Here is a 55,441-nt window from a genome sequence, read left to right as displayed (position 1 = left end):
CGCCGGACCGGTCCGTCGACCCGTGTCCGTTCCGGCACCGCGCTGCCCGCCTCCGGGCCGCCGCCCCCGCCCCGCTCCGCCGGTCTCCGGCCTGCACGGGTACCGGCGGACGGACTCCGGGGCCGGGGCGACCGTCCACGCAACCCGCGCCGCGACCCCGGTGCGGGAGGCGCCCTCCGACCGCCGAAGGGCCAAGGTTCCGTGCCCGTACCTGTCATCCTCACCGGCCGCACCGTGCGGCTGGAGCCCCTCGCCGCGCATCACGCCGAGGCCATCGCCCAGGCCGGCGCCGAGGACCGTACGACCTACGCCTTCACCCCCGTCCCGCACGGTCTGGAAGCGGCCCGCGACTACATCGCGCGGGCGCTCGCCGACCAGGCCGCGGGCCGGTCGCTGCCGTTCGCGACGGTCAACGCCGCGGACGGCCGGGTGGTCGGCTCCACCCGGTTCCTGGAACTCGACTACTGGCAGGGCCCGGTCGTCTGGCCGCCGGTCCCCGGTGTCCCGTTCGGCGATCCGGCCACGGCCGTGCCGGACGCCGCCGAGATCGGCAACACCTGGCTCTCGCCGCGCGCCCAGGGCACCGGCATCAACACCGAGGCCAAGCTGCTGATGCTGCGGTACGCCTTCGAGGAGTGGGGCGTGCAGCGGATCTCGATGCGCGCCGACGCCCGCAACCTGCGCTCGCGCGCCGCGATCGAACGCCTCGGCGCGACGTCCGAGGGCGTCCGCCGGGCGCACTCGCGCGGCCTGGACGGTGTGGTGCGGTCGACCGCGTTCTACTCGATCCTCGACTCGGAGTGGCCCGCCGTCCGGGACATCATCGAGCTGCGGATCGCCGCCGCCACCTCCCCGAGCGCCCCGGATCCGGCGATCAACCAGGAGTGCCTTAGACACGGCGGCGGCACCGGGCACCTGATCACCGCCTGAGGGCTACCGTTCGCCGGTGGCGGCGGCCCGCAGGACGCGGGTGAGGCCGTCGGGGCCCGGCTCGTACCGGTCCGGACCGGCCTCCACCAGCGCGGAGACCGGCCGCCAGCCGTCGCGGCCGGGGGCGACCGTCACCTCCCACACGGTGTGGCCGCGGGGGTGGCGGAGCCGGACGACGCCCTCCCGGGTGTGGACGTGCCAGCGGTGGTCCGGCGCGCCCACCGGCCCGCCCTGCCGGATGCGCTCCCACTGCTCGTCCGTCCAGACCACCTCCGGCACGGGGTGCGGGCGCGGGAGCCGCATCCCCGCCCCGGTGTCGTCCGGGCCGCCGGAGACGGCGCCCGGCGCCGGGGAGGCCCAGGCCGGCAGCGGTTCCCGGGCCGCCAGCCAGGCCTCGGGGATGCCGGCGGTGCCGGTGTGCGCGGCGACCACGCCGCCCGTGATGGCGGCCACGGTGTCCATGTCCCCGCCCGCGCCCACCGCCTCCCAGACCGCCGCCGGGTAGTCGCCGAGCCGGCGGGCCGCGCACCAGAGGGCGTACGGGACGGTGTCGGCGGCGCTCACCCGGCTGCCGTTGCCGAGCAGCCGGGCGGCCACCGTGAGGTCCGGCTCGGCCAGCAGCCCGACCGCCTCGGTCAGGCCGTCCCGGACGGCCCCCCGCGGGGTGAGCCGGACGACGGCCGTCAGGAAGCCCTCCGGCGTCATGGGCTCGGTCCGCGCCCGCACCGCCCAGGCGGCGGCCACGGCGACCGCGATCGCGCCGTCCACGGCCTGCGGATGGGTGTGGGTGATCACGGCGGTGTCGGCGGCGGGCCGCACCGCGGCGGCCGGGTCGGCGGCGTGGGCGGCGCCCAGCGGGGCGACCCGCATCGCGGCGCCGTTGCCGTACGAACCCTGGCCGTCGAAGAGTTCGGCGGCCAGTCGCCGGGCGTCACCGCCCTCCCGGACCAGCCGGAGCAGGCGGTTGGCGGCCGGGCCGTAGCCGCGGTCGAAGTCGTGGCGGCGGGCGAAGGCGTGGGTGAGGTCGAAGGTGTCGATGTGCCCGCGCTCGATCTGCGCCGCCGACACCGAGCAGGCCATCTCGGTGTCGTCGGTCCACGGCCAGGGGCCGGGCGGGGCGGTGCGGGCGGCGAAGTGGGCCGCGACGGTGGCGGGTACGAAGAACTGGGCGCCGAGGGCGTCGCCGACGGACAGGCCGTTGAGCGCGTGCAGCACGTCGAGTGCGGGGCTGCTCGGGAAAGTGGTCATCACGGCCAAGCTCAGCGGCCCGGCCGACGCTCCGTCAACATCTTTACCGCGGCTCCCCGGGCGGGCGATGTTTCGCATACACCCTATCCGGGCGGGAAGGACCCGGGGCATGACCTGTGCGGACCAGATCGACCCACTGCTGCTGCTGGGCGCCGACCAGCAGCACATCGCCACCCGGGCCCAGCTGCGGCGGCTCGGTGTGCCGCCCGGCACCATCGCCCACCGGCTGCGGCCGGGCGGCCCCTGGCAGCAGGTGCTGCCCCGGGTGATCTGCCTGCAGACCGGGCGGCTGAGCCCGCATCAGCGGCTGCGCGCGGCGCTGGCGTACGCGGGCCCGAAGGGCCGCGCGGCGCTGGCGTACGCGGGCCCGAAGGGCCGCGCGCCGCTGGCCGGGGAGGTGCTGCTGACCGGGGTGGCGGTGCTCGCCGACGCCGGGCTGCCGAGCGCCGGGCACCCGGCCGACCTGGCGGAGGTCGATGTGCTGATCCCGGGCGCGCGCCGGGTCGCGGACCGGGGGTTCGTCCGGATCCACCGGGCGGCCGGGTCGATGCCGGGCGGCCTCGAACGGGACGACGGGCTCTGGAGCACCACGGTCGCCCGGGCGCTGGCCGACCTCGCGCCCCGGGAGACCGGGCAGCGGCGGTTCCGGGCGCTCTGCGCGGAGGCGGTGCAGCGGCGCCACTGCGCGCTCGGCGAGCTGCTGGACCAACTGCTCGCCCGGCCGGGCGCGCCCGGGCTGCCGCAGGTCGCGCAGGTGGTGGAGGACCTGACGGCCGGGGTGCGCTCGGTGGTCGAGGGCGAGGCCCGCGCGCTGCTGCGGGAGGCCGGTCTGCCCGAGCCGCTCTGGAACGCCGTACTGTTCCTGGACGGCCGCTTCCTCGCCGTGCCGGACGCCTACTGGCCGCAGGCCTGTGTGGCCCTGGAGATCGACTCCCGCGCCTGGCACCTGCGCCCGGCCGACCACGAGCGGGGCCTGGCCCGGGCCAACCGCCTCACCGCCGCCGGCCTCCCGGTCGTCCGCACCACCCCCGTCCAGCTCCGCCGCGACCCGGCCCCGGTGCTGCGGGAGCTGGCCGGACCGGGCATCGGCGACGCCGCTCTCAGAGCCGGCCGAGCGCCTTCTTCGCCGCGGCGACGCGCCGCCCGGACGTCTCCCTGACCGCCTCCAGCGCGGCTTCGTTCCCGGCGATGTACTGCTGCTGGTACGCGGTCTGCACCGCGTACCAGGTCTCCAGCAGCCCCGTCCGCGCCTTGCAGTCCATGTCGGCGGTCGCGGTGTCCTTCTCCTGCTGGGAGACCGGGTCGGGCCAGGCCGCCGAACTGGCCTGCACCGGATTCGCGTAGCCGTAGCCGAGCGCGGCCATGCAGGAGTGCCACGCGGACAGGGCGGCCGTCACCCTGCTGTCCGACGACGTGCGGTCGTACGCCTTCGTCCGCAGCGTCCCGACCAGGTCCGACGCGGTGCTCTTCACGCCGGCCGCCTGCAACTGCCGCTCGAACTCCCCCATGCAGCCGCGATCGGCCCCGGAATCCGCCAGGCCGGCCTTCCGGCCGGCCTCGCCCTGGAGCGCCCGCTGGAACTCCGCGCTCCGCGCCGGTCCGTTCCCGGACGTCCCGCTGACGCCGCCGGCCGGGCGCGGCGGGCGGTGGTAGCCGGTCTGCCGCGCCGCCGTCGCGGAGAGCAGCCCGAGGGTGCCCGGGTCGACGGGGGTCGCCGGGGGCGCGGCGGGCACCTCGCCCGGGTCGTAGTCGAACCCCTTCGCCGCCATGCAGCTCCGGGTGGCCTGCCCCATCGCACGGAAGATCAGCGCGGACTCGTCGGCACCGACGGAGTAGCCGTCGAGCGGCAGGGCGACCGGGGCGCCGTCGGCGGGCGCCGCGGCGGTCCGGGCGATCGGCGGCTCGGCGACGGCCTCCCGGTCCGCTCCGCCCGGCTTCTCCGCGCCGCCGCAACCCACCGCGAGGGCCGCCAGGACGGTGGCCGCGACCACCCCGTGGAGCCTTCTGCGCACACCCATCGACCCCGCCCCCGCAACCCGTCCGCTGTCGACCGAACCACTCAGGCTCGCAGGCTACTTGGCGGCCGGAGCCTCACCGGACACCGGGTCGGCCGACAGCCTCGCGCACAGGGCGCCGGCGGCCTCGGCGGCGGCGACCAGGCGCTGGAGTTCGGCGAGGTGGGCGGCCAGCGCCCGGTGGCCGGCCCGGGTGGCGGCGAGCCAGGTGCGGGGGCGCTTGCCGACGTAGCCCTTTCTGACGACCAGGTAGCCGGCCTCCTCCAGGGCGGTCGCGGCTTTGCTGAGCACCGAGTCGGAGACCTCGCAGTGATCCCGGACGGCGGCGAACTCGGCCTCGGTGCAGGCGCTCAGGAAGGCCAGCACGGTCAGCCTGGTCGGATGCTGGAGCAGCGGGTCGAGCGCGGGCATCAGCGCTCCTCCAGCAACCGGCGGACGTGGGTGTTCAGCCACCGGGAGGCGGCCCAGAACGCCGCGCCCGCCGCGACCCCGGCGGCGGCGCCCATCCAGCGCGCGCCGCCGCCGGCCGCCCAGGCCAGCAGCAGGCCGGCCAGGGCCGCCGCGAGGACCTGGAGGACGGCCAGCACCACCGGGCGGCCGAGGCCCGGTGACATCCGCCGCACGATGCCGCCGCTGCGGTTGGCAACCGCGGCCAGGCTGCCGGTCAGCACCGCGAAGGCCACGCCGAACACGCCGCTCAGCCACGGCACGCCCGCCCCGATGGCCTGGCCGAGCGCCGTTCCGTAGACGGCGAAGGCCACCGCGAAGGCCGGGCCGTACCACGAGGGCAGTCGGCCCGGCCCCTGCGCGGCGGCCTTGGCCCGTTCGACGAGGCGCAGGGCCTCGGCGGCGGGCAGGTGGACGGGTTCGGAGCTGCTCATGGGATCCCCTGGAGTGTTCGCGCTCTCGGAGATTCCACTATGGCATCTACTTTCCGACTTGGAAAGTATTTTCAGCAGCGCGGGTCGATCTCCTGGAAGGAGGCGTAGTGGTCGGCCGTCCAGTACTGCTCGCCCGAGTCGCCGGTGACGACCCGTCGGGCGCCCCGGTCGCCGGAGCCGGGGGTGACCACGGTGAACTCGTGGTAGTAGCCGCTCGCCTTGCGCGGGAGGCGGTTCTCGCGGTTCTCGAAGACGATGCCGTCCGAGCGGTAGGGGTACGGGCCGCCCTTGGCGATCAGGCCGAGGGTGTCGACGGCCTGGTCGGGCAGCTTGGTCCGGCAGACGTCGGCCAGCGCCGGGTCGGCGGGTACCCAGGTACCGGCCGGGGCGGGAGTGGTGCCGGCCGGCGGGGACGGCTTGGGGGCGGACGGCTTCGGCGCTGTGGAGGCCGTCTGGGCGGCCCCGGAGGAGGCCGTCGAGGAGGCCGCGGTCGCCGTGGCGGACGAGGAGGAGGCGGCCCTGGGGTGGCCGCCGTCGGTGCCCGAGAGGACGTACCCGGCCGCGGCGGCGAGCACGCAGATCAGGACGGCCACGAGGACGGACAGGCGGTTTCTGCTGGTCATGCGCTCCAGCTTGGCAGGCGGCCGGACCCCGGCCGGGCAGCCGCCGCTGTGGTCGCGGACACACGTGTGCGGCCGGGGCGGGGACGGACGCCATTGTCCGTTCCTGCCCCGGCCGCGCTACGTACGCCGGGTCTCCTGCGCCGAGCTCCGGTGTACGCCCTCCCGACGGGAGGGGGAGCGGTCAGCCGAGCCGCGCCGAGGGATGCCTCCTCAGCGCGAGTCGCTGCCCGCCGTCTCGATGGCGGCGCGGCCGGCCTCCAGGCGCGCCACCGGGATCCGGAAGGGGGAGCAGGAGACGTAGTCCAGCCCCGCCTCGTGGAAGAAGTGCACCGAGTCCGGGTCGCCGCCGTGCTCGCCGCAGACGCCGAGCTTGAGGTCGGGGCGGGTGGCCCGGCCGGCCTCGACGGCGTGCTTGACCAGCGCGCCGACGCCGTCGCGGTCGATGGTCTCGAACGGGGAGACCCCGAAGATGCCCTTCTCCAGGTACGCGGTGAAGAACGAGGCCTCCACGTCGTCCCGGGAGAAGCCCCAGACGGTCTGGGTAAGGTCGTTGGTGCCGAACGAGAAGAACTCGGCGGCCTCGGCGATCTGGCCGGCCGTCAGGGCCGCGCGCGGCAGCTCGATCATGGTGCCGAGCTTGATGTCCAGCCGGACGCCGGTCGAGACGGCGACCTCGGCCAGCACCCGCTCGCACTCGTCGCGGACCAGCTCCAGCTCCTGGACGGTCCCGACCAGCGGGATCATCACCTCGGGACGCGGGTCCCCGCCGGCCAGCCTCCGCTCGGCGGCGGCCTCGGCGATGGCGCGGACCTGCATGCCGAACAGACCGGGGATGACCAGGCCGAGGCGGACGCCGCGCAGGCCGAGCATCGGGTTCTGCTCGTGCAGCTTGTGCACGGCCTGGAGCAGGCGCAGGTCGTTCTCGTTCGGGTCCTTGCGGGCCTCGGCGAGGGCGACGCGCACCGACAGCTCGGTGATGTCGGGCAGGAACTCGTGCAGCGGCGGGTCGAGCAGGCGGACCGTGACCGGCAGGCCGTCCATCGCCTGGAACAGCTCCAGGAAGTCGGCCTTCTGCAGCGGCAGCAGGGTGGAGAGGGCCAGCTCCCGGTCCTTGTCGTTGTCCGCCAGGATCAGGTGCTCGACCTCCTTGCGGCGCTCCTCGCCGAGGAACATGTGCTCGGTGCGGCACAGGCCGATGCCCTGGGCGCCGTACCGGCGGGCGCGGCCGCCGTCCTCGGCGTTGTCGGCGTTCGCCCGGACGGCGAGCCGGCGGCGGACGTCGGCGTGCGACATCAGCCGGTGGACGGCCTGGACGAGCCCGCCCTGGACGTCGGCACCGGCGTGCAGGGTGCCCTCGAAGTACTCCACCACCGGGGACGGCAGGACCGGTACCTCACCGAGGTAGACCTTGCCCGTCGCGCCGTCGATGGAGACGATGTCGCCCTCCTCGACCACCTGCCCGTCGGGGGTGGTGAAGCGGCGGCGCTTGGTGTCGACCTCCAGCTCCTCGGCGCCGCAGACACAGGTCTTGCCCATGCCGCGGGCGACCACGGCCGCGTGCGAGGTCTTGCCGCCGCGCGAGGTGAGGATGCCCTCGGCGGCGATCATGCCGTCCAGGTCGTCCGGGTTGGTCTCCCGGCGGACCAGGATGACCTTCTCACCGGAGCGGGACCACTTGACGGCGGTGTAGGAGTCGAAGACCACCTTGCCGATCGCGGCGCCGGGCGAGGCGGCGAGGCCCCAGGCGACCTGCCGGGAGGTGGCGTCGGGGGCGAAGCGCGGGAACATCAGCTGGGAGAGCTGGCCGCCGGTGACCCGCATCAGGGCCTCGTCCAGGTCGATCAGGCCCTGGTCCACCAGCTGGACGGCGATCCGGAAGGCCGCGGCGGCGGTGCGCTTGCCGACCCGGGTCTGGAGCATCCAGAGCTTGCCGCGCTCGATGGTGAACTCGATGTCGCAGAGGTCGCGGTAGTGGTTCTCCAGCGTCCGCATGATCGCCATCAGCTGGTCGTACGACTTCTTGTCGAGCTGCTCCAGGTCGGCCAGCGGCAGGGTGTTGCGGATGCCGGCGACGACGTCCTCGCCCTGGGCGTTGGAGAGGTAGTCGCCGTAGACGCCCTGGGCGCCCGTGGAGGGGTCACGGGTGAAGGCGACGCCGGTGCCGGAGTCCTCGCCGAGGTTGCCGAAGACCATGCTGCAGACGTTGACCGCGGTGCCCAGGTCGTTGGGGATGCGCTCCTGGCGGCGGTAGAGGCGGGCCCGGTCGCCGTTCCAGGAGTGGAAGACGGCGTGGATGGCGAGGTCCATCTGCTCGCGCGGGTCCTGCGGGAAGGCCCGGCCGGTCTCACGCTGGACGATGCCCTTGAACACCTCGACCAGCTCGCGGAGGTCGGCGGCGTCCAGGTCCAGGTCGTTGGTGGTGCCCTTGGCGTGCTTGGCCTCGTCCAGGGCCTCCTCGAACAGCTCGCCGTCCACGCCCAGCACGGTCTTGCCGAACATCTGGACCAGGCGGCGGTAGGAGTCCCAGGCGAAGCGCTCGTTGCCGGACTGCGCGACCAGGCCGGTCACCGAGGCGTCGGAGAGGCCGATGTTCAGGACGGTGTCCATCATGCCGGGCATGGAGAACTTGGCACCGGAACGGACCGAGACCAGCAGCGGGTTGTCCGCCTGGCCGAGCTGCTTGCCCATCTCCCGCTCGAGGGCGTCCAGGTGGGAGCTGATCTCCTTGTGCAGCGAGGCCGGCTCGCTGCCGGTCTCCAGGAAGACCTTGCAGGCCTCGGTCGTGATGGTGAACCCCGGAGGGACGGGGAGACCCAGGTTGGTCATCTCGGCCAGGTTCGCGCCCTTGCCGCCAAGAAGATCCTTGAGGTCCTTGTTTCCTTCGGTGAAGGAGTAAACAAACTTCTGCTGGGACGACACGGGTCTGTCTCCTCGCACACGGTTGCCCTGACGCCGGAGAACATACCCATTTCAAAGGCACTTCCGCGCCGCCAATAGGCCGTACGAGGCCAGTACCGACCGGTAACCCAACAGATCGAATGCACATAAAGGCGTTCACCTCTGTTGGTGAAATCGTCCGGCTGACGCTAGCCAGCCTTCAACTCTTGAAGGCATGGAAACCTGAAGATCATACGAGCGAGACGGACGGTAGCGGCCGACGGCCCACCGCGCCGCCCCGGCTTGATTTCCTGCACCCGGAGCGGCCGATCGCCCGCCGCCCCCTTCGGGAAGCGATTCACCGCCGACCTGTCCATTTCGTCACCTGACCGGCCGCCAGTCGCCACCGCGTGTGGCAAGCGTCACGAGCGCGTCTCACCGGCCGAACGTAGTCGGCCTCCGCCAATCGTCGCACTGCGTCCAGAATCATGCTCGTTCCGTGACATCGATGCGCCAAAAGGGAGCCCTCTTGGCCAGATGGGCCAAGAGGGCTCCGACGTAGCGGCCAGCACCCCCCGAGGGGCATTTTCGCCACATCGGACAGGTCAGCCGCCGGAGGTGTCCGATTCGGCGTCCGCACTGGGGAGGGCGCAGTCATACGGATCGTCCAACCAGCCCTCCGGCAGGACCACCCGGTTGTTGCCACTGGTCCGCCCGCGCGGGCCGTCCGCACCGGCCGGCCAGAGCTGGGACTGCTCCACCAGGGAGAGGGTTTCGGCCAACTCGGCCAGCGAGGAGGAGTTGGCGAGCCTCACCCGCAGCTCGGAGCCGACCGAGAAGCCCTTGGTGTACCAGGCGACGTGCTTGCGGAAGTCGATCACGCCGCGGGTCTCGTCGCCCAGCCACTCACCGAGCAGCTGCGCGTGCCGCACCATCGCCCGCGCCACGTCGGCGAAGGCCGGGCGGGCGTAGTCCACCTCGCCCTCGAAGATCGAGACCAGGTCCTTGAACAGCCACGGCCGGCCCAGGCAGCCGCGCCCGACCACCACGCCGTCGCAGCCGGTCTCGCGCATCATCCGCACCGCGTCGGGCGCCGACCAGATGTCCCCGTTGCCGAGCACCGGGATGTGCGCCGGGACGGACTCGCGCAGCCGGGCGATCGCCGACCAGTCGGCGGTGCCGCCGTAGTGCTGGGCGGCGGTGCGCCCGTGCAGGGCGATCGCGGCCACGCCCTCCTCGGCGCCGATCCGGCCGGCGTCCAGGAAGGTGAGGTGGTCGTCGTCGATGCCCTTGCGCATCTTCATGGTGACCGGGAGGTCCCCCGCGTTGGCCACCGCCTCGCGCAGGATCCCGCGCAGCAGGTTGCGCTTGTACGGCAGCGCCGAGCCGCCGCCCTTGCGGGTGACCTTGGGGACGGGGCAGCCGAAGTTGAGGTCGATGTGGTCGGCCAGGTCCTCCTCGGCGATCATCCGGGCGGCCTTGCCCACGGTCACCGGGTCCACGCCGTACAGCTGGATCGAGCGCGGCTTCTCGGTCGGGTCGAACTTGATCAGCTGCATGGTCTTGGCGTTGCGCTCGACCAGGGCCCGGGTGGTGATCATCTCGGAGACGTACAGCCCCTTCCCGCCGCTCTGCTCGCGGCAGAGGGTGCGGAAGGGGGCGTTGGTGATGCCGGCCATCGGTGCCAGCACGACGGGCGGCCACACCTGCATCGGGCCGATGGTCAGCGGCGCGAACTCGGCGGTGGTCGCGGTGGGTGCGGACGGAACTGTCATGCGCGGCTGACCTCGGGGACGGGGGGTTCGGGACTCTTCATTGTCCCCCACCCGGGCGGGCGCCCTCCCGGGCCCGTGGCCGGGCCGTCCGCCGCTCAGTTCCCGGCGGCGTCGATGCTCACCACACCGGAGCCCACCGAGACCCGGACGCTGTTGGGGCTGGAGGAGTCGGCCAGGGTCGGGTCGATGTGGCGGCTGCCCGAGCCGATGTCCCCGGTGAAGTTGTAGTGCGCGTCACGCGGCAGGGTCAGCTCCAGCGAACCGGACCTGGTGCTCACGTCCACCGACCGCGGCGCCGCGGAGAACTCCAGCTCGACCGACCCCGAGGCGACACTCACCTCCGCCCGCGCGGAGCTCAGCCCCTTCGCCTGGACCATCCCGGAGGTGGTGCTCGCGTACACCTGGCCGGAGAGCCCGGTCAGGTGTATCGCGCCGGAGGTCAGGCTCAGCCGGACGTCCCCGCGGAGGTCCGCGATCTCCACGCTGCCCGAGGTCCCCTCGCCGGCCACCGAGGCCGCGGCCGGCACCTCCAGGTCGATCATCGCGCCGCAGCCGAGGTCCGCCATCGGCAGCACCTGGTTGCAGCGCATCCGGACGGTGAGCACGGTGCCCTCGAAACTGGTCGAGACGACCGGCGCGCGCACCATCCAGTCCAGGTTCTGGTGCACCACCACCCGGCCCTCGGGACCGGGCCTGATCCGGACCGCCGCGCTGCCGGTGTCCAGCTGCACCTTCGTCACCGCGACGTCGTACGAGCGCTCCGACACCGTCCGCTGCTGCACCACCATCGCCCAGGTCTGCACGACGCCGAACGCCATGACGAGCGCCAGCGCCAGCGTTCCGGTGACCTGCCAGCCACGACGTTCCCGCACGGCTACCCGACCTCCAGGAAGCGCAGCACCGCGAGCACCCGGCGGTGGCTGTCGTCGGCCGGCGGCAGGTCCAGCTTGGTGAAGATCGAGTTGATGTGCTTGGCCACCGCGCTGTCGCTGACCACCAGGGCGGCGGCGATCGCGGCGTTCGACCGGCCCTCCGCCATCAGCCCGAGCACGTCCCGCTCGCGCGGGGTCAGCCGCTCCAGCGGGTCGCGGTGGCGGCGCAGCAGCAGCTGGGCGACCACCTCCGGGTCCAGCGCGGTCCCGCCCTCGGCGACCCGCTGCAGGGCGTCCACGAAATCGTCCACATTGGCCACCCGCTGCTTGAGCAGATAGCCGACCCCGCTGGTGTTGGTGGCCAGCAGATCGGCGGCGTAGCGCTCCTCGACGAACTGGGAGAGCAGCAGGACCGCCACCTCGGGCCACTGCCGGCGGATCATCAGCGCGGCCCGGACGCCCTCGTCGGTGAAACCGGGCGGCATCCGGACGTCCGCCACCACCACCCGGGGCCGGTGCTCCTCGACCGCGGCGAGCAGCGCCTCGGCGTCCCCCACCGCGGCGGCGACCTCGAAGCCCACCGCCTCCAGGACCTTGACCAGGCCGACCCTCAGCAGGACCGAGTCCTCGGCGATCACAGCGCGCACGGCAACTCCACGGTGATGGTGGTGGGGCCCCCGAGGGGGCTGAGAACGGACAGCGTGCCGTCGACCGAGGCGGTGCGCTTGCGCAGACCGGTCAGCCCGGTACCGCGCGAAGGGTCCGCACCGCCCACACCGTCGTCCCTGATGACCAGCCGCAGCCGGCCGCCGACCGTCCGGACCGAGAGGTCGACCCGGGACGCGCGGGCGTGCTTGGCCACATTGGCCAGCGCCTCGGAGACGGTGAAGTAGGCGACCGCCTCGACGGTCGGGGCGATCCGCTCGGCGAGGTCGACGTCGAGCCGCACCGGCAGCGGGGCCCGGGCCGCGATACCGGACAGCGCCGCGTCCAGACCGCGGTCCTCCAGGACGGCCGGGTGCAGGCCGCGGACCAGGTCGCGCAGCTCGTCGATGGCCGCCTGGGCCTCCTCGTGCGCGTCGATGATCACCTGCATGGCCTCGGGCGGGACGTCCTTGAGGGTCCGCCGGGCCAGCCCCAGGTTCATCGCGAGCGAGGTGAGCCGCTGCTGGGCGCCGTCGTGCAGGTCACGCTCGATCCGGCGGCGCTCGGCGTCCGCGGCGTCCACCACACCGGCCCGGCTCTCGGCGATCTCCTCGACCCGGCGCTCCAGGGTCTCCGCCAGGCCCGGCCCGAGCAGCCGGCGGGCCGTGCGCTCCTCCAGCCACGCCAGCAGGGCCGTCGCCCCGGGCAGCACGGCCAGCAGCGCCACGCCGCCGAAGGTGACCGGGATGTTCAGGGTGAGCCACTCCGTCCGCACCGGGCTGGAGTGCGGCATGAGCCAGGCCCAGCCGTAGACGGTGGCCATCACCAGACCGGCGCCCCACGCGTACAGCAGCGCCACCGCGCCGATCGCGAGCACCGGGCCGACGAGGAGGTGGTAGCCGACCTGACGCCAGTTCACGCCGGTCCGCAGCCGGAGCAGCAGGCCGGACGGGGCGTCGGCCGGCCGCAGCAGCAGGGGCACCTCGACCCCGCGCAGGGTGCGCAGGCGACCGCGCTGAACGGCCGTCAGCGGGCGGAGACAGGCCAGGAGCAGGAGGACCACCGGCACGAACAGCTTGGACTGGGTGAAGGCCATCCAGACCGGCAGTGCCATCGGGATGCCCGCGGCGGTGAAACGGGTGTCGCGCCAGACGTCCGCCGACCACGGAGGCCGACCGGCGCCCCTGGCGAGCGCTCGGCGCAGCGTGGTGGAGGGCATGGCCGACAGCGTAGAGCGTGATCATCGGCCGCTGCCATGAAGGGGTGTACAGGCCGGGGGTGCAGCTGGGTACACCCCCGGTCGGGAGCGGCGCACTACCGACACCGGGCGTGGTGCGCGGAAGGCTTGACGGCATGACGAGCACCGCATCGCACTCCGCCGCCCCGCCGCCCGGGCGGCCCGGACCGGCAGACGGGACGGCACACGGCCGGGCCTCGGTGCCCGGCCCGGCGGCGTCCGGCGCCGGCTCCGCCGCGACCTCCTGGGCGGCCTCCTGGGCGGCTGGGGACGGCGACGGGCGGCTGCCCGTCGGGCCGCGCGGCCCGTGGTCGGTGCGCACCGTCCGGGCCGGACGGGGCCGGGCCGCCCTGGAGGTGTACGAGCACGGCGAGTTGGTGGATGTCCTGGTCGCCGCGCGGCTCACCTCGCAGCTGTTGTGCGCGGCCCGGCGCTGCGTGGCCGACGACGCGGCCCCGGGCTCGGGCGGGAACGGGCGGCGGGCCCATGGCATCGCCTGGGGCCGGCTGCCGCAGGACGGCACGGCGCCCACCGTGGGGTTCACCGCCGGACGGCTGCGGTGGCTGGGCCGCCCGGCCCGGATCACCGCGGCCGGACATGTCGTCGCGGTGGCCGGGGAGTTCTGGCTGGCCTGGGCGGAGGGCTCGTTCGACGGCGTCCTGGTGGAGCACCCGGGCGAGGGCGTGCGCGAACGGCGGCCGCTGAAGCGGATCCGCCGCCACGCCACCCGCGTCGGTACCGGCACGACCGCCGACACCGGCACGGCCGATGACGTGACCGACGGTGTGAACGGCGGCGTGACCGGTGGTGCCGCATGAGCACCGCCGTTCTGACCGCCCGCCCCGCCGCGCCGCCGGCCCTGCCGGCCCGCGCGGAGAAGGTGCCCGCCCTGGCCGCGCTGGCGCTGCTGCCCTGGCTGGCGGTGCTGGCCGTCTGTCACGAGACCGCCTGGGTCGTCCTCGATCTGCTGGAGCTGTCCGCCCTGCTCCGGCTGGACGCGCTGCTGCGCCGCCGCAGCCCGGCCGCGCTCCGGCCCGCCGTCGCGGTGGCGCTGCTGCTCGCCGCCGACGCCCTCGCCGACATCGGCACCGCCGGATCGGGTCTGCCGCTGCTCGCCGCCCTGGTGATGGCCTGCTGCGTCGAACTGCCGCTGGCCGTCCTCTGCCTGGTGCTCGGCCGCGCCGCCGCCGCGCGCCGCCGGTTGCTCCACCGCCGGTCGCGCCGCTCAGAGCCGAGTCGGCAGCCGGCTCATCAGCTCACGGGTCTCCTCGTCCCTGGGGGTGTAGGCGATCAGCCGCGGCCCCTGGCGCGGGCCCAGCCAGAAGCTGGTGTAGTCGCAGCGCAGCAGACCGACGCCCGGGACGTGAAAGCGCTTGAGCCCGTTGCCCGGCCGCTGGACGTCGTGCCGCTGCCAGGCCGCCTCGAAGTCCGGCGAGGCCTTGCGCAGCCGGCAGAGCAGCGCCTTCCAGGCCGGTTCGGCACTGTGGTCGGCCATCGCCGAGCGGAACCGGGCCACCATCAGCTCGCGTTCGCTCTCGTGGTCCACCAGGACCTCGCGGAAGCGCGAGGGCGTGAACGCCAGCCAGAGCAGGTTGCGGTCCTCGTACGGCAGTGCGTCGAGGTCGCCGACGATCCCGGTGTACTGCGGGTTGTACGCCAGCACGTCGTAGCGGGAGTTGACGACCCCCGCCGGGTACGGCGCCATCCGGTCCAGCACCAGCCGGACGCTCGGGGTGATCGTCGGGCACTCCACCACCGGTGCCGGGTCCTCCGCCGCGGCGAGGGTGAACAGGTGGGCGCGCTCGCTCGGGTCGAGCAGCAGCGCGCGGGCCACCGCGTCCAGCACCTGGGTGGAGACCTGGATGTCACGCCCCTGCTCAAGCCACGTGTACCAGGTGACCCCGACCGCGGCGAGCTGCGCCACCTCCTCGCGGCGCAGCCCCGGCGTCCGGCGCCGGCCGGTCATCGGCAGGCCCACCTGGTCGGGCGCGATCCGCTCGCGGCGGCTGCGCAGGAAGGCGGCCAGCTCGTGCCGCCGGGCCTCTGCGGGCGCGAGGGGGGTGTGGGCGGCGCTCGCGACGGGAGCGGTGGCGGCGGTGGTCAGGCTCATCACCCCAGCATGCGCCACCCGGGAGCCTGTTGCCAGGTACTTCTCATACCTGGATAAGCACACTCTGGTACCAGGGTGTGGTGGCCTGGATGGTAGGACCCGTGACCCAACAACTCGCCGTCGCCAAGACCACCGTCACCGTTCCACCCCGACCCGCCGGAGCGGCCGCCACCACCCCCGGCACCGCGTCCGGCGGTACCGCCGCGCTCGGCACCGCCGGGCTGGTCACCGTCCTGCTCGGGGCGTTCCTGCCGATGCTGGACTTCTTCATCGTCAACGTCGCCCTGCCCACCATCGACCACGACCTGGCCGCCGGGCCCGCCGTCCTGGAACTGGTCGCCGCCGGGTACGGCGTCGCCTTCGCCGTCCTGCTGGTGCTCGGCGGCCGGCTCGGCGACATCTTCGGCCGCCGCCGGCTGTTCGTCGTCGGCGCCGTCGCCTTCGCCCTGACCTCGCTCGCCTGCGGACTCGCCCCCGGCGCGTGGAGCCTGGTCGCCGCCCGCGCCGCGCAGGGCGCCTCGGCGGCCCTGCTGATCCCCCAGGTGCTCGGCACCATCACCGCCGCCACCCACGGCGCCCGGCGCGGCCGCGCGCTCAGCGTCTACGGCGCGGTGGCCGGCATCTCGGTGGTGATCGGGCAGGTGCTCGGCGGCATGCTGGTCGCCGCCGACCTGTTCGGCACCGGCTGGCGCTCGGTCTTCCTGCTGAACGTCCCGTTCGCGCTGCTCGCCGTCGTCCTCGCGGTCCGCTACGTCCCGGAGAGCCGCGCCCCGAGGGCCGCCCGGGTGGACGTCCCCGGCACCGTCCTGCTCGCCGCCGCGCTGGTCTCGCTGCTGGTCCCGCTGATGGAGGGGCGCGCGGCCGGCTGGCCGCTCTGGTCCTGGCTGCTGCTCGCGCTCTTCCCGGTGTTCACCGCCGCCTTCGCGGTCGTCGAGCGCCGCACCGAACTGCGCGGCGGCACCCCGCTGGTGCCGCCGTCCCTGCTGCGGATCCCCGAGATGCGACGCGGGCTCGGTATCGCGCTCCCCTACTTCGCCGGCTTCGGCGGCTTCATGTTCGTGGTGGCGGTCGCCCTCCAGCAGGGCCTGCGCCTCGGCCCGGTGGCGGCCGGCTGGGCGCTCGTCCCGATGGCCGTCGGCTACTTCGGGGCCTCGCTCGCCGGCCCCCGCCTGATCGGCCGCTCCGGCAGCCGGGTGCTCACCGCGGGCGCCGTCGTCCAGGCCGTCGGCCTGGCCACGCTGGCCCTCACCGTCCTGGCCGACTGGCAGCACTTCTCGCCGCTGCGGATGGCTCCCGGCGTCGCGCTCGCCGGCATCGGCCAGGGCCTGATCGGCACCCCGCTGTTCCGCGTCGTTCTCTCCAAGGTCCCCACCGACCGCGCCGGCGTCGGCAGCGGTGTCCTCGCCACCAGCCAGCAGTCCAGCCTCGCCCTCGGCGTCGCCACCCTCGGCACCCTCTACCTGGCGCTCTCCCCGGCCCTGGGCATGGACCGCGCCCTCGCCCTGGTCCTCGGCATCCAGCTGCTCGGCTCCCTCACCATCCTCTACCTCACCACCCGCCTGCCCCGCTCCATCGGCTGACCGGCCGCCGGGCCTCAGGTTCCGGACGGCCCCGGCCGTGGACGTGCCCGGGTGACCCAGCGGTAGGCGAGGTGGACCGCGAGGCCCAGCAGCGTCATGACGACCGACGCGATCAGCGCGACCACGTCGAGCGCGTTCCGGACCAGCGAGTCCCGGACGCCGATGCTCGACTCGAGGGCGGCGGTGCCGGTGTGCCGGGGGTCGTACACCACGGCCACGGTGTCACGTACTCGGGCGGTCCCGGTGACATAGGCCAGTCGGGTCTCGACGGACGTCCCGTCGGACGCCGTGAACCGCACCCGGCAGTCGGAGTTTCCTGCGGGGTTGTCCTCCGGCCCGCTCACCGCGGTGCATTCGGTGACGACCGCCCGGGTGTGGACGCCGCGGCTCCGCAGGACCGACGTCACGCCCATGTCGTGCGGTATCAGGTAGACGACGCCGAGGACGAACAGCAGGACCCCCAGGGCGATCATCGCCAGAGAGCCGTTCCGCACCGTCCGGCCATGGTCCGGCAGGCTCTCCATCGTTCCCCCTGGTGTCGGCGCGGCGGCCCACGCGCGCTCACGCTAGCCGCACCCGCGGACAGCGTGAAGGTCAGGGCGGTGCAGCCCAGTTCAGCCCTGGTCGGCGGCACGCCAATACCCAACGGTCACTCGGGCGGAGGGCGAATCCGTCACGCCATCTGGCCCTGGGGTCTGAGGTCGCGCCCTGCTCCCCATCCATGCGTGGGGAGCAGGGCGTCGGCCGCGTACTCGAACCAGACCACCTTGCCCGCACCTGACGGGTGCCAGCCCCAGCCGTGCGCCAGCCCCGCCACCAGCAGCAGACCGCGACCGCCGGTCGGATCCGTCTCGTCCTGCCGGTCGCGGAGCTCCGAACACAGGTCGGCGACCTCCACCCGGAGCCGGCCGTCGCTCCACCGGAGGGTCACCGTGCAGCGTTCCCCCGTGTGCTCCACGGCGTTGGCGATCACCTCGTCCGCACACAGCTCCACCTCCCGCAGCGCCTCGTCCGAGAACGGGACTCCCCACACCCTGGCCACCTCCACCACCAGCCTGCGCGCCGACGACACGGCAGCCGCATCCGGAGCGACACCCCACTCCGAAAGGACCGGGAACCGCGCGGTATTGAGCGGACTGATCACTACGAACACCCTTCGTCGGAGCCGGGCTGCCCGGCCGCCCTCAGGAACCGCGGCACTGCCGCCCCGGCCACCTTCACCGAGTCCGACAACAAACCCTTGATGACATTCAGTGAATGCCCGATCACGCTCGTGAGACCATCGGGTATGCGGTGCTCGCATACGGATATGCGTGAGGCGCATTCGAATGCATGGTTGGGCCGGTCGAAACTCGTAGTGTGGAGTGGGCTGTTGAACTGGAATTCGACAGCGCTCCGGGACGCGTCCCGGGCGCGGAACTACGGCAAGATCATCGAGCTGGCCAGGACGCACCATCGCATGACACAGCTCCAGCTGGGCGAGGCGTGCGGGCTCTCCCAGTCGGCAATCTCCCGCCTGGAAAAGCGCGGCAGCAGTCCGTACACCATGGATGTGCTCATCCGCGTATCGGCGCACCTCGGAATCCCAGCGGCCTTGCTCGGCCTCGCCGACACGGGCGTGCGGGCCGGAAACGGGACTGAACACGTGGAACGACGGCAATTCCTCGGAGGGGTCGCAGCGATGGCTGCGACCCCTGTACTCGCAGCCATACCAGAGCTGCCCGACGAGTCCGGGCAACAGGCTGCGGCACTCCGGCTCGGCACGACCTCGTACCGCCGCCTGGACGGATCGACCCCCTCGCGGGAACTGTCCGGTGCGGTGCACTCCCATATGCGGCTGATTCAGGGGCTGGTGGGTTCAGCCCCGCCCCCCGGCCATCGGACGAAGCTCGCCGCCGTCGCCAGCGAGGCAGCCGGCCTTGCCGCATGGCTGGCCTGGGACATGGGCGACAACGGATCGGCGCGCTCGTTCTACGGGTCCGCCGTCAAGGCTGCCCGATCGGCAGGGGATCCCCTCCTGGCCGCCTACCAGGCCGGCAGCCTTGCGCAGTTCGAAGCCCACGCGGGCAATGCCGCACAAGCACTCGGCCTCGCAGCCGCGGCGCGCCGGTTCCCGGGGCCGACTCGTCCTGCGATCGCCGATGCGTGGTTGTCTTCGGTCGAGGCTCTTGGGCACGCCGCCAGGGGCGACCAGCGCAGCGCCGACCGCGCACTGACACGGAGCCGGGCTGCGGCGGAGACCCACACCCGCGATGAACCGCCGCCCTGGCCCTGGGTGTTCGCGTTCGACGAAGCCAAGGTCGCCTCGTTCAGGGTGACCTGTGGCGCCAAGCTCGGTCTTCCGGAATGGGCCGTCACCGCTGATGCGGCCGCTCTCGCCACCGGCCATGCGAAGCAGCGCGCGCTGCTGGTCCTGGACATCGCCGCGGGGCACCTTGCGGCGGGAAGGATTGAAGCGGCCTTTGCGCTCGCTTCACGGGCCATGGACACCGGGCTCCACTACCGTTCGGGGCGAATCGTCGAACGAGCCCGCGCTCTGCGACGTTCGCTCACCACCTCCTCACCGCCCAAGGTCGTGAGGGACTTCGACGAGCATCTGCACGGCGTGTATCTGTAGGGATCTCCAGGGAGGGGACGCGATGCGTATCGGGATCACCGGGCACCGGGGGCTGACGGCCGAGATCGAGCAGCAGGTCCGACGGCTGCTGGAGAACGCCGTCCGGGACCAGGACCCGGCCGGGCTGACCGTCGTGTCGTGTATCGCCGACGGGCCGGACAGCTGGCTCGCCGGGACCGTCCTCGAGCGCGGCGGACGGCTCGAGGTCGTGATCCCGGCCGAGGAGTACCGGAACAGCCTGCCCGTGTGGCACCACCCGGTCTACGACCGGCTGCTGCGCGGCGCCTCGGCCGTCCACCGCACCGGCATGGTGCCGTCCGACGAGGCCGCCCACATGGCCGGGAGTGAGCTGGTGGTCGGCCTGGCGGAGCGACTCCTCGCTGTCTGGGACGGCCTGCCGGCCCGGGGCTACGGCGGGACGGCCGACGTGGTGGCATACGCGGAACGGCGCGGAGTGCCGGTTCAGGTGCTCTGGCCGCACGGGGCGGCCAGGTAGCCGCACGTCGACGGAAGTCCTCCACGCATGGTGCGAGGAGGAGGATCGCTGGTCCTCCTCCTCGCAGGGGCCTTCGTCAGGGGTCAGTGGTCGCGGTGCCGGTCGGCGTCGCGGCGTTGGAGCCAGGCGGCGGACCAGTTCGTCCCGGTTATCAGGGCGGCGGCGAAGAACATCCACCAGACCAGGCGGCCGACCTCCGGCTGGTCGGCGTCGATCAGGCTCGCGGCCGCGAACGCGACGCCCCCGGAGAGCGTGAAGGTCAGGGCGGTGCAGCCCAGTTCAGCCCTGGTCGGCAGCTTCCCGCCGCTCATCGGGACGTCCCTTCCGGAGAAGTCCGACGAGGACGGTGCGCGCGCGGGCGGGAGGTGTCCCCATCACGCCACCTGCCACAGGGGCCGGAGGTCCTCCCCCGCGCCCCACCCGTGTGCGGGGCGCGGGGAGCCGTCCGGCTCGCGATCGGCCGCGTACTCGAACCAGACCACCTTGCCCGCACCGGACGGGTGCCAGCCCCAGCCGTGTGCCAGCCCCGCCACCAGCAGCAGGCCGCGACCGCCGGTCGGATCCGTCTCCTCCTGGCGGTCGCGAAGCTCCGAACACAGGTCGGCGACCTCCACCCGGAGCCGGCCGTCGCTCCACCGGAGGGTCACCGTGCAGCGGCCGCCGGTGTGCTCCACGGCGTTGGCGATCACCTCGTCCGCACACAGCTCCACCTCCCGTAGCGCCTCGTCCGAGAGGGGGGCGTCCCAGGCCCGGACGACCTCCACCACCCGCCTCCGCGCCGACGGCACCGCGGCCGCGTCCGGCGCGACCTCCCAGGCGTACGGCACCGGGAACCTCGCGGTGTTGAGTGGACTGCGCGTGATCACTGCTTCTCCATCCGATGGTGAGCCTGTGTCCGCCGGCCGAGGCCCGGGACTCGTCTGCCGCGTCAGCACCCGGCCCCCGCCCACCACGATCGTGCGAACACAGCCGCGTCACCCGGGAGCCTGACATTGATTCAACGCGGGTACAGAGCCTGAGAGAACCGGCGATGCTGGTGCCCGCGTTGAACCGGTTGAACGAAGAACGGGGGTCGCGATGGCGCAACGACCGCGCACACCGAACACCGAACTCGCCTCGCTCATGCACGAGGCGACCTGGGGGAACGACCAGCTCGCGCGGGCGGTGAACCGCGTCGGGAACGAGGCGGGCCTCCATCTGACCTACGACAAGTCGTCCGTCTCACACTGGCTTTCGGGAGCCCGGCCGCGTGCCGAGGTCCAGGAGGTGATCCGGGAGACGCTGTCGCGCAGGCTCGGCCGCCCGGTGACGCCCGAGGAGACCGGCCTCGGTGACGCCGCCCAGCCCAGCGGCAGGAAGGGCGTCCTGTCCGAGCTGATGTCGATCGGCCGGGCCGACATGGACCCGTCCCGCCGGGGCGTCCTCGCCGCCGGGCTGTACTCGGTCGCGTTGACACTGCCGGGCTTCGACGGCGCGGCCGAACCGGTCGACCGCGCGGCGGCGGGCCGCACCGTCCGCATCGGCCAGGGCGAGGTCGAGACCGTCCGGGCGGTGACCGAACGGATCGCCGGCATCCTCGACGAACTCGGCGCGGCCCACGCCCGGCCGATGGCGGCGGCGTTCCTGGTCAACTCGGTCGGGCCCTGGCTCCAGGCGTCCGGCAGTGACCGGGTGAAGGCCGACCTGCTCGCGGCCGCGGCCGATCTCACCTATCTCACCGGGTGGATGGCGATGTACGAGACCGCGCACGGGCTCGGCCAGCAGTACTACGTCCAGGCCCTCAGGCTCGCCCGCGAGGCCCAGGACCATGTGACCTACTGCCGCACCCTGCGCGGCATGGCCCTCCAGGCCGCCAACCTCGGCTACGGCTCGAAGGCCCTGGAGTTCGCCGACTCGGCCGCCCAGGCGGCCCCCGTCGCGGGCCCGCGCCTGCGGGCCTTCCTGACCGGCCAGCAGGCACACGGCGCGGCCATGGTGAAGGACCGCAGACAGGCCTTCGCCCGGCTGGCGGAGACCGAGACGGCGCTCTCCAGGGCCGACGGCCGCAACGACGCCGTCGGCGGCTACGACCAGTCCTCCTACCACTTCCACGTCGCACACGTCCTGTACGAACTCGGCGACCTCCCCGGGGCCATCAGAGAACTCCAGTTCTCCAACCGGGCCCGGCCCGCCAACGGGAAACAGGGCCGGGTCCACGCCAACGGGCTGCTCGCGCGGCGCCAGATGGAGCTCGGCCACATCGAGGCCGCCTGCGCGACCTGGGACACCTTCCTGGACGACTACGTGACGATCAGCTCGGTCCGCGGCGACGAGCACTTCCGCGCCCTCGACGCCGCTCTCCCCGCCCACCTGGGCAACCGGACGGTGCGCCAGCTCCACCAGCGCACCGGCGAGGTGGCCCGGCAGAAGGCGGCCTGACCGGTGGCCTCTCACTCCTGGAAACAGAACGACGGCGGGGCGTCGAGTTGGCCGGTCCGGCGGCGCTCTCCAGGCAAAGAAAGTCGATATGCCAATCATGCAAAACGATCTATGCTGACCGGGTTCACGAACTCTCCCCGTGATCTCCGCTTGAGAAGCAGGTTTGCTTGATGAAGTTGCCCAAGGTGTCCGCAGTCCTCGCTGCGGCTGCGCTGGCGCCCACCGTCCTGTTCCCGTCGATGGCCTCCGCTGCCGAGCAGCCGAAGCCCACCGGTGTGTCCGGTCCGGACACGGCGTCCGACGCCGCGGCGGACCACGACTCGGCCCAGGAGGCGCAGGACCGCGCCGAGGTGCAGCGGATCCTGGCCAACAAGGAGTCGGGGCCCGGCGTTCGCGAAGCCGCCCAGAAGGCACTCGACGGCACCGCCGCCGACCTCCGGCACTTCCTGGAGGTCGAACTGCCGAATCGGCGCGAGCACGACGACCGGGTGAAGGTCGCCCAGATCCTCAGCGCCGGCGGCCCCGCCGTCCAGAAGGCCGCCAACGCCGCGTTCGGCGGCACCCACGAGGACATCCTCAAGTTCCTCAAGGAGGGCCAGTACACCGCCCGCGCCGAGGACGACGACCGCGCCGAGGTGCAGCGGATCCTCGCCGACAAGGCGTCCGGACCCGGCGTTCGCGAAGCCGCCCAGAAGGCACTCGACGGCACCGCCGCCGACCTCCGCCACTTCCTGGAGGTCGAACTGGCGGAGCAGCGCCAGATCGACAACCGGGTGAAGGTCGCCCAGATCTTCAGCACCGGCGGCCCCGCCGTCCAGAAGGCAGCTCGCGCCGCACTCAACGGCACCTACGAGGACATCCTCAAGTTCCTCAAGGAGGGCCAGTACACCGCCCGCGCCGAGGACGACGACCGCGCCGAGGTGCAGCGGATCCTCGCCGACAAGGCGTCCGGACCCGGCGTTCGCGAAGCCGCCCAGAAGGCACTCGACGGCACCGCCGCCGACCTCCGCCACTTCCTGGAGGTCGAACTGGCGAAGCAGCGCGAGGACGACGACCGCGTGGAGGTCAGCAAGCTCATGAGCTCCGGCGGCCCCGCCGTCAAGAAGGCCGCCAACGCCGCACTCGACGGCACCTACGCCGACATCCTCAAGTTCCTCAAGGAGGGCCAGTACACGGCCCGCGCCGAGGACGAGGCCAACGCGGCGGCCGCCGCCAAGCCCACCCCGCCGGCCCAGACCCAGAACACCGGTACCGGGCAGGACCAGTCGACCGGCCAGGCCGTCCAGGCCGCCAACGTCGTGAGCACCACGGGCTCGGTGTCGGCTCCGGTCACCACCACCGGCACCACGGCCGCGACGTCCGGCCAGCTCGCCGCCACCGGCGTGGACGACGGGCTCGGCTGGGAGGCCGGCGGCGCCGCCGCGGCCGTCGCCGCGGGTGCGGCCCTGGTCGCCGCCTCCCGCCGTCGTCGCTCCGCCGAGAGCTGACGGCGACGCCTGCTCCGCTCCCAGCACGACCTGGTGCCCCGGCCGTTCGGCCGGGGCACCCTGCTTTGGGCGCCCGGCCGGTCCGACCGGTCGGCTACCCGGTGGCTGCCACGCCGTCGAGGCGCAGCCCGACGAGATCACCAGGTGCGCAGGGTCGGACAAGCCCGGCGCCCTACCGTGCATGAGCGGACGTCGGATCGCCGGCATCGATCAAATCGCCGTCAGCCACCGGTCGTGCGGGATACCGCCCTCGACCACAGCGGCCGCCCGACCGTCGCGTCCGACGGCCCCGGGTAAACCGCTGGTGCCTCCAGAACCCTTCATGTCAGGATGACGATATGACGAAGACCGAGATGGGGGACCCCTCCGGGACACGCAGCCGGGCCGAGCTGGCGGCGCTGGTCGCGGCCGGCGCCGAGCCGAAGTGGCTGCTGTTCTGGGGGCATCGGGCACAACGGGACGGGTCCGTCGGGGCGGGCGCGCTGAGTCAGTGGTGGCCGGGCGGGTTCACCGTGGACGGGGTGACCTACCCGACCGCCGAGCACTGGATGATGGCGGGGAAGGCCCGGATGTTCGAGGACGAGGCGATCGTGCCGAGGATCCTGGCCGCCCGCACGCCCGCCGAGGCGAAGAAGCTGGGGCGGCTGGTCAAGGGGTTCGACGAAGCCGCCTGGGTGGCCGGGCGGTTCGAGCTGGTGGTGGCGGGCAACGTCGCCAAGTTCGGGCAGGACGAGGCGCTCTGCGCGTATCTCCTCAGCACCCGGAAGCGGGTCCTGGTGGAGGCCAGCCCGGTGGACCGGGTCTGGGGCATCGGGCTCGCGGCGGACGACGAGCGGGCGCAGCGGCCGGCGGAGTGGCGCGGGGAGAACCTGCTCGGCTTCGCCCTGATGGAGGCCCGGGCCCGACTGGCGCGATGAGCGGGATCGCACCCGTGCTGGACGGCACGGTCCTGGTCTCGGTCGGCGCGGGACTGGCCGTCGCACCAAAGGTGTTGAGGCGAAAGGGGCGGCCCGGGCGTGGGGGCTTCGGGCCGGAGGCGGCGCTGGCCGTCGTGGTCGCCCTGATCTACCTCAACCAGGTGCTGTTCGCCGTGTACGTCCAGCGAGCGCACGGCGGGGACACCTCGTTCGTCGCCCGCCATCTGCCGCCGGGGTGGTTCGCCGTACCGCGCGGCAACCCGGTGATCGACTGGCTGGCGGCGCACACGCCCGCGCCGGAACTGCTCGCGCCGTCCGTGCTGCGGGTGCAGGCCTTCCTCGAACTTCCGTTGGTGCTGCTGGCGTTCCTCACCGTGCTGCGCCGACTGGACCGGGGGCTGTACCGCAGGGTGGCCCGCTCGCCCCTCCCGGCGCTGGCGGCCGCGTCGTACACGGTGGCGTTCTGCGCGGTCGAATGGGACCTGCGCAACCCGTACACGGTGGACGACATCGCGCTCAGGGCGGTCTCGGCGGTCGTCACCCCGATCGCCCTCGCCGGGATCGCGGCGCGCGACGGGAAGGCGGAGGAACGGCCGGTCACCGCACGCGGGTTGCTCGTCTTCACGGTCGAGCTGTGGGCCATCGGCCACCTGATGCTGGTCCTGTACGACACCGCGCTGCTCTACAACCTGGCGCGGCTGGGCGAGCGGCTGCCGGGGGCGGCGTTCGCCCTGGCCGTGCTGGTCGCCACGGGGTACGCGGCGGGGCGTTCGCCCGGGGGCCCGGCCGGACCGGCTGTGACGGCGGTCGGCGACGCGCTGCGTGACGGGCTCACGCTGTTCCTCGTCCCCGCGCTCGCGATCCGGTACGCCGGGAGCTTCGGCACCCCGGAACTCGCCGCCGCCGCCGGGGGCGTGGTCCTCCTGGGTGCGGCGGCCGGTCTCCTGCGGCGGCACGGCCCGCGCGTCCTGCTCCGGCTGGTGCCCGCCGCCGCGGCCGGGGCGGTGGCCGGCGGCCTCGCCGTCCGGTGGGCGGTCGACCCCTACTACGAGGCGGCCCTCCTCCGGGGCGCGACCGCCGCGCTCCTCGTCACGATCGCCGTCTGTGCGCTCCTGGACGCCAGTCGCAAACCAGTGGACGCACTGCCGTAACGCGGCGGCCGCATACCGACGCCAGGATGACCCCCAGTCAGGGTCCAGATGACAAGGCGGGGCGACCATGCGGATTCGGCGGACGACAGAACCCACGGCTGCGGCCCAGGACGGGGAGGACGAGCAACAGGCGATCGAACTCCGCTCCGAACTGGACGAGTTGCTACGGGCGAGACAGTACGCCGGTCAGCGCGAACGGCGGCTGACCGAGGCGGTCCGGGCCGTCCCGGAGCGGCAGTACCCGGACCCGGAGCTGCTGCGGCAGCTCGCCCAGGCCCGGACGTTGCGCGAGGGGCTCGGCGCGCGCTGCCTGGAGCTGAGCGAGCAGCTCCAGGCGCTGGAGGACCGGCTGCGGCAACCCGCCCCCAGGCGACCCGCCCCCGGCCAGTCCGTTCCCGGGCAATCCGACACCCCGCTGCCCGGGCCGCAGCAACCAGACCCGCAGCGACCGGAGCAGCACCCCGGCCCCCGGCACTCCATGCCCCGGCAGCCCATGGGGGCGCGCTTCGACGACGCGCACGCTCCCGCCACACCACCAGCGCCACCATCGGCACCGATCCCGCCGACACCGCCACCCCCGTCCGAACCGCCCCGCCGCCGCTCCCCCGCCGAACTCACCGCCCTCGCCGAGCGGATCACCGCCCTGCACCGCCGGGGCGCCACCGAGGAGTCGGCCGACCTGGTCGCCCAGGCCGCCGTCCTGCTGCCCCCGCCCGACACCACCCGGCTGGCCGGGCTGCTCGCCCGGGGCGGCCCGCCCGGCGCCTCCGTCCGGCTGGCCCGCGGCGCCGCCCGGGGCACCCCGGAGCAGGCCGTCGGCACCCTCGCCGAGCTGCGCCAGGCCGGGCTGGCCGAGGAGGCGGCCGAGCTGTTCCACGCCCTCTGGTCCTACCCGGCCGACGCCCTGCCCGCCCTGCTGGCCGCGCTGGAGCGCGCCGGGCAGCTCGCCGACGGCGCCACCCTGCTCTGGGAGTGGGGCTCCGCTCCCACCGCCGAGGTCGCCGCGCTGGCCGCCGCGCTGCAGGGGTCCGGCCGGTCCGCCGACGCCCGCACCCTGCTCCGCCAGGCCGCCGGCCGGCCCACCGCCGACCTCGCCGCGCTGGCGGTCTCGCTGGCCGGCCCCCTGCCCGCCGTCCTGCTGCGCGAGCTCGCGGCGGCGCGCCCGCCGGGCGAACTGGTCCGGCTCGCGGCCGCGCTGGACGGCCGCCCGGAGCTGTACGGCGAGCTGCTGGCCGCCCTGACCGCCGATGTGGACCGCCACCGGACCACCCTCGCCGCGCTCCGCACGGCCGGTCTGCCCACCACCCCCGCCGAACCGCGGCGCTTCCGCTGGGGCCGCCGCCACGGCTGAGCCTGCGGGGCCAGGCCGCCGCACGAGGAAGCCCCCGTCCGCCCGAGGGCGAACGGGGGCTCCCGGAGCCGACGGTCGTCAGCAGCCGATCAGGCGGGCGGCCAGGTAGGACTTCACCTGGTCGAGCGAGACGCGCTCCTGCGACATGGTGTCGCGCTCGCGCACGGTCACCGCGTTGTCCTCAAGGGTGTCGAAGTCGACGGTGACGCAGAACGGCGTGCCGATCTCGTCCTGGCGGCGGTAGCGCTTGCCGATCGCGCCCGCGTCGTCGAACTCGACGTTCCACGCGGTGCGCAGGTCGGCGGCCAGGCCGCGGGCCTTCGGCGAGAGGTCGGCGTTGCGCGACAGCGGCAGCACGGCCACCTTGACCGGGGCCAGCCGCGGGTCGAGCCGCATGCCGACGCGCTTCTCCAGGACGCCCTTGGCGTTCGGCGCCTCGTCCTCGAAGTAGGCGTCGAGCAGGAAGGCCAGCATGGCGCGGTTGAGGCCCGCCGCCGGCTCGATGACGTACGGGAAGTACCGCTCGCCGGACTCCTGGTCGAAGTACTTCAGGTCCTGGCCGGAGGCCTCGCTGTGCACCCGCAGGTCGTAGTCGGTGCGGTTGGCGAGGCCCTCCAGCTCGGAGAACTCCTGGCCGCCGAAGTTGAAGCGGTACTCGATGTCCACCGTGCGCTTGGCGTAGTGGGAGAGCTTCTCCTTCGGGTGCTCGAAGAAGCGCATGTTCTCGGTCCGCAGGCCGAGGTCGACGTACCAGTCCCAGCGCTGCTGGAGCCAGTACTCGTGCCACTGCTCGTCCTCGCCCGGCTTGACGAAGAACTCCATCTCCATCTGCTCGAACTCGCGGGTGCGGAAGATGAAGTTGCCGGGGGTGATCTCGTTGCGGAAGCTCTTGCCGGTCTGGGCGATGCCGAACGGCGGCTTCTTGCGCGAGGTGGTCTGGACGGCCTTGAAGTTGGTGAAGATGCCCTGGGCCGTCTCCGGGCGCAGGTACGCCAGGCTGCCGGCCTCCTCGGTGACGCCGAGGTGGGTCTTCAGCATGCCCGAGAACTCCTTGGGCTCGGTGAAGGAGCCCTTGGTGCCGCAGTCGGGGCAGTTGATGTCCTTGAGGCCGTTGGCCGGCAGGTGGCCGTGCTTGGCCTCGTACTTCTCCTCCAGGTGGTCGGCCCGGTGGCGCTTGTGGCAGGAGAGGCACTCGGTCAGCGGGTCGTTGAAGGTGGCGACGTGGCCGGATGCCTCCCAGACCTCACGGGCGAGGATCACCGAGGAGTCGAGTCCGACGACGTCCTCCCGAGCCTGGACCATCGCGCGCCACCACTGGCGCTTGATGTTCTCCTTCAGCTCGACACCCAGCGGTCCGTAGTCCCAGGCGGCACGCGTGCCGCCATAGATCTCGCTGCAGGGGTAGACGAAGCCACGGCGCTTGCTCAGGCTGACGATCGTCTCGATCTTGTCGGCGGCCACAGTGCTCTCTTCAGTACGACGGCACGGTCAGGGCACGGCTGGTTGCGCGTACCCGAATACCTCAGGTTACCGGCCGAACGGGTACCGGGTTCAACTCGGTATCGCCGTCCCGACCAGCGGCGCGCCGCGTCCGGCGGCCCGGGCGCTACGCCGCCCGAGTGAGTTGACAATCATTTCCACTGAAGATGAGAATGGTTGTCATGATGATCCGACGACATGCCCGCGGCTCCATAGCCCTGACGGCCACCGCCCTCTCCGCCGCCCTCCTGCTCACGGCCTGTGGTGGGAGCAGCAGTGCCAAGGGGACGGACGGCAAGCTGGATGTCGTCGCCTCCTTCTACCCGATGGAGTTCCTCGCCGCGCAGATCGGCGGCGAGCACGTCAAGGTCACCGATCTGACCGCGGCCGGCGTCGAGCCGCACGACCTGGAGCTCACCGCCAAGCAGGTCGGCGCCGTCCAGAAGGCCGACGCGATCGTCTACCTCAAGGGCCTCCAGCCCACCGTGGACCAGGCCGTCGACCAGTCCAAGGCCAAGCACGTGGTCGACGCCACCGCCGCCGCCCCGCTGGTCGACCACCACCTCGACGAGGACACCGAGGAGGCCGACGGCCACCACCACGAGGGCCCGGCCGGGGATCCGCACATCTGGCTCGACCCGACCCGCTACGCGGCGGTCGCCAAGAGCGTCGGCGCCGAGTTCGCCAAGGCCGACCCGGCGCACGCGGCCGACTACCAGAAGAACACCGACGAGCTGGTCGGCAGGCTGACCACCCTGGACCAGGAGTTCCGGGACGGCCTGAAGGACGCGAAGACCAGGACCTTCGTCACCAGCCACGCCGCCTTCGGCTACCTCGCCGAGCACTACGGCCTCACCCAGGTCGCCATCAACGGCGTGGACCCGGAGTCCGAGCCCACCCCGGCCCGGCTGGCCGAGGTGCAGAAGGCCGCCGGGGAGAACGGCGTCACCACGATCTTCTTCGAGACCCTGGTCAGCCCCAAGCTCGCCGAGACGGTGGCGAAGGACCTCGGACTCAAGACCGCCGTCCTGGACCCGCTGGAGGGCGTCAAGGACCCCTCGAAGGACGACTACCTGACGGTGATGCGGCAGAACCTCGCCAACCTGCGGGCCGCGCTCGGCACCACCACCGGCTGACGGGACGACAGCACGCCATGAACGACCCGATACCCCCGGCCGTCCGCCTCCGCGACGCCGTCGCCTCGCGCGGCGGCCGGCCCGTACTGCGCGGCATCGACCTCACGGTGCGGCCCGGCGAGGTGGTCGCCCTGCTCGGCGCCAACGGCTCCGGCAAGTCCACCACCGTCAAGACCGTGATCGGCTCCGTCCCGCTGGAGCGCGGCGACCTGGAGCTGTTCGGCACCCCGTTCGCCAGGTTCCGCGCCTGGCACCGGATCGGCTACGTGCCGCAGCGCACCACCGCCGCCTCCGGCGTCCCCGCCACCGTGCGCGAGGTGGTCTCCACCGGACGGCTGCCGCAGCACCGGCTGCTGCCGTTCCGCCGCCGGGACCGCGAGGCGGTGGACCGCGCGCTCACCGCCGTCGGCATGCTGGACCGGGCCGGCGACGGCGTCGCCGACCTCTCCGGCGGCCAGCAGCAGCGGGTGCTGATCGCCCGCGCCCTGGTCGGCACCCCCGACCTGCTGATCATGGACGAGCCGATGGCCGGGGTGGACGCCGCCAGCCAGCAGGTGCTCGCCGAGACGCTGCGCGCCGAGGTCGGCCGCGGCGCCGCCGTCCTGCTGGTCCTGCACGAACTCGGGCCGCTGGAGCCGCTGATCGACCGCGCGGTGGTGCTGCGCGACGGCTGCGTCGCACACGACGGCCCGCCGGTCCCGAACACCGGGCTGCACGCCCTGCCCGGCCACGACCACGTCCACCCGCACGCCGACCACACCCCGCCGAGGCTGCTCGCATGACCGAGATGCTCTCCTACGACTTCATGCAGCGCGCCCTGCTCGCCGCCGTCCTGGTCGGTGTCACCGCGCCCGCCGTCGGCATCTACCTGGTGCAGCGGCGGCAGGCGCTGATGGGTGACGGCATGGGCCACGTCGCGATGACCGGTGTCGGCCTCGGCTTCATCTTCCAGACCAGCCCGGTCTGGATGGCCGTGCTGGTCTGCGTGCTCGGCGCCGTCACCATGGAGCTGGTCCGCTCGCGCGGCAACCAGCGCGGCGACATCGCCCTGGCGATGCTCTTCTACGGCGGCATGGCCTGCGGCAAGCTGCTGGTCTCGATGTCCGCCCAGGCCGGCGCCGGCAGCCTGGAGAGCTACCTCTGGGGCTCCATCCTGACCGTCGCCCCCGCCGACCTCGCCACCATCGCGGCGCTCGGCGCCGTGGTCATCGCCGTCACCGTGGGCCTGCGCCGCCAGCTCTTCGCGATCTGCCAGGACGAGGACTTCGCGCGGGTGACCGGCGTCCCGGTGCGCTTCCTCAACCTGCTGCTCGCGGTGATGGCCGCGGTCACCGTCACCGTCGCCATGCGCGTGGTCGGGCTGCTGCTGGTCAGCGCCCTGATGGTGGTGCCGGTGGTGGCCGTCCAGCAGCTCACCCGCTCGTTCGCCGCCACCCAGGCCGCCTCGATCGGGCTCGGCGTGGTGGTCGCCCTGGCCGGCGTCACCGGCTCCTACCAGCTGGACGTTCCCTCGGGTCCGGCCATCGTGCTGCTCGCCATCGCGGTGTTCGCGGTGTTCAGCGTGATCGCCGCCCCGCTCGCCCGCCGCCGGCACCGGACCGCCGCCGACCGCGGGCCGGAGGTCTGCGACGTCCAACTGCCCGGGCCCGGTACGTCCGACGCGACCAGTCCTGACCGGGGGGCGGGGCTGGCACAATGAGGTGTTCGACGCCCACACCCCCAGGAGGACCCACGGTGACCACCGCAGGCCCGTCGCCGCGCGCCCGATCGACCCGGCAGCGTGCCGCCGTCTCGGCGGCCCTGGACGAGATCGAGGATTTCCGCAGCGCGCAGGAGCTCCACGACATGCTGAAGCACCGCGGTGACTCGGTCGGTCTGACCACGGTCTACCGCACCCTCCAGTCGCTCGCCGACGCGGGCGAGGTGGACGTGCTGCGCACCGCGGACGGCGAGGCGGTCTACCGGCGGTGCAGCAGCGGGCACCACCACCACCTGGTCTGCCGGCAGTGCGGTGCGACCGTCGAGGTCGAGGGGCCGGCCGTGGAGCGCTGGGCCAACTCGGTCGCCGCGGAGCACGGTTTCAGCGACATCGCGCACACCCTGGAGATCTTCGGCACCTGCTCGGAGTGCGCCAAGAAGATCTGATCCGCACCACGCCGAAGGGCCCGTGGGACACGTCCCACGGGCCCTTCGGCGTACCGCGTCAGCGCTGGGCGGGCAGCCCGGCGGCCGTCTCGTCGGCCGTCTCGTCGGCCGTTCCGTCGGCCGGGAGCTCGTTGGGCTGCGCGCCGCCGAAGCGGCGGTCGCGCATCGCGTACTGCTCGCAGGCCCGCCAGAGGTCGCGGCGGTCGAAGTCCGGCCAGAGCACGTCCTGGAACACGAACTCGGCGTACGCGGACTGCCAGAGCAGGAAGTTGGAGGTGCGCTGCTCGCCGCTGGGGCGCAGGAAGAGGTCCACGTCCGGCATGTCCGAGTGGTACATGTACTTGGCGAGGGTCTTCTCGCTGACCTTCTTCGGGTCCAGCTTCCCGGCCGCGACATCGGCCGCGATGGCCGCCGCGGCATCCGCGATCTCGGCCCGGCCCCCGTAGTTGACGCACATGTAGAGCGTCACGGCGTCGTTGTCCTTGGTCTGCTCCTCGGCGACCTGGAGCTCCTGGACGACGCTCTTCCACAGCTTGGGCATCCGGCCGGCCCAGCGGACCCGGACGCCCATCGCGTCCATCTCGTCGCGGCGGCGGTGGATGACGTCCCGGTTGAAGTTCATCAGGAACTTCACCTCGTCGGGCGAGCGCTTCCAGTTCTCGGTGGAGAACGCGTACAGCGAGATGTTCTTCACGCCCAGCTCGATCGCGCCCTTGAGCACGTCCAGCACCACGGACTCGCCGACCTTGTGGCCCTCGGTGCGCGGCAGCCCGCGCTCCTTGGCCCAGCGGCCGTTGCCGTCCATCACGATGGCGACGTGGCCCGGGACCAGCTCACCGGGGATCTTGGGGGGCTGGGCTCCACTGGGATGCGGGGTCGGGGGGAGGTAGTCCCTCTGCTTGCCGCCGCCGAAGAGCCGTCGCGCTGCCATGTGCTCACTTCTCCACGTATCTCATCGAGCGGATGCCCCGCTCCAGGTGCCACTGCAGATAGGCCGCGACCAGGCCGCTGCCCTCCCGCCAGTACCTCGGCTCGCAGGTGTCGGCCGTCTGCCAGTCCCCTGACAACAGCGCCCCGAGCAGTACCAGTGTCTCAGGGGAGGGTACGGCACATCCGGGGACCCGGCAGTCCCCGCAGAGCACGCCGCCCGCCTGGAGCGAGAAGAACCGGTTCGGGCCGTCCAGGCCGCACTTGGCACAGTCGGTGAAGCTCGCGCCGTAGCCGTTGACGGCCAGCGAGCGCAGCAGGAAGGCGTCCAGCACCAGGTGCGACTCGTGCAGCCCGGCGGCGAGCGTCCGCAGCCCCCCGACCAGCAGCAGATACTGCTGGACGGCCGGTTCGCCCTCGTTCTCGGCGAACCGTTCCGCCGTCTCCAGCATGGCCGTCCCGGCCGTGTAGCGGCCGTAGTCGGTGACGATCGAGCCGCCGTACGGGGCGATCGTCTCCACCTGGGTGCAGAGCGGCAACCCGCGGCCGATCAGCTCACTCCCCCGGCTGAAGAACTGGACGTCCACGTGCGAGAACGGCTCCAGCCGGGCGCCGAACTTGGACTTGGTCTTGCGCACCCCGCGCGCCACCGCGCGCACCTTGCCGTGCTGGCGGGTGAGCAGGGTGATGATCCGGTCGGCCTCGCCGAGCTTCTGGGCCCGCAACACCACGCCGTCGTCCCGGAACAGGCTCATGCCACGGCCTCGCCGCGGCCGTCGAACAGTGTGGACATCCCCCCATTGTCCCCCAGGAACGACGGCAGCCGTGTGCCCGCACCGCGGTCGTGGGGGGGTGACCGGTCGGTGCGGGACACGGCGGGCCCGGAGGGGGGTGGGCCCGGTTTGTGGGGGTCTGAGGGTGACTGGTGCCGAGGGTCTCGTCTTCGGGGTGCCGCACGTGCGGCGGCGCCGGGGCGGCGCCGGGCCCTAGTACGGAGCGCGGGTGGCCGCCTCCAGCAGCGCCCCGACGCGCGCCTGCGGCAGGTCGAGGCAGCGCCCGACCGCGGCCAGCGCGTCACGCTCGTGCGGCAGGTAGCGCCCGTCGGCCAGGGCGATCGCCGCGCCCTGCAGCAGCAGCCGTTCCCGGCCCTGGTGGGCCAGGTACGGGGCGAGCGGTTCGAGCACCGCGTGCAGTTCCGCGGCCAGGCCGCCGACCTCCCCCAGCCCCCGGCCGGGCGGTGCCCCCAGGTCGTGGGCCTCGGAGAGTTCGCCGCCGAGGCCGGAGAGCGCGGCGAGCGCGGCCAGCACCTGGGCCTCGCCGCAGTCCTCGAAGCCGGCCTCCCGGACGGCCGCACAGGCCGCCTCGCGGGCCGCCCGGTGCGCGGTGCCGCCGGCCGCCAGCAGGGCGAGCGCGATCGTGTACTGGGCGTCCCGCAGCATCCCGCCGAGCCGGACGCAGGTGGGCTGTTCGAGGCTCTCCACCCCGTACCGGCCACGGCAGGAGGTGCACTGCACACTGCCGACGACCGGGCCGAGCGGGAGCACCGGTGTACCCAGCAGCCGCAGCCACCGCCGGCCGTGCTGCCGGCGGTAGTTGCGGTCCCCGCCGCAGCCTGGACAGAAGAAGTCACCGAGAACGTCGGTCCGCCACCGCGGGCGGACTCCCCACAACCCTGTCACGGCGCCACTCCCCAGACATGGCAGGCGGCCTGCTCAACAATGGGCAGGTCACGCGACCGGACACCGAGGCCGTCCCACCGACCCGGTTTTCCGGTGGATCGATGCTGCCATGGTTACCGGCACGTGTCAGTACCCCGAACGGCTTCCGTCACGAAAAAATGTGGTGCAGGACACAACCGCCCGCCGGAGCCCGGACCTCGACGGCGACGGGCCGCCCCGGAGGACGGCCCGTCGACTACCACTCGTACGAACTACCCGCGCTGCGCCCGGTTGACGGCGCTGATCATCGCCTTCAGCGAGGCCAGCACGGTGTTGCCGTCGATGCCCACGCCCCACAGCACCTTGCCGTCCACGGCGCACTCGACGTACGCGGCGGCCTGGGCGTCGCCGCCCTCGCTCAGCGCGTGCTCGGCGTAGTCCAGCACCCGTACGTCCACGCCGATCTGGGCCAGCGCGTCGGCGAAGGCGGAGACCGGGCCGTTGCCGGTACCGGTCAGGGTGACGGGCGCACCGTCCACCTGGGCCTCGGCGCTCAGCGCGTCCCGGCCGTCCTCGGTGGTCAGGCTGCGCGAGCCGCTCAGCGCGATCCGGCCCCACGGGTTGTCGGTGGTCGGCAGGTACTCGTCCTGGAAGACCGCCCAGATCGCGGCCGGGGTGACCTCGCCGCCCTCGGCGTCGGTCTTGGCCTGGATGATCCGGGAGAACTCGATCTGCATCCGGCGCGGCAGGTCCAGCTTGTGGTCGTTCTTCAGGACGTACGCCACCCCGCCCTTGCCGGACTGGCTGTTGACCCGGATGACCGCCTCGTAGGTGCGGCCGACGTCCTTCGGGTCGATCGGCAGGTACGGCACGCCCCAGGTGTGCTCCTCCACCGGCACGCCGGCCGCCCTGGCGTCCGCCTCCAGGGTGTCGAAGCCCTTCTTGATGGCGTCCTGGTGCGAGCCGGAGAAGGAGGTGTACACCAGGTCGCCGGCGTACGGGTGGCGCGGGTGCACCTCCATCTGGTTGCAGTACTCGGCGGTGCGGCGCACCTCGTCGATGTCGGAGAAGTCGATCTGCGGGTCGACGCCCTGGGAGAACAGGTTCATGCCCAGGGTGACCAGGTCGACGTTGCCGGTGCGCTCGCCCTGGCCGAACAGGCAGCCCTCGATGCGGTCGGCGCCCGCCATGTAGGCCAGTTCGGCGGAGGCGACGGCGGTGCCGCGGTCGTTGTGCGGGTGCACCGACAGGCAGACGTGCTCGCGGCGCGACAGGTTGCGCGACATCCACTCGAACTGGTCGGCCTGGACGTTCGGGGTGGCCCGCTCGATGGTGGCCGGCAGGTTCAGGATGATCTCGCGGCCCTCGCCGGGCTGCCAGACGTCCATGACCGCCTCGCAGACCTCCAGCGCGAAGTCCAGCTCGGTGTCGACGAAGATCTCCGGCGAGTACTGGTAGCCGAAGACGGTGTCGTCGCCCAGCAGCTTCTCCGCGTACTCCATCACCAGCCGGGTGCCGTCGGTGGCGATCGCCCTGGTGGCCGCCTTGTCGTTGCGGAACACCACCCGGCGGAAGAGCGGCGCGGTCGCGTTGTACAGGTGGACGGTCGCCCGGGGGGCGCCGACCAGCGACTCGACGGTCTTCTCGATCAGCTCCTCGCGGGCCTGCGTCAGCACCGAGATGGTGACGTCCTCGGGGATCGCCCCCTCCTCGATCAGCGAGCGGACGAAGGCGTGGTCGGTGGCGCCGGAGGACGGGAAGCCGACCTCGATCTCCTTGTAGCCCATCGCGACCAGCAGGTCGAACATCTTGCGCTTGCGGGCCGGGGACATCGGGTCGATCAGCGCCTGGTTGCCGTCCCGCAGGTCGGTGGAGAGCCAGCGCGGCGCCTTGGTGATCACCTTCGACGGCCAGGTGCGGTCCGGCAGGTCGACGGTGCCGAACGGCAGGTAGCGGCCGTGGCGCATCCCCGACGGCCGCTGGCGCGCGGTGGCGGCGGTGATCGGGGTCGGGCGGCCGGCGAAGGCGCGGGCGGCGGGGACGGACGCGGTGGAGTTCTGCTCGGTCATGGAGGTGACTCTCGGCTTCCTGTGGTGCGGGGCTGGTCGGGGTGGATGAACACCCGACTGGCCGGCCTGCTGCCGCTCGCGGCCCCTCGTCGGGCCGACCGATTCAACGCGCAGCACATCCCCGCGGCGAGGGAGCCGGCCCCAGTGGACTACAGGCCCTCGACGCGGCAGCTAAGAAGGAGCAGCCCGTTGCGCATGATGTTCCCCAGCGTAACCCAGGGCCGCGCGCCCCCGAAGCGAGCCCACCCACCTTTCCACCCCTTGAGACGGCGGGTATTTTCGTCCGCACCGGTGACAACACGTCACTGTTGCCTCACCCTTGGTCACATGACAGGTATAGCGCCGCTCTGCGCGATCGTGCCGCCGTACGTCCTGGACCGCCTCGCCGAGGACGGTCACGCCCCCGCCGCCCGCTCACTCGCCCTGGACGCCGTGCACCGCACGGCCCGCCTCACCGCCCTTCCGGCGCAACCCGGCCCGGCCCGCCTGGAGCGGGTGATCGCGGACGCCGGGCACGCCGAGCGACTGCCCGGCCGCACCGTCCGCCGGGAGGGCCAGAGCCCCGTCTCCGACCAGTCCGTCAACCACGCCTACGACGGCCTCGGCGCCACCTTCGCGCTGTACGCCGACGTCTACGGCCGCCGCTCGATCGACGACCAGGGCCTGCGCCTGGACGCCACCGTGCACTACGGCAGGGACTACGACAACGCCTTCTGGGACGGGCACCGGATGGTGTTCGGCGACGGCGACAACGTGATCTTCGGCGACTTCACCGCCTGCGTCGACGTGATCGGCCACGAACTCACCCACGGTGTCACCCAGTTCACCGCCGGCCTGGACTACCAGGACCAGCCCGGCGCGCTCAACGAGTCCGTCTCCGACGTGTTCGGCTCGCTGGTCAAGCAGTACGCGCTGCACCAGGACGCGGCCGCCGCGGACTGGCTGATCGGCGCCGGGCTGCTCGCGCCCGGTGTCCAGGGCGTGGCGCTGCGCTCGATGAGGGCGCCCGGCACCGCGTACGACGACCCCCGGCTCGGCAAGGACCCGCAGCCGGCCCACTTCCGCGACTACGTCCACACCGCCGGGGACAACGGCGGCGTGCACATCAACTCCGGCATCCCCAACCACGCCTTCTACCTGCTCGCCACCGCCCTCGGCGGCCCGGCCTGGGAGCGCGCCGGGCGGATCTGGTACGACACGCTGACCGGCGGGCACCTGCCCGCCGACGCCGACTTCGCCACCTTCGCCCGGGCCACCGTCGCGGCCGCCGCGAGCCGTTATCCCGACCACTCGGTGGCCGACACCGTGACGGCGGCCTGGGCGCAGGTCGGCATCAGCACGGGTTGAGCCGCGCTTAGGTTCTCCCTAAGGTCACGGTCCGGGAAAAGCCCGGCAAACGCCATCCCTGCGTAGCACCATGGACACCATGCGTATCCAGGTGACCCGGACCGGCGGCCTCGCGGGACACGTCCGCCGCGCGGAGCTCGACACCACCGAGCGTACGGACGCCCCGCACGTCCACGCGCTCGCCCGCGAGGCCGTCGCGGGCGGGCTGCGGTCGCCCTCGTACGGGGTGCCGGACGGCTTCCACTACGAGATCACCGTCGACGGCCGGACGGTGCACTGCGCCGACCCGAAACTCACCGAGTCGCAACGCGAGCTGGTCTCGCTGGTGCTGCGCGAGGGCGCGTAGCACCGGCGCGGCGACCATCGTTCCGCCATGCGAAGGGCCCGCCCGGACGGTGTCCGGACGGGCCCTCACGGCCGGTGGCTCAGAAGCCCAGCTTGCGCAGTTGCTTCGGGTCGCGCTGCCAGTCCTTGGCCACCTTGACGTGCAGGTCCAGGTAGACGGGCGTGCCGAGCAGCGCCTCGATGTGCTTGCGGGCGGTGGTGCCGACGTGCTTGAGCCGCGAGCCCTTGGCGCCGATCACGATCGCCTTCTGGCTCTGCCGCTCGACGTAGACGTTGGCGTGGATGTCCAGCAGCGGGCGGTCCGCCGGGCGGTCCTCGCGCGGGAGCATCTCCTCGACCACCACGGCCAGCGAGTGCGGCAGTTCGTCCCGGACGCCCTCCAGCGCGGCCTCCCGGATCAGCTCGGCGACCATGATCTGCTCGGGCTCGTCGGTGAGGTCGCCGTCCGGGTAGAGCGGCATGCCCTCCGGGAGCAGCTTGGTGAGCAGGTCGGCGACCAGCTCCACCTGCTTGCCGCCGACCGCCGAGACCGGGATGATCTCGGCCCACTCGATGCCCAGCTCCTCGCCGAGCTGGTGGACGGCGATCAGCTGCTCGGCCAGGCGCTTGGAGTCGACCAGGTCGGTCTTGGTGACGATGGCCACCTTGGGGGTCTTCTTGATCTCGGCGAGTTCCTTGGCGATGAACTTGTCGCCGGGGCCGAGCTTCTGGTCGGCGGGGAGGCAGAAGCCGATCACGTCGACCTCGGCCCAGGTGCTGCGGACGAGGTCGTTGAGCCGCTCGCCGAGCAGGGTGCGGGGCTTGTGCAGGCCGGGCGTGTCGACCAGGATCAGCTGGGCGTCCGGGCGGTGCACGATGCCGCGAACGGTGTGCCGGGTGGTCTGCGGGCGGTCGGAGGTGATCGCGACCTTCGTCCCCACCAGGGCGTTGGTCAGGGTCGACTTGCCCGCGTTGGGCCGGCCGACGAAGCACGCGAAGCCGGAGCGGTACGAGGAGGAAGGGGCACTCATGTGCTCCATTCTCCCTGATCACCGGGACCGGAACGGACCGGCCGCCCCGCCGGGCCCGCGGTCAGCCCTTCCTGCCGCCGCGCAGCGAGGCCAATCCCATGATCAGCACGAGCGACAGGAACGCGACCGAGCCCCAGAGCCAGTACGGCGAGCCGGTCTCCTGCCACTTGCCCATCCCCATCACGCCCAGCAGCAGCCCCGCGAAGAACGCGAACGGCCCCATCTCCCCAGCCCCCTCGGCACGACCCTCACCCCGACCCCGTCCCCGGTGAGATTATCCGCCGAATTTGGTGGGCCTTCGGCCGGTGCCACCGCTCATGCGAAAGGCGCCCGGGTCCCCACCCGGGCGCCTTTCGGCAACGCCGCTCAGCGGGCCTCGGCCGCCACCTTCAGCGCCCCGTCCAGCCCGGCCAGCAGCACCGGCGTCCCGGCGCCGCCGAGGTCCCGCACGGCGGCCAGGTCGGCCTCGGCGGGCTGCTCCGCCGCGCTCACCACGGCCGCCGCCTCCAGCGACTTCGCGCCGCTGGCCACCGCCATCGCCACCGCCGTCTGGAGCGCGCTGAGCCGCAGCGACTCCAGCGCCACCGTCCCGGCCACATAGGTGCGGCCGGTCTCGTCGCGCACCGCGGCCCCCTCCGGGACGCCGTTGCGGGCGCGGGCGGAGCGGGCCAGGGTGATGATCTTCTTGTCTTCGGGGTCGAGCTCGACGATGTCACTCATGCCGCCGAGCATAGGGCGTGGCCCCCGGGCGGAAACCCGCCGCTCCCGGCCGTCAGTGGCCGATCGGGTTGGACGGCCCCGGCTTCATGACCTTGACGAAGGTCTTCGGCCCGGACGGCATCGGCTCCTCCTCGTCACTGCGCCGGCGCCAGTACGGGTTGTCGTGCGGCAGATGACTGCTGACCCTGCCGTACATGCCGAAGCTCAGCACGACCAGCCCGAAGATGAACGCGAACAGCACGTTGGACATGCGGAAGTTGAGGATGTTGGCCTCCGGCCGGCCGAGCACCGTCAGACCGTAGAAGCCGGAGAGCACGAAGAGCCCGCCGACCGCCATGTTCAGGTTGGAGGCGAAGTTCCCGCCGATCATCGCACCGGCGAGCAGGACACCGCCCATCACGATGGAGAGGATGCTCAGCGCCCCGTTGGTCGACAGCCCGGCCACCTCGTTGCCGTGGGTGGACAGGAAGCCCGGATGGTTCAGCAGCCCCAGGATCCCGAACACGATCAGGAAGATCCCGCCGAGCCCCGCGCCGATCCGCCAGACCACGGCGAGCCGGTGGTCGACGGGCAGTTCGTCTTGCAGCTTCATGGTGACCTCCACCATGGGACGTCAGACGGCCGCACTCCACGCTACTCCGCTCCCGGAGCCGCGCACGGCGGGCCTAGCTGTACGGGTTTTCCCCCTGCATGTGCGGCACCTCGTGCATGTACAGCGAGCCGCACTGCTGGCAGCACCGCAGGCCGGTACCCCACTCCTCCTCCGGCCGCGTCTCGGCGTCGGTGTCCATCGTGCGGCCGCAGAGGGCCGTCGCGGGTTCGGCGGCCCGGACGACGTGCCAGGACCTCGCCCCGGCCGACCGCCCCTGCGGGCCGTACTCCGCACGCAGTAGATGAGTCATGACGCCATCGTCGCCCCGCTGCGGCACCCCCGCTACTCGCCGGCCTCCGGGGTGCCCTCGCCCGCCCCGCGGACCGGGATGGCGACCATGGAGCCGATGCGGTTGCGGCGCCCGGCCGAGCTCTCGGCGGTGAGCCTGATCGCGGTGAGGCCGGTGGCCGCGTCCTCGGGCAGCGGGATCTCGCAGGACGAGCCCGGGATCGGCACCCGGCCGAGGTGCTTGGCCAGCAGGCCGCCGACGGTCTCGACGTCCTCGTCCTCCAGCTCGATGCCGAACAGCTCGCCGAGGTCCTCGACCAGCAGGCGGGCGGTGATCCGGTACGAGCCGTCCCCGAGGTCCTCGACCGGCGCGATCTCCCGGTCGTACTCGTCGGTGATCTCGCCGACGATCTCCTCCAGGATGTCCTCGATGGTGACCAGCCCGGCCGTGCCGCCGTACTCGTCGATCACGATCGCCACGTGCGAGCGCCGCTGCTGCATCTCGCGCAGCAGGTCGGCGGCCGGCTTGGAGTCCGGGACGAAGACGGCCGGCCGCATCGCGTCGCCGACCTCCTCGGACTCGGCGTCCCGGTTGATGTGGGTGCGCCGCACGAGGTCCTTGAGGTAGACGATGCCGACCACGTCGTCCTCGTTGTCGCCGACCACCGGGATGCGCGAGAAGCCGGAGCGCAGCGCCAGGGTGAGCGCCTGCCGGACGGTCTTGTGCCGCTCGATCATCACCAGGTCGGTGCGCGGCACCATCACCTCGCGCACGATGGTGTCACCGAGCTCGAAGACGGAGTGCACCATCCGGCGCTCCTCGTCCTCGATCACGTCGTTCTTCTCGGCGAGGTCCACCAGCGCCCGCAGCTCCGCCTCGGAGGCGAACGGCCCCTCCCGGTACCCCTTGCCCGGGGTGAGCGCGTTGCCGAGCAGGATCAGCAGCCGCGGGATCGGGCCGAGGACGCCGGCCAGCGGCAGCAGCACGAAGGAGGCCGCGGTGGCGGTGGTCAGCGGGTGCTGGCGCCCGATCGTGCGCGGCGAGACGCCGACCGCCACGAAGGACACCAGCACCATCACACCGAACGCCAGCAGCACGGCCTGCCAGGTGGTCTCCAGGTTGCGCACGCAGACCACGGTGACCAGGACGGCCGCGGCCATCTCGCTGGCCACCCGGATCAGGGTGGCCAGGTTGAGGTAGCGGATCGGGTCGGAGGCCAGGGTCAGCAGCCGGGCCGAGCCGCGCCGCCCGGCCCGGACGGCCTCCTCGGCCCGGAACCGGGAGACCCGGGAGATGCCCGCCTCGGCGCACGCGGCCAGCCAGCCGAGGACGACGAGCAGCACGGCACCGATGATGAAGCTCGTACTCTCACCACTCACAGGGGTTCGGGCTCCCCGCTCAGTGGGTGGTGGGGGCCGGCGAGATGCCGCCGAGGCCGCGGCCCGCCCGCCAGTCGTCCAGGATCCGCTTCTGGAGGGCGAACATCTCCTCCTCCTCCTCGGGCTCCTCGTGGTCGTAACCGAGGACGTGCAGCACCCCGTGGACGGTGAGCAGCTGCAGCTCCTCGTCCATCGAGTGCTTGGACGGGGCCGCCTTGCCCTGCTGCTCGGCGACCTCGGGGCAGAGCACGATGTCGCCGAGCAGGCCCTGCGGCAGTTCCTCGCCCTCCTTGCCGGGGCGCAGCTCGTCCATGGGGAAGGACATCACATCGGTGGGGCCCGGGAGATCCATCCACTGGATGTGCAGCTCCTCCATCGCCGCACCGTCCACCAGGATCACGGACAGTTCGGACTGCGGGTGGATCCGCATCTTGTCCAGTGCGTAGCGGGCGACGTCGAGGATGGCTTCCTCGTCAGCGTCCCAACCGGACTCGTTGGCGATGTCGATCGACATGACGGGCTGGTTACTCAGCTTTCGGTGCGATGGGACTGTCGGGGTGCGCGTGAGCCGCGCCGCTGGGTGGGCTTGCGGGGGGCCGACGGAACGTTCTCGTCGGTCTCCTGCCGGGCGTCCCAGCGCTCGTACGCGTCCACGATCCGGCCGACCAGCTTGTGGCGGACCACGTCGGTGCTGGTGAGGACGGAGAAGTGGATGTCGGGCACGTCGGCCAGGATCTCCTGGACGACCTTGAGGCCGCTGCGGGTGCCGCCCGGGAGGTCGATCTGGCTGGTGTCGCCGGTGACCACCACCCGGGAGTTGAACCCGAGGCGGGTGAGGAACATCTTCATCTGCTCGGGCGAGGTGTTCTGGGCCTCGTCCAGGATGATGAAGGCGTCGTTGAGGGTACGGCCGCGCATGTAGGCGAGCGGGGCGACCTCGATCGTCCCGGCGGCCATCAGGCGGGGGATGGAGTCCGGGTCCATCATGTCGTGCAGCGCGTCGTAGAGCGGGCGCAGGTACGGGTCGATCTTCTCGAAGAGGGTGCCGGGCAGGAAGCCCAGCCGCTCCCCCGCCTCGACGGCCGGGCGGGTCAGGATGATCCGGTTGACCTCCTTGGCCTGGAGGGCCTGGACGGCCTTGGCCATCGCGAGGTAGGTCTTGCCGGTACCGGCCGGGCCGAGGCCGAAGACGATGGTGTGCCGGTCGATCGCCTCGACGTAACGCTGCTGGTTGAGGGTCTTGGGGCGGATGGTGCGGCCGCGGTTGGACAGGATGTTCGCGGTGAACACCTGGGACGGCGCCGGGCTGTCCGGATTGTCCACGGCGCTCCGGAGCATGGCGATGGAACGCTCCACCGAGTCCTCCGTCAGGGGCTGGCCGGTGCGCAGCACCAGCATCATCTCGCTGAAGAGCTGCTGGACGAGGGCGACCTCGGCGCGCTCCCCGGTGGCGGTCACCTCGTTGCCGCGGACGTGGATGTCGGCGGCGGGGAAGCCCCGCTCGATCACGCGCAGCAGCGAGTCCGCGGTGCCGAGCAGGGTGACCATCGGATGCTTCTCGGGGATGACGATCCGGGCGCTGGTGCGGTCGTCGTCGGCCGGTTCGGGGCGCGACAGTCCGTTCGTACGGGTCTGCGATGTGTCACTCATAGGTCGGCGCTGGGGCCTGCCTCATCCCATCCGTGTCTCGTGGTGCCGCTCGGTCTCTCCGGGGCACCAGGGTACGCCGCGAGCGTGATCGCTGCGGCGGGCGGCGGGGCCGCACGCGTCGATGCTGCGGCAGATCGGGGGACGGCGCGAGCGGTTTTCCGGCCGGGCCCGGGCCCGCTCGCGTCCGGTCACGGCCGGCGTCTGGCCGGTACGGGTACCCGGGTGAGGTCCTCGGCGAGCACCACGGTGCCGTCGAAGTGCTTGCGGGCGTCGGCGAGATGCTGTCCGAGGTCGGGGTAGCGCTGCGAGAAGTGGGTCAGGACGAGGGTCTGGACCCCGGCCTCGGCGGCGACCTTGGCGGCCTGGCCCGCGGTGAGATGGCCGTGGTCCTCGGCGAGCCGGGTGTCGGCGTCGGTGAAGGTCGACTCGATGACCAGCAGGTCGGCGCCCTCGGCGAGTTCGTGGACGCCCTCGCAGAGCCGGGTGTCCATCACGAAGGCGAACCGCTGCCCGGGCCGGGGTTCGCTGACCTGGTCCAGGGTGATCCGCCGGCCGTCCGCCTCGATCACGCCGTGGTGCTGGAGCCGGCCGACGTCCGGGCCGGCGATGCCGAAGGCGGCGAGCCGCTCGGGGACGAGCCGGCGGCCGTCGGGCTCGGTGAGCCGGTAGCCGAAGGACTCGACGGGGTGCGAGAGCCGGACGGCGTCCAGCGCGAAGCGGGCACCGGGCGCGGGCAGCGGGCCGGACTCCTCGATCGGGCGGGGGCGCAGCACGGCCGTCTCGTGGAAGGCGGTGGAGTACCGCAGCCGCTCGAAGTAGACCTCGCCGGAGGCCGGGAAGTAGACGTCCACCGGGTGCGGGACGCGGTCCAGGTTGATCCGCTGGATGACCCCGGCGAGGCCCAGGCTGTGGTCGCCGTGGAAGTGCGTGACGGCGATCCGGGTGAGCTGGGTGGCGGAGACCCCGGCGTGCAGCATCTGGCGCTGGGTGCCCTCGCCGGGGTCGAACAGCAGGCCCTCGCCGTCCCAGCGCAGCAGGTAGCCGTTGTGGTTGCGGTGCCGGGTGGGCACCTGGCTAGCGGTGCCGAGGACGACGAGTTCGCGCTGCGACACGTCGTCAGACCATGCGCTCGGTCATCGGCTTGCCGCCGAGCACGTGGACGTGGGCGTGGAAGACGGTCTGGCCCGCGCCCGCACCGGTGTTGAAGATCAGCCGGTAGTCCTCGATGCCCTCCTCCCTGGCCACCTCGCCGGCCTCGGCGAGCAGTTCACCGGCGATCTCCGGCTCGGCGGCGGCCAGGGCGGCGGCGTTCGGGTAGTGGACGTGCGGGATGACCAGGACGTGGGTCGGGGCCTTCGGGCTGATGTCCCGGAAGGCGAGGGTGCGCTCGGTCTTGCGCACCACGGTGGCCGGGATCTCGCCCGCCACGATCTTGCAGAACAGGCAGTCGGGCTGCGGCTCGCCGGCCATCGGGGTCTCCTCGTGTTCGCAGGTCGGGGCTTGCGGTGTCGGGGTTTGCGGTGTCGGGGCGTCCGCCGCCGGCGGGTGCGCCGCCGGGGCGTTCGCCGTCCGGGCGTACGGCCGCATGCTAGCCGAGCCGCCCGGTCGCCTGCTGGTAGTCCTGCGGCCGCACCGCCCCCGGCGGGGGACCGACCGGGCCGGTCCCCCGCCGGAGCGCCCGGCGGTCACTCCCAGGGCAGCGGCGGCGCGGTCCTCGCCGGGGTCTCGGCCAGCGCGGCCAGGGCGATCCGCACGCCCTCGGCCAGCTGCGGGTCCTCCCCCGCCGCCCACTGGTGCGGGGCGATCGGCACCTCGACGTCCGGGTCGACCCCGTGGTTCTCCACGCCCCAGCCGTAACCCTCCGTCCAGAACGCGTACTTGGGCTGGGTCACCAGGGTGCCGTCGACCAGGCTGTACTGGCTGTCGATGCCGATCACACCGCCCCAGGTCCGGGTGCCGACCACCGGACCGAGCCCGAGCGCCTGGATGGCGGCGTTGACGACATCGCCGTCCGAACCGGAGAACTCGTTGGCCAGCGCCACGATCGGTCCGCGCGGGGCGTCGCCCGGGTACGGCACCGGGCTGGCGATGTCCCGGGCGACGTCCCAGCCGACGATCCGGCGGGCCAGCTTCTCGATCACCAGCTGCGAGGTGTGGCCGCCGCGGTTCTCCCGGATGTCGACGATCACGCCCTCCTTGGCCATCTCCGACCGCAGATCGCGGTGGATCTGGGCCCAGCCGGCGCTCTGCATGTCGGGGATGTGCAGATAGCCGAGCCGCCCGCCGGACAGCTCGCGCACCGCGACCCGCCGCCCGGCCACCCAGTCGTGGTAGCGCAGCGGCTCCTCGTCGGCGAGCGGGACGATCACCGGGTGGCGCTGGTCGGTGCCGTCCTTGCCCGCCACGGTGAGCTCGACCGGCTGCCCGGCGGTGCCGGCCAGCAGCGGTGCGGGCCCGGTGACCGCGTCCACCGGGCGGCCGTTGACGGCCAGGACGGCGTCCCCCGGGCGGACGGCGGCGCCCGGCGCGGCCAGCGGCGAGCGGGCCCGCGGGTCGGAGGACTCGCCGGGCAGGATGCGGGCGATCCGCCAGACGTCCCCGTCCTTGACCAGGTCGGCGCCCAGCTGCCCCTGCCAGCGGGCGGCTTCGGCGTGGATGCCGCGCGGCAGGACGTAGGCGTGCGAGGTGCCCAGTTCGCCGTGCACCTCCCAGAGCAGGTCCACCAGGTCGTCGTGCGAACCGAGCCGGTCCAGCAGCGGCCGGTAGCGCTCCAGCACGCCGGCCCAGTCGACCCCGCCGAGGTCCGGACGCCAGAAGTTGTCCCGCATCAGGCGGCCGTTCTCCTCGTACATCTGCCGCCACTCGGCCGCCGGATCGACGGTCACCCGCAGCCGGGCGAGGTCGACGCCGATCTCGTCGTCCTCGCCGGACGCCTTGTGGTCGGCGGGCAGGATCCGCAGCTCGCCCTCGTCCAGGACGGCCAGCCGGGTGCCGTCGCCGCTGACCTCGAAGGAGTCGAGGCCGTCCACCAGCTGCTCGGCGCGGCGCTTGCGGAAGTCGAACCGCTCCAGCGTGGGGCGCGGCCGCTCGTCCTCCAGCGAAGCCGCCTCGTCGCCGAGTTCACCGATCAGCGGGACCCTGGTCCAGAGCACGCCGTCCTTGGCGGCCTTCAGGTCGCCGAACCGGCCGCCCTCGACCGGGAAGGGCACGATCCGGTCGGCGATGCCGTCCAGGTCGACCCGGGTGGCGGGCGGTGCGTCGGCGGCGCCCTCCTCGCCGTCCGCCTTCTTTCCCTTGGGCTCCTCCTCCTCGCCTCCGACCGGGCGGCCGGCCCGCTGCGGCCCGAACGGCGACGGTGTGTCGGCGGCCAGCGTGACCAGGTACGGGCGGCAGCCGTTCGGGAAGGACAGGTCGAAGGCGTGCGAGTCGTAGACCGGGTCGAAGCTGCGCACCGAGAGGAACGCCAGGTGCTTCCCGTCGGCGGTGAAGGCCGGCGAGGTGTCGACGAACCGCTGCTGGGTGACCTCGCCGACCGTCCGGGTGGCCAGGTTGGCCAGCGCGATCTGCCGCAGCGACCACGACCCCAGGCCGGGGACCGGCCGGGACCAGGCCAGCCAGGCCGAGTCCGGGCTGAACACCAGCCCGCTGACCTCGCCGTCCCGGCTGTGGGCCAGCTCGTGCACGGTGCCGTCGGCGAGCGTGACCAGCAGCACCCGGCCGTCGTGCGCGGCGACCGCCGCCTGCTTGCCGTCCGGCGAGACCTCCAGCCCGAGCACCCGGCCCAGCCGCCCGGCGGCCAGCCTGCGGCGCTCGGTGCCCAGTACCGCCGGGGCGTACTCGAGGGCGTCCTCGCCCTCGGCGTCCGTCACCCAGAGCACGCCCTGCCCGCCGTCCTCGCCCGGCACCACCCGGGCCAGCCGGCCGCGGACCCCGGGCGTCTCGGCCAGCACCCGGGCCGGGCCCTCGCGGTGGGTCAGCCAGTGCACGCTGCCGCGCACCACCACGGCGCCGGCCCGGCCGGTGCGGTCCGGGGCGGCGCTCTCCAGCCAGTGCGCGGCCGCCACCGGGCGGGGGCGGCGGCCGGCCCGCGGCCCGGCCAGCCGGATGTCCAGGCGGCGCGGCTCGGCGCCTTCGAGGTCGTCCAGCAGCCAGAGGTCGCCCGCGCTGTGCCAGACCACCCGGCTGCCGTCGGTGGCGGCGCCGCGCGCGTAGAAGCCGTCCGGGGAGGTGGTGTGGCGGCGCAGGTCGCCGCCGTCCGGAAGGCTGGAGTACAGCGCTCCGACGCCCTCGTGGTCGGAGAGGAAGGCGATCCGGGAGCCGTCCGGCCCGCCGACCCAGAGCGGGGACTCGATGTGCCCGTCCAGGGCCTCGTGCACCCGGGCGAACTCGTCCCGGCCGATCCAGAGCTTGCCGACCCGGCCGCCCCGGTACCGCTTCCACCAGGCGGGCTCCGCTCCGAACGCCGAGACCAGCAGCGTCCGCTCCCCACCCGGCTCCTGGGCCAGGCCGCCGATCGGCCCGTACGGCAGCCGGACCGGCTCGCCGCCGTCCAGCGGCACCGCGTGCGCCCAGGTGCGGCGCAGGGTGGCCTGCCCGGCGGTGGTGGTGGCGACCGGGCGGCCGTCGGCCGTCCAGCCCTGGACCTGGGTCTGGCCGCTGCCCCAGTACGTCAGCCGGCGCGACGGGCCGCCGTCCACCGGCGCGACGTGCACCTCGGGCGCGCCGTCCCGGGTGGAGGTGAAGGCGATGTGCCGCCCGTCCGGGGAGAACCGCGGCCGGCGGACCGGAACGTGATCGGCCGTCAGCCGCCAGGCCCGGCCGCCGTCCAGCGGGGCCAGCCAGACGTCGTTCTCGGCGACGAAGGTGATCAGGTCACCGTGCAGATGAGGGTGGCGCAGGTACGCGCCCGCTGGGGTGCTCCGAGGTTCGCTCACGCGGTCAGCCTAGGCACCGACCCTGGCATCGCGCCCCGGTTTTTACGGACCACGACCCGCCGCGACCCACCGGGTCCGCCACGACCCTCCGCGACCCGCCCGGCGGATCCCGCCGGTCAGCCCCAGCGGCCGCTGCGGCCGAGCAGCAGGGCCCCGGCGGCGACCCCGGCGGTGGAGGTGCGCAGCACCGACGGGCCGAGCCGGTAGGGCGCGGCCCCGGCCTCGGCGAAGGCGGCCAGCTCCTCCGGCGAGACGCCGCCCTCGGGGCCGACCACCAGCACGATGTCCCCGGCGGCGGGCAGCGCGGCCGCGGCCAGCGGCTGGGTGCCCTCCTCGTGCAGCACGGCGGCGAGCGCGGCGCCGGCCAGGACGGGGGCCAGCTGCCGGGTGGTCATCGGGTCGCGGACCTCGGGGAAGCGCAGCCGGCGGGACTGCTTGCCGGCCTCCCGGGCGGTGGCCCGCCACTTGGCGAGCGCCTTGGCGCCGCGGTCGCCCTTCCACTGGGTGATGCAGCGGGAGGCGGCCCACGGGATCACCACGTCGACACCGACCTCGGTCATGGTCTCCACCGCCAGCTCGCCGCGGTCGCCCTTGGGCAGCGCCTGGACGACGACGATCCGCGGCGCCGGCTCGGGCTCCCGGCGGACGGCGGCCACGGTCACCTCGATGGCGTCCTTGCCGTGCACCGCCGCGACGGTGCCGTCCACGCCGAGCCCCAGCCCGTCCGCGAGCGTCACCGCCTCCCCCGGCTCCAGCCGCTTCACGGCGGCGGCGTGCCGCCCCTCGGGACCGTCCAGCCGGACCACCGCACCGGGCACGGCGGCGGCGATCCGCTCGGTCTCGACGACGAACACGGGCGCGGTCATGGGGCTTTCCCTCCGGGACTGGTACGGGGCCGGCGGACGGCCGGCGCGGGAGACCCCGCGCGGGCCGGCGGCCGCGAACGGGGCGGGGGGGGGGGGGGGGGGGGGGGGGGCGGGGCGCGCGGCCCCCCCCCCCCCCCCCCCCCCCCCCCCGCCCCTCGTGGTGCTTGCACACTCCTGCGGGCGCCTCAGCGCCCGTTGAACGCGTCCTTCAGCCGGGAGAACAGCCCCTGCTGGCCGGGCGCGAACTGGCCGGACGGCCGCTCCTCGCCGCGCAGCACGGCGAGGCGGCGGAGCAGGTCCTCCTGCTCGGCGTCGAGCTTGGTGGGCGTCTGCACCTCGACATGCACTATCAGGTCGCCCCGGCCGCCACCGCGCAGGTGGGTGATGCCCCGGCCGTGCAGCGGGATCGACTGGCCGGACTGGGTGCCGGGCCGGATGTCGAGCTCCTCCAGGCCGTCCAGCGTCTGCAGCGGCACCTGGGTGCCGAGCGCGGCGGCCGTCATCGGGATGGTGACCGTGCAGTGCAGGTCGTCCCCGCGTCGCTGGAACACCGTGTGGGTGGTCTCGGCGATCTCGACGTACAGGTCGCCGGCGGGGCCGCCACCGGGGCCGACCTCGCCCTCGCCGGCCAGCTGGATGCGGGTGCCGTTGTCGACACCGGCCGGGATCTTGACCGTCAGGGTGCGCCGGGCGCGGACCCGGCCGTCGCCCGCGCACTCCGGGCACGGGGTCGGCACGACGGTGCCGAAGCCCTGGCACTGCGGGCAGGGGCGGGAGGTCATGACCTGGCCCAGGAAGGACCGGGTGACCTGGGAGACCTCGCCCTTGCCGCGGCACATGTCACAGGTCTGCGCGGAGGTGCCGGGCGCGGCGCCCTCCCCGCTGCAGGTGGTGCAGGTGACGGCCGTGTCGACCTGGAGTTCCTTGGTGGTGCCGAAGGCGGCCTCCTCCAGGGTGATCTCCAGCCGGATCATGGCGTCCTGGCCGCGCCTGGTCCGCGAGCGCGGGCCGCGCTGGCCGGCCGCGGCGCCGAAGAAGGCGTCCATGATGTCGGAGAAGCCGAAACCGGCCGCGCCCGCGCCGAAGCCGCCCGCGCCTCCGCCGCCGTTGGGCGAGAGAGGGTCCCCGCCGAGGTCGTAGACCTGACGCTTCTGCGGGTCGGAGAGCACCTCGTAGGCGGCGTTGATCTCCTTGAACCGCTCCTGCGTCTTCGGGTCCGGGTTGACGTCCGGGTGCAGTTCGCGCGCCAGGCGCCGGAACGCCTTCTTGATCTCGTCCTGCCCCGCATCCCGTCGGACGCCGAGTACCGCGTAGTAGTCCGTGGCCACCAAATGCTCCGCTTGTTCCGCCTGTAGTAGTGCTTGCGACTGGGTACCACCATCGGTCTGATGGTGGCTGTTCCTACGACTCGGCCAGGATCTGGCCCACGTACCGTGCCACCGCTCGCACCGCCCCCATTGTGCCCGGATAGTCCATCCGGGTCGGACCGATCACACCCAGTTTGGCCACGCTCTCGTCGCCCGAACCGTAACCGACGGAGACGACCGAGGTGGAATTGAGCCCCTCGTAGGCGTTCTCCCGGCCGATCCGGACCGTCATCCCCGCGTCGCCGGTCTCACCCAGGAGGCGGAGCAGGACGACCTGCTCCTCCAGCGCTTCCAGCACCGGCTGGATGGTGAGCGGGAAGTCGTGGCCGAAACGGGTCAGGTTGGCCGTGCCGGCCAGCATGATCCGTTCCTCGTTCTGTTCGGCGAGCGCCTCGAAGAGCGTCGCCAGGACGGTGACGACGGCCGGCCGGTCGGCCGCCTCGAAACCGGCCGGCAACTCCTCCAGCAGCCCCGGCACCTCGGGCAGCCGCTGCCCGACCGCGTGCGCGTTGATCCGCGCCCGCAGATCCGCGAGGAGGGTCTCGCCGACCGGGCCCGGGCAGTCCATCATCCGCTGCTCGACCCGGCCGGTGTTGGTGATCAGGACCAGCATCACCTTGACCGGGGCCAGCGCGACCAGCTCGATGTGCCGGACGGTCGACCGGGAGAGCGAGGGGTACTGGACCACCGCGACCTGCCGGGTGAGCTGGGCGAGCAGCCGGACCGTCCGGGCGACCACGTCGTCCAGGTCGACCGCACCGTCCAGGAAGTGCCGGATCGCCCGCCGCTCGGGCGCGCTCATCGGCTTGACCTCGGCGAGCCGGTCGACGAAGAGCCGGTAGCCCTTGTCGGTGGGGATCCGCCCGGCGCTGGTGTGCGGCTGGTGGATGTAGCCGTCCTCCTCCAGCGCGGCCATGTCGTTGCGGACGGTGGCCGGGGACACGCCGAGGCTGTGCCGCTCCACCAGGGCCTTGGAGCCGACCGGCTCCTCGGTTCCCACGTAGTCCTGGACGATGGCGCGAAGCACCGCGAGCTTGCGGTCGTCCAGCTGACGGACCTCACCGGCCATGGGGCACGCACCTCCGTCTTCGCACGTTGTCCGTAGTGACATGTGTCCGTTCTGGCATGTTGCGGGCCGTTCTGGGAGGCCCCGGCTTTGGCACTCTGAACAGCCGAGTGCCAGAACCGTACCTGCCAGTGTAAGGCCCGGGTCCGACGGCAGGAACGGCCCGGCCCGAGTGATCCTGCGCGCAATATCCGGCGCGCGGGTGATGCCGAGGGCCCGTCCGGGTGGCAGCATCGAAAGCGAACGGCTAACGGAGGAGCAGCGATGTCGAGCTCGGGCCAGCACACGCGCTTCGCACCCGACCGCGGCCTGACCGGCCGCATGGTCGCGACGATGTTCGTGATCGGGCTGCTGTACGTCGGATTCACCGGCCTGCTGATCGTGCTGCTGCGCGGGGCCTGGCCACTGATCGTGCTGATCTCGGGCGGTCTCTTCGTGGCCCAGTTCTGGTTCAGCGACAAGATCACCGAACGGGCGATGGGCGCCCACCGGGTGAGCCCGGAACAGTATCCGCAGCTGCACGGCACCATCGACCGGCTCTGCGCGCTGGCCGACATGCCCAAGCCGCGGGTGGCGGTCGCCGACAACGACATGCCGAACGCGTTCGCCACCGGCCGCAACCCGCAGAACGCCGTGGTCTGCGTGACCACCGGGCTGCTGCGGCGGCTGGAGCCGGAGGAGCTGGAGGGCGTGCTGGCGCACGAGCTCTCGCACGTGGCGCACCGGGACGTGGCGGTGATGACCATCGCCGGGTTCCTCGGGGTGCTGGCCGGGGCGATGACCCGGATCGCGATGTACGGCGGATTCATGGGCGGGGGCCGCAACAACAACGACTCCAACGCCGCCATCGCCGCGCTGATCATCCCGCTGGTGTCGATCGTGGTGTACGCGATCAGCTTCCTGCTCACCCGGCTGCTCTCCCGCTACCGGGAGCTGGCCGCCGACCGCGCCGCCGCCCAGCTCACCGGCCGGCCCAGCGCGCTCGCGTCGGCGCTGACCAAGGTGACCGGCCAGATCGCCGCGATCCCGTCCAAGGACCTGCGCCAGGCACAGCCGTACAACGCCTTCTACTTCGCCCCGGCGCTGAGCGCCCGGGAGACCGCCTCGCAGCTGTTCTCCACCCACCCGTCGCTGGAGCAGCGGCTGGAGCAGCTGGCGAAGATCTCGGCCCAGCTGGGCCGCTGAACCACCTCGGGAAAGGACCGCCGTGGGATTCCTGGACGCCCTGTTCGGGCGCACCAAGCCCGTCAAGCCCGACCTCGACCAGCTGTTCGGGGTCCCCTCGGCGGCACTGACCCTGGAGGCGGCGACCGGCTTCCGGCCGACCGGTCTCGGCTCGGTCTGCTTCGCGGCCGTCGAGGGCGGGGCGTTCGGCGAGGTCGAACGGCAGGTGCGGGCGCTGCTGGACGCCGACACCGAGCGCGGCGGCGTCCCGGTGGAGGCCTCCAAGGACGGGTACGGCTACTCCTGGCTGCTCGCCCGGCACACCCCGGAGGAGCTGCCGGAGCTGGTCAACGACCTGCACGCGGTCAACAGCGAGCTGGAGGCGAACGGCTTCGGACCGCAGCTGCTCTGCTCGCTGGTGGCCTTCCGCGACGAGCGGGGGCAGTCGCTGGCGCTGGTCTACCTGTACAAGCGCGGCACGTTCTACCCGCTGTGTATACGCCCTGGCGGGCAAGAGAAGCGGAACAACCCTCTGGAGATCGAGATCTCCAACATGCTCAAGAACGATCTTCGCATCGAACCAGACCTGAGCCGGTGGTTCCCCCTCTGGGGTGCGCCAGGCCTGGAAGGCTGAGGCGTGGCAGAGAGAGCCTTCTTGGTCCGGTTTATCGGAGCGAAGCGCGGCACCTTCTACCCGTTCGCGCCGATGCCGGGCGGCGGGGAGAAGCGGAACAGCCCCCTGGAACTGCAGGTCAACGCCATGCTCGGGAACGACCTGCGGCTGGAGAAGGACCTCACCCGCTGGTTCCCGGTCTGGGGCGCGCCGGGGCTCTGACCTCCCGCCGGCCCTCCGCCGGATTTCCCTATAGTCACCTTCCATGCGCAGCCACCAGTACGGACCCGACCTGACCCCGCCGTGGAAGCGGCAGCAGCCCGCCCCGGAGGTGTCCGCCGAGCGGGACCTGGTGGTGGAGGAGGCGGCGACCGGCTTCTGCGGAGCGGTGGTGCGGTGCGAGAAGACCGCGGAGGGCTTCACCGTCACCCTGGAGGACCGCTTCGGCAAGCACCGGGTCTTCCCGCTGGTGCCGCGCGGCTTCCTGCTGGAGGGCCGGCCGGTCACCCTGGTCCGCCCCCCGGCGGCCGCGCCCGCGCCGTCCCGGGCCCCCGGCCGCACCGCCTCCGGCTCGATCGCCGTCCCCGGCGCCCGGGCCCGGGTGGCCCGCGAGTCGCGCATCTACGTCGAGGGCCGGCACGACGCCGAGCTGGTCGAGCGGGTCTGGGGCGACGACCTGCGGATCGAGGGCGTGGTCGTCGAGTACCTGGAGGGCGTCGACGACCTGCCCGCCATCGTCGCCGACTTCGCCCCCGGCCCCGGCCGCCGCCTCGGCGTCCTGGTGGACCACCTGCTCCCCGGCACCAAGGAGCACCGCATCGCCGCCCGGGTCACCGGCGACGCCGTCCTGGTCGTCGGCCACCCCTACATCGACATCTGGCAGGCCGTGAAGCCCGCGAGCGTCGGCATCCCCGGCTGGCCCGGCGTCCCCCGCGGCGAGGTGTGGAAGGAGGGCGTCTGCCGCCGCCTCGGCTGGCCGGCGGACACCCCCGCCGCCTGGAAGCGCATCCTCGCCTCGGTGGACTCCTTCAAGGATCTGGAGCCCGAACTCCTCGGCCGGGTCGAGGAACTGATCGACTTCGTGACGCTGCCGGACTGACGACAAGCCGTACCGCGTTCGCGAACGCGTATATCCTGTTCGCGAAACGGATATACGCCACCGGGAGGTCCCCATGTCCCGCACTGTGATCGACCTGGACGACGAGGCGCTGGCCGACGCCGCCCGCTACCTCGGCACCACCACGAAGAAGGACACGGTCAATGCCGCCCTCCGCGAGATAGCGGACCGCCGGCGCCGCGCGGACGCGCTGGCCCGGATGCGGGAGATGGTGGCCGAGGGCGAGATCGACTTCTCAGCCATCGGCTACCCGGCCGGCGGTGACACGTCAGCGAGGTCGGCCGCGTGACCGAGGAGTTCCTGATCGACACCAGCGCGCTGGTCCGCCTGATGCGCGG

At 73.0% G+C, this 55,441-nt stretch carries 56 protein-coding genes and 1 pseudogene (1 of these 57 only partly in view); 23 read left to right on the top strand and 34 right to left on the bottom strand.

Annotated elements, in window-relative coordinates; genetic code table 11:
* Positions 1-201: 201 nt before the first annotated feature.
* Positions 202-930, top strand: a complete 729-nt coding sequence (locus ACIP82_RS08300) for a GNAT family protein (protein WP_363607178.1) — start codon at positions 202-204, stop codon at positions 928-930.
* Between the two features lie 3 nt (positions 931-933).
* On the opposite strand, the gene ACIP82_RS08295 is transcribed toward ACIP82_RS08300, so the two are convergent.
* Positions 934-2,178, bottom strand: coding sequence for an ADP-ribosylglycohydrolase family protein (locus tag ACIP82_RS08295; RefSeq protein WP_400652070.1), 1,245 nt, complete (start codon positions 2,176-2,178; stop codon positions 934-936).
* Positions 2,179-2,287: 109 nt separating this feature from the next.
* On the opposite strand from ACIP82_RS08295, the gene ACIP82_RS08290 reads away from it, so the two are divergent.
* The gene (locus ACIP82_RS08290; RefSeq protein ID WP_400652067.1) at positions 2,288-3,337 is read left to right on the top strand and encodes a hypothetical protein; all 1,050 of its coding nucleotides are present in this window, start codon (positions 2,288-2,290) and stop codon (positions 3,335-3,337) included.
* On the opposite strand, the gene ACIP82_RS08285 is transcribed toward ACIP82_RS08290, so the two are convergent.
* From ACIP82_RS08285 to ACIP82_RS08245, 9 genes are all read right to left on the bottom strand, one after another.
* Positions 3,279-4,196 carry a hypothetical protein gene (locus ACIP82_RS08285; protein WP_400652065.1) on the bottom strand — a complete coding sequence of 306 codons (918 nt, stop codon included), beginning with the start codon at positions 4,194-4,196 and terminating at the stop codon, positions 3,279-3,281. The genes ACIP82_RS08290 and ACIP82_RS08285 overlap by 59 nt on opposite strands.
* 54 nt (positions 4,197-4,250) lie before the next feature.
* Positions 4,251-4,604 (bottom strand): transcriptional regulator, encoded by a 354-nt coding sequence (locus ACIP82_RS08280; protein ID WP_400652062.1) that lies wholly within the window; start codon positions 4,602-4,604, stop codon positions 4,251-4,253.
* Positions 4,604-5,074: a hypothetical protein gene (locus ACIP82_RS08275; RefSeq protein ID WP_400652059.1), complete on the bottom strand. Its 471-nt coding sequence runs from the start codon at positions 5,072-5,074 to the stop codon at positions 4,604-4,606. The genes ACIP82_RS08280 and ACIP82_RS08275 overlap by 1 nt, the downstream gene beginning before the upstream one ends.
* Positions 5,075-5,145: 71 nt before the next feature.
* The gene (locus tag ACIP82_RS08270; RefSeq protein WP_400652056.1) at positions 5,146-5,697 is read right to left on the bottom strand and encodes a ribonuclease; all 552 of its coding nucleotides are present in this window, start codon (positions 5,695-5,697) and stop codon (positions 5,146-5,148) included.
* Positions 5,698-5,907: 210 nt separating this feature from the next.
* Positions 5,908-8,616 (bottom strand): pyruvate, phosphate dikinase, encoded by a 2,709-nt coding sequence (ppdK, locus tag ACIP82_RS08265; RefSeq protein ID WP_363607188.1) that lies wholly within the window; start codon positions 8,614-8,616, stop codon positions 5,908-5,910.
* Between the two features lie 563 nt (positions 8,617-9,179).
* On the bottom strand, positions 9,180-10,349 hold the full coding sequence (gene dusB / locus ACIP82_RS08260) for a tRNA dihydrouridine synthase DusB (protein ID WP_363607189.1): 1,170 nt from the start codon (positions 10,347-10,349) through the stop codon (positions 9,180-9,182).
* A gap of 95 nt (positions 10,350-10,444) precedes the next feature.
* Positions 10,445-11,221, bottom strand: a complete 777-nt coding sequence (locus ACIP82_RS08255) for a DUF4097 family beta strand repeat-containing protein (protein WP_363607191.1) — start codon at positions 11,219-11,221, stop codon at positions 10,445-10,447.
* A 2-nt stretch (positions 11,222-11,223) separates the two neighbouring features.
* On the bottom strand, positions 11,224-11,868 hold the full coding sequence (locus tag ACIP82_RS08250; RefSeq protein WP_363607192.1) for a response regulator transcription factor: 645 nt from the start codon (positions 11,866-11,868) through the stop codon (positions 11,224-11,226).
* On the bottom strand, positions 11,856-13,085 hold the full coding sequence (locus ACIP82_RS08245; protein WP_363607193.1) for a sensor histidine kinase: 1,230 nt from the start codon (positions 13,083-13,085) through the stop codon (positions 11,856-11,858). Before ACIP82_RS08245 ends, ACIP82_RS08250 begins: the two co-directional genes overlap by 13 nt.
* A 134-nt stretch (positions 13,086-13,219) precedes the next feature.
* Between ACIP82_RS08245 and ACIP82_RS08240 the strand changes: the two genes are divergently transcribed.
* Positions 13,220-13,921 (top strand): hypothetical protein, encoded by a 702-nt coding sequence (locus ACIP82_RS08240; RefSeq protein WP_400652051.1) that lies wholly within the window; start codon positions 13,220-13,222, stop codon positions 13,919-13,921.
* Between the two features lie 407 nt (positions 13,922-14,328).
* On the opposite strand, the gene ACIP82_RS08235 is transcribed toward ACIP82_RS08240, so the two are convergent.
* Entirely contained in the window at positions 14,329-15,213 is an 885-nt protein-coding gene (locus ACIP82_RS08235) for a helix-turn-helix transcriptional regulator (protein ID WP_400652048.1), read from the bottom strand.
* 89 nt (positions 15,214-15,302) lie between these two features.
* On the opposite strand from ACIP82_RS08235, the gene ACIP82_RS08230 reads away from it, so the two are divergent.
* Positions 15,303-16,793 carry an MFS transporter gene (locus ACIP82_RS08230; RefSeq protein WP_400652046.1) on the top strand — a complete coding sequence of 497 codons (1,491 nt, stop codon included), beginning with the start codon at positions 15,303-15,305 and terminating at the stop codon, positions 16,791-16,793.
* A 14-nt stretch (positions 16,794-16,807) separates the two neighbouring features.
* Here the strand turns inward: ACIP82_RS08230 and ACIP82_RS08225 are convergent, their stop codons facing one another.
* Both ACIP82_RS08225 and ACIP82_RS08220 read right to left on the bottom strand, forming a co-directional pair.
* Positions 16,808-17,317: a DUF3592 domain-containing protein gene (locus ACIP82_RS08225; RefSeq protein WP_400652044.1), complete on the bottom strand. Its 510-nt coding sequence runs from the start codon at positions 17,315-17,317 to the stop codon at positions 16,808-16,810.
* A 149-nt stretch (positions 17,318-17,466) separates the two neighbouring features.
* The gene (locus ACIP82_RS08220) at positions 17,467-18,096 is read right to left on the bottom strand and encodes an ATP-binding protein (RefSeq protein ID WP_400652334.1); all 630 of its coding nucleotides are present in this window, start codon (positions 18,094-18,096) and stop codon (positions 17,467-17,469) included.
* A gap of 69 nt (positions 18,097-18,165) precedes the next feature.
* Between ACIP82_RS08220 and ACIP82_RS08215 the strand changes: the two genes are divergently transcribed.
* Positions 18,166-19,410: a helix-turn-helix domain-containing protein gene (locus ACIP82_RS08215; RefSeq protein ID WP_400652042.1), complete on the top strand. Its 1,245-nt coding sequence runs from the start codon at positions 18,166-18,168 to the stop codon at positions 19,408-19,410.
* A 22-nt stretch (positions 19,411-19,432) separates the two neighbouring features.
* Complete coding sequence (locus ACIP82_RS08210) at positions 19,433-19,906, top strand: hypothetical protein (protein ID WP_363607203.1); 474 nt, start codon at positions 19,433-19,435, stop codon at positions 19,904-19,906.
* A gap of 83 nt (positions 19,907-19,989) precedes the next feature.
* Here ACIP82_RS08210 and ACIP82_RS08205 read toward each other — a convergent pair whose 3' ends face one another.
* Positions 19,990-20,217: a hypothetical protein gene (locus ACIP82_RS08205; protein WP_363607204.1), complete on the bottom strand. Its 228-nt coding sequence runs from the start codon at positions 20,215-20,217 to the stop codon at positions 19,990-19,992.
* 63 nt (positions 20,218-20,280) lie between these two features.
* Positions 20,281-20,772: an ATP-binding protein gene (locus ACIP82_RS08200; RefSeq protein WP_400652038.1), complete on the bottom strand. Its 492-nt coding sequence runs from the start codon at positions 20,770-20,772 to the stop codon at positions 20,281-20,283.
* A 211-nt stretch (positions 20,773-20,983) separates the two neighbouring features.
* On the opposite strand from ACIP82_RS08200, the gene ACIP82_RS08195 reads away from it, so the two are divergent.
* The 5 genes from ACIP82_RS08195 (at position 20,984) to ACIP82_RS08175 (ending at position 27,230) form a co-directional block, all read left to right on the top strand.
* Positions 20,984-22,324, top strand: a complete 1,341-nt coding sequence (locus ACIP82_RS08195) for a hypothetical protein (RefSeq protein ID WP_363607207.1) — start codon at positions 20,984-20,986, stop codon at positions 22,322-22,324.
* 170 nt (positions 22,325-22,494) lie between these two features.
* Complete coding sequence (locus ACIP82_RS08190; protein WP_400652035.1) at positions 22,495-23,811, top strand: ALF repeat-containing protein; 1,317 nt, start codon at positions 22,495-22,497, stop codon at positions 23,809-23,811.
* A gap of 338 nt (positions 23,812-24,149) precedes the next feature.
* Positions 24,150-24,728, top strand: coding sequence for an NADAR family protein (locus ACIP82_RS08185; protein ID WP_363607210.1), 579 nt, complete (start codon positions 24,150-24,152; stop codon positions 24,726-24,728).
* Positions 24,725-25,879 (top strand): hypothetical protein, encoded by a 1,155-nt coding sequence (locus tag ACIP82_RS08180; protein ID WP_400652032.1) that lies wholly within the window; start codon positions 24,725-24,727, stop codon positions 25,877-25,879. Before ACIP82_RS08185 ends, ACIP82_RS08180 begins: the two co-directional genes overlap by 4 nt.
* Before the next feature lie 67 nt (positions 25,880-25,946).
* The gene (locus tag ACIP82_RS08175; RefSeq protein WP_400652030.1) at positions 25,947-27,230 is read left to right on the top strand and encodes a hypothetical protein; all 1,284 of its coding nucleotides are present in this window, start codon (positions 25,947-25,949) and stop codon (positions 27,228-27,230) included.
* A 78-nt stretch (positions 27,231-27,308) separates the two neighbouring features.
* Here ACIP82_RS08175 and ACIP82_RS08170 read toward each other — a convergent pair whose 3' ends face one another.
* The gene (locus ACIP82_RS08170; protein ID WP_363607215.1) at positions 27,309-28,691 is read right to left on the bottom strand and encodes a glycine--tRNA ligase; all 1,383 of its coding nucleotides are present in this window, start codon (positions 28,689-28,691) and stop codon (positions 27,309-27,311) included.
* A 200-nt stretch (positions 28,692-28,891) separates the two neighbouring features.
* On the opposite strand from ACIP82_RS08170, the gene ACIP82_RS08165 reads away from it, so the two are divergent.
* Genes ACIP82_RS08165 through ACIP82_RS08150 form a run of 4 tightly spaced genes read left to right on the top strand, consistent with a single transcriptional unit; the run spans position 28,892 to position 31,990 of the window.
* Entirely contained in the window at positions 28,892-29,845 is a 954-nt protein-coding gene (locus ACIP82_RS08165) for a metal ABC transporter substrate-binding protein (protein WP_400652028.1), read from the top strand.
* A gap of 17 nt (positions 29,846-29,862) precedes the next feature.
* Positions 29,863-30,627, top strand: coding sequence for a metal ABC transporter ATP-binding protein (locus ACIP82_RS08160; protein ID WP_363607219.1), 765 nt, complete (start codon positions 29,863-29,865; stop codon positions 30,625-30,627).
* Complete coding sequence (locus tag ACIP82_RS08155) at positions 30,624-31,544, top strand: metal ABC transporter permease (protein WP_400652024.1); 921 nt, start codon at positions 30,624-30,626, stop codon at positions 31,542-31,544. Before ACIP82_RS08160 ends, ACIP82_RS08155 begins: the two co-directional genes overlap by 4 nt.
* 35 nt (positions 31,545-31,579) lie before the next feature.
* Positions 31,580-31,990 carry a Fur family transcriptional regulator gene (locus tag ACIP82_RS08150; RefSeq protein ID WP_363607222.1) on the top strand — a complete coding sequence of 137 codons (411 nt, stop codon included), beginning with the start codon at positions 31,580-31,582 and terminating at the stop codon, positions 31,988-31,990.
* 58 nt (positions 31,991-32,048) lie between these two features.
* Here the strand turns inward: ACIP82_RS08150 and ACIP82_RS08145 are convergent, their stop codons facing one another.
* The 4 genes from ACIP82_RS08145 to leuA all read right to left on the bottom strand — a co-directional run bounded on the left by ACIP82_RS08145 (position 32,049) and on the right by leuA (position 36,644).
* Complete coding sequence (locus ACIP82_RS08145; RefSeq protein WP_400652020.1) at positions 32,049-32,921, bottom strand: isoprenyl transferase; 873 nt, start codon at positions 32,919-32,921, stop codon at positions 32,049-32,051.
* A 4-nt stretch (positions 32,922-32,925) separates the two neighbouring features.
* The gene (gene recO / locus ACIP82_RS08140) at positions 32,926-33,672 is read right to left on the bottom strand and encodes a DNA repair protein RecO (protein WP_400652018.1); all 747 of its coding nucleotides are present in this window, start codon (positions 33,670-33,672) and stop codon (positions 32,926-32,928) included.
* A gap of 231 nt (positions 33,673-33,903) precedes the next feature.
* Positions 33,904-34,596, bottom strand: coding sequence for a TerB family tellurite resistance protein (locus ACIP82_RS08135; RefSeq protein ID WP_363607226.1), 693 nt, complete (start codon positions 34,594-34,596; stop codon positions 33,904-33,906).
* Between the two features lie 251 nt (positions 34,597-34,847).
* On the bottom strand, positions 34,848-36,644 hold the full coding sequence (gene leuA / locus ACIP82_RS08130) for a 2-isopropylmalate synthase (RefSeq protein ID WP_363607228.1): 1,797 nt from the start codon (positions 36,642-36,644) through the stop codon (positions 34,848-34,850).
* 327 nt (positions 36,645-36,971) lie between these two features.
* Between leuA and ACIP82_RS08125 the strand changes: the two genes are divergently transcribed.
* Together ACIP82_RS08125 and ACIP82_RS08120 are read left to right on the top strand one after the other, a co-directional pair.
* Positions 36,972-37,991, top strand: a complete 1,020-nt coding sequence (locus tag ACIP82_RS08125; protein WP_363607229.1) for a M4 family metallopeptidase — start codon at positions 36,972-36,974, stop codon at positions 37,989-37,991.
* Positions 37,992-38,070: 79 nt separating this feature from the next.
* Positions 38,071-38,337 (top strand): protealysin inhibitor emfourin, encoded by a 267-nt coding sequence (locus tag ACIP82_RS08120; RefSeq protein ID WP_400652013.1) that lies wholly within the window; start codon positions 38,071-38,073, stop codon positions 38,335-38,337.
* A gap of 79 nt (positions 38,338-38,416) precedes the next feature.
* On the opposite strand, the gene era is transcribed toward ACIP82_RS08120, so the two are convergent.
* From era to hrcA, 14 genes are all read right to left on the bottom strand, one after another.
* Positions 38,417-39,346, bottom strand: a complete 930-nt coding sequence (gene era / locus ACIP82_RS08115) for a GTPase Era (protein ID WP_363607233.1) — start codon at positions 39,344-39,346, stop codon at positions 38,417-38,419.
* Between the two features lie 61 nt (positions 39,347-39,407).
* A complete protein-coding gene (locus tag ACIP82_RS08110; protein ID WP_363607234.1) occupies positions 39,408-39,569 on the bottom strand; it encodes a hypothetical protein in 162 nt (53 codons plus the stop codon).
* A gap of 143 nt (positions 39,570-39,712) precedes the next feature.
* Positions 39,713-40,066, bottom strand: a complete 354-nt coding sequence (locus tag ACIP82_RS08105) for a cytidine deaminase (protein ID WP_363607236.1) — start codon at positions 40,064-40,066, stop codon at positions 39,713-39,715.
* A gap of 52 nt (positions 40,067-40,118) precedes the next feature.
* Positions 40,119-40,658 (bottom strand): DUF4383 domain-containing protein, encoded by a 540-nt coding sequence (locus ACIP82_RS08100; RefSeq protein WP_363607238.1) that lies wholly within the window; start codon positions 40,656-40,658, stop codon positions 40,119-40,121.
* A gap of 73 nt (positions 40,659-40,731) precedes the next feature.
* The gene (locus ACIP82_RS08095; protein WP_363607239.1) at positions 40,732-40,968 is read right to left on the bottom strand and encodes a hypothetical protein; all 237 of its coding nucleotides are present in this window, start codon (positions 40,966-40,968) and stop codon (positions 40,732-40,734) included.
* A gap of 32 nt (positions 40,969-41,000) precedes the next feature.
* Complete coding sequence (locus tag ACIP82_RS08090) at positions 41,001-42,326, bottom strand: hemolysin family protein (RefSeq protein WP_363607241.1); 1,326 nt, start codon at positions 42,324-42,326, stop codon at positions 41,001-41,003.
* 19 nt (positions 42,327-42,345) lie between these two features.
* Positions 42,346-42,840, bottom strand: coding sequence for an rRNA maturation RNase YbeY (gene ybeY / locus ACIP82_RS08085; RefSeq protein WP_363439878.1), 495 nt, complete (start codon positions 42,838-42,840; stop codon positions 42,346-42,348).
* A 14-nt stretch (positions 42,841-42,854) separates the two neighbouring features.
* On the bottom strand, positions 42,855-43,874 hold the full coding sequence (locus ACIP82_RS08080; protein WP_363607251.1) for a PhoH family protein: 1,020 nt from the start codon (positions 43,872-43,874) through the stop codon (positions 42,855-42,857).
* 290 nt (positions 43,875-44,164) lie between these two features.
* Positions 44,165-45,088 (bottom strand): ribonuclease Z, encoded by a 924-nt coding sequence (locus tag ACIP82_RS08075; RefSeq protein ID WP_363607243.1) that lies wholly within the window; start codon positions 45,086-45,088, stop codon positions 44,165-44,167.
* 4 nt (positions 45,089-45,092) lie between these two features.
* Complete coding sequence (locus ACIP82_RS08070; RefSeq protein WP_363607244.1) at positions 45,093-45,446, bottom strand: histidine triad nucleotide-binding protein; 354 nt, start codon at positions 45,444-45,446, stop codon at positions 45,093-45,095.
* Between the two features lie 215 nt (positions 45,447-45,661).
* A complete protein-coding gene (locus ACIP82_RS08065; protein WP_400652004.1) occupies positions 45,662-48,910 on the bottom strand; it encodes a PDZ domain-containing protein in 3,249 nt (1,082 codons plus the stop codon).
* Positions 48,911-49,026: 116 nt separating this feature from the next.
* Positions 49,027-49,776 carry a 16S rRNA (uracil(1498)-N(3))-methyltransferase gene (locus ACIP82_RS08060; protein ID WP_400652001.1) on the bottom strand — a complete coding sequence of 250 codons (750 nt, stop codon included), beginning with the start codon at positions 49,774-49,776 and terminating at the stop codon, positions 49,027-49,029.
* 185 nt (positions 49,777-49,961) lie between these two features.
* Positions 49,962-51,104 carry a molecular chaperone DnaJ gene (gene dnaJ, locus ACIP82_RS08055; RefSeq protein WP_363607486.1) on the bottom strand — a complete coding sequence of 381 codons (1,143 nt, stop codon included), beginning with the start codon at positions 51,102-51,104 and terminating at the stop codon, positions 49,962-49,964.
* Between the two features lie 73 nt (positions 51,105-51,177).
* On the bottom strand, positions 51,178-52,212 hold the full coding sequence (hrcA, locus tag ACIP82_RS08050) for a heat-inducible transcriptional repressor HrcA (protein WP_363607487.1): 1,035 nt from the start codon (positions 52,210-52,212) through the stop codon (positions 51,178-51,180).
* 261 nt (positions 52,213-52,473) lie between these two features.
* On the opposite strand from hrcA, the gene htpX reads away from it, so the two are divergent.
* The 6 genes and pseudogenes from htpX to ACIP82_RS08020 form a co-directional block, all read left to right on the top strand.
* On the top strand, positions 52,474-53,394 hold the full coding sequence (htpX, locus tag ACIP82_RS08045) for a zinc metalloprotease HtpX (protein WP_363607488.1): 921 nt from the start codon (positions 52,474-52,476) through the stop codon (positions 53,392-53,394).
* 22 nt (positions 53,395-53,416) lie between these two features.
* Entirely contained in the window at positions 53,417-54,007 is a 591-nt protein-coding gene (locus tag ACIP82_RS08040; RefSeq protein WP_400651998.1) for a hypothetical protein, read from the top strand.
* 42 nt (positions 54,008-54,049) lie between these two features.
* Positions 54,050-54,208: pseudogene (locus ACIP82_RS08035) on the top strand (hypothetical protein); the annotation flags it as partial.
* A gap of 43 nt (positions 54,209-54,251) precedes the next feature.
* Positions 54,252-55,085, top strand: coding sequence for a DUF3097 domain-containing protein (locus ACIP82_RS08030; protein ID WP_363607490.1), 834 nt, complete (start codon positions 54,252-54,254; stop codon positions 55,083-55,085).
* 73 nt (positions 55,086-55,158) lie between these two features.
* Positions 55,159-55,392 carry a type II toxin-antitoxin system VapB family antitoxin gene (locus tag ACIP82_RS08025; protein ID WP_363607491.1) on the top strand — a complete coding sequence of 78 codons (234 nt, stop codon included), beginning with the start codon at positions 55,159-55,161 and terminating at the stop codon, positions 55,390-55,392.
* Positions 55,389-55,441: the beginning of a PIN domain nuclease gene (locus ACIP82_RS08020; protein ID WP_363607492.1), read on the top strand. 349 nt of this gene lie beyond the right edge of the window; only the first 53 of its 402 coding nucleotides appear in the window; the start codon lies at positions 55,389-55,391; its stop codon lies off the right edge, out of view. Before ACIP82_RS08025 ends, ACIP82_RS08020 begins: the two co-directional genes overlap by 4 nt.

The sequence above is a fragment of the Kitasatospora sp. NPDC088548 genome (assembly GCF_044753005.1).
GTDB lineage: Bacteria > Actinomycetota > Actinomycetes > Streptomycetales > Streptomycetaceae > Kitasatospora.
This window is presented reverse-complemented; position numbering and strand designations above follow the sequence as displayed.

Coding starts and splice junctions, on each gene's coding strand:
- ACIP82_RS08295 (WP_400652070.1), bottom strand. CDS start 2,178: ATGACCACTTTCCCGAGCAGCCCCGCACTCGACGTGCTGCACGCGCTC.
- ACIP82_RS08290 (WP_400652067.1), top strand. CDS start 2,288: ATGACCTGTGCGGACCAGATCGACCCACTGCTGCTGCTGGGCGCCGAC.
- ACIP82_RS08285 (WP_400652065.1), bottom strand. CDS start 4,196: ATGGGTGTGCGCAGAAGGCTCCACGGGGTGGTCGCGGCCACCGTCCTG.
- ACIP82_RS08280 (WP_400652062.1), bottom strand. CDS start 4,604: ATGCCCGCGCTCGACCCGCTGCTCCAGCATCCGACCAGGCTGACCGTG.
- ACIP82_RS08275 (WP_400652059.1), bottom strand. CDS start 5,074: ATGAGCAGCTCCGAACCCGTCCACCTGCCCGCCGCCGAGGCCCTGCGC.
- ACIP82_RS08270 (WP_400652056.1), bottom strand. CDS start 5,697: ATGACCAGCAGAAACCGCCTGTCCGTCCTCGTGGCCGTCCTGATCTGC.
- dusB (WP_363607189.1), bottom strand. CDS start 10,349: ATGACAGTTCCGTCCGCACCCACCGCGACCACCGCCGAGTTCGCGCCG.
- ACIP82_RS08245 (WP_363607193.1), bottom strand. CDS start 13,085: ATGCCCTCCACCACGCTGCGCCGAGCGCTCGCCAGGGGCGCCGGTCGG.
- ACIP82_RS08240 (WP_400652051.1), top strand. CDS start 13,220: ATGACGAGCACCGCATCGCACTCCGCCGCCCCGCCGCCCGGGCGGCCC.
- ACIP82_RS08235 (WP_400652048.1), bottom strand. CDS start 15,213: ATGAGCCTGACCACCGCCGCCACCGCTCCCGTCGCGAGCGCCGCCCAC.
- ACIP82_RS08230 (WP_400652046.1), top strand. CDS start 15,303: ATGGTAGGACCCGTGACCCAACAACTCGCCGTCGCCAAGACCACCGTC.
- ACIP82_RS08225 (WP_400652044.1), bottom strand. CDS start 17,317: ATGGAGAGCCTGCCGGACCATGGCCGGACGGTGCGGAACGGCTCTCTG.
- ACIP82_RS08220 (WP_400652334.1), bottom strand. CDS start 18,096: ATGCGAGCACCGCATACCCGATGGTCTCACGAGCGTGATCGGGCATTC.
- ACIP82_RS08210 (WP_363607203.1), top strand. CDS start 19,433: ATGCGTATCGGGATCACCGGGCACCGGGGGCTGACGGCCGAGATCGAG.
- ACIP82_RS08205 (WP_363607204.1), bottom strand. CDS start 20,217: ATGAGCGGCGGGAAGCTGCCGACCAGGGCTGAACTGGGCTGCACCGCC.
- ACIP82_RS08195 (WP_363607207.1), top strand. CDS start 20,984: ATGGCGCAACGACCGCGCACACCGAACACCGAACTCGCCTCGCTCATG.
- ACIP82_RS08190 (WP_400652035.1), top strand. CDS start 22,495: ATGAAGTTGCCCAAGGTGTCCGCAGTCCTCGCTGCGGCTGCGCTGGCG.
- ACIP82_RS08185 (WP_363607210.1), top strand. CDS start 24,150: ATGACGAAGACCGAGATGGGGGACCCCTCCGGGACACGCAGCCGGGCC.
- ACIP82_RS08180 (WP_400652032.1), top strand. CDS start 24,725: ATGAGCGGGATCGCACCCGTGCTGGACGGCACGGTCCTGGTCTCGGTC.
- ACIP82_RS08175 (WP_400652030.1), top strand. CDS start 25,947: ATGCGGATTCGGCGGACGACAGAACCCACGGCTGCGGCCCAGGACGGG.
- ACIP82_RS08165 (WP_400652028.1), top strand. CDS start 28,892: ATGATGATCCGACGACATGCCCGCGGCTCCATAGCCCTGACGGCCACC.
- ACIP82_RS08160 (WP_363607219.1), top strand. CDS start 29,863: ATGAACGACCCGATACCCCCGGCCGTCCGCCTCCGCGACGCCGTCGCC.
- ACIP82_RS08155 (WP_400652024.1), top strand. CDS start 30,624: ATGACCGAGATGCTCTCCTACGACTTCATGCAGCGCGCCCTGCTCGCC.
- ACIP82_RS08145 (WP_400652020.1), bottom strand. CDS start 32,921: ATGGCAGCGCGACGGCTCTTCGGCGGCGGCAAGCAGAGGGACTACCTC.
- recO (WP_400652018.1), bottom strand. CDS start 33,672: ATGAGCCTGTTCCGGGACGACGGCGTGGTGTTGCGGGCCCAGAAGCTC.
- leuA (WP_363607228.1), bottom strand. CDS start 36,644: ATGACCGAGCAGAACTCCACCGCGTCCGTCCCCGCCGCCCGCGCCTTC.
- ACIP82_RS08125 (WP_363607229.1), top strand. CDS start 36,972: ATGACAGGTATAGCGCCGCTCTGCGCGATCGTGCCGCCGTACGTCCTG.
- ACIP82_RS08120 (WP_400652013.1), top strand. CDS start 38,071: ATGCGTATCCAGGTGACCCGGACCGGCGGCCTCGCGGGACACGTCCGC.
- era (WP_363607233.1), bottom strand. CDS start 39,346: ATGAGTGCCCCTTCCTCCTCGTACCGCTCCGGCTTCGCGTGCTTCGTC.
- ACIP82_RS08110 (WP_363607234.1), bottom strand. CDS start 39,569: ATGGGGCCGTTCGCGTTCTTCGCGGGGCTGCTGCTGGGCGTGATGGGG.
- ACIP82_RS08105 (WP_363607236.1), bottom strand. CDS start 40,066: ATGAGTGACATCGTCGAGCTCGACCCCGAAGACAAGAAGATCATCACC.
- ACIP82_RS08100 (WP_363607238.1), bottom strand. CDS start 40,658: ATGAAGCTGCAAGACGAACTGCCCGTCGACCACCGGCTCGCCGTGGTC.
- ACIP82_RS08095 (WP_363607239.1), bottom strand. CDS start 40,968: ATGACTCATCTACTGCGTGCGGAGTACGGCCCGCAGGGGCGGTCGGCC.
- ybeY (WP_363439878.1), bottom strand. CDS start 42,840: ATGTCGATCGACATCGCCAACGAGTCCGGTTGGGACGCTGACGAGGAA.
- ACIP82_RS08080 (WP_363607251.1), bottom strand. CDS start 43,874: ATGGTCACCCTGCTCGGCACCGCGGACTCGCTGCTGCGCGTGATCGAG.
- ACIP82_RS08070 (WP_363607244.1), bottom strand. CDS start 45,446: ATGGCCGGCGAGCCGCAGCCCGACTGCCTGTTCTGCAAGATCGTGGCG.
- ACIP82_RS08060 (WP_400652001.1), bottom strand. CDS start 49,776: ATGACCGCGCCCGTGTTCGTCGTCGAGACCGAGCGGATCGCCGCCGCC.
- hrcA (WP_363607487.1), bottom strand. CDS start 52,212: ATGGCCGGTGAGGTCCGTCAGCTGGACGACCGCAAGCTCGCGGTGCTT.
- htpX (WP_363607488.1), top strand. CDS start 52,474: ATGTCGAGCTCGGGCCAGCACACGCGCTTCGCACCCGACCGCGGCCTG.
- ACIP82_RS08030 (WP_363607490.1), top strand. CDS start 54,252: ATGCGCAGCCACCAGTACGGACCCGACCTGACCCCGCCGTGGAAGCGG.
- ACIP82_RS08025 (WP_363607491.1), top strand. CDS start 55,159: ATGTCCCGCACTGTGATCGACCTGGACGACGAGGCGCTGGCCGACGCC.